At 64.9% G+C, this 47,660-nt stretch carries 43 protein-coding genes, 2 tRNA genes, 1 other RNA gene and 1 pseudogene; 22 read left to right on the plus strand and 25 right to left on the minus strand.

What is annotated here, in order from left to right; all coding sequences use genetic code 11:
* Positions 1-771: pseudogene (locus tag ABIE57_RS17545) on the minus strand (helix-turn-helix domain-containing protein); the annotation flags it as partial.
* 84 nt (positions 772-855) lie between these two features.
* On the opposite strand from ABIE57_RS17545, the gene ABIE57_RS17550 reads away from it, so the two are divergent.
* Entirely contained in the window at positions 856-1,275 is a 420-nt protein-coding gene (locus ABIE57_RS17550; RefSeq protein WP_354540331.1) for a tyrosine-type recombinase/integrase, read from the plus strand.
* Between the two features lie 8 nt (positions 1,276-1,283).
* Here ABIE57_RS17550 and ABIE57_RS17555 read toward each other — a convergent pair.
* Positions 1,284-1,360: transfer RNA gene (locus ABIE57_RS17555), tRNA-Ile, on the minus strand.
* A gap of 90 nt (positions 1,361-1,450) precedes the next feature.
* On the opposite strand from ABIE57_RS17555, the gene ABIE57_RS17560 reads away from it, so the two are divergent.
* From ABIE57_RS17560 to nthA, 3 genes are read left to right on the plus strand one after another with little or no spacing between them, the layout of a single operon-like run.
* The gene (locus ABIE57_RS17560) at positions 1,451-1,792 is read left to right on the plus strand and encodes a ScnB-like protein (RefSeq protein ID WP_354540332.1); all 342 of its coding nucleotides are present in this window, start codon (positions 1,451-1,453) and stop codon (positions 1,790-1,792) included.
* A complete protein-coding gene (locus ABIE57_RS17565) occupies positions 1,785-2,063 on the plus strand; it encodes an SH3-like domain-containing protein (RefSeq protein ID WP_354540333.1) in 279 nt (92 codons plus the stop codon). The genes ABIE57_RS17560 and ABIE57_RS17565 overlap by 8 nt, the downstream gene beginning before the upstream one ends.
* Positions 2,053-2,715 carry a nitrile hydratase subunit alpha gene (gene nthA, locus ABIE57_RS17570; RefSeq protein WP_354540334.1) on the plus strand — a complete coding sequence of 221 codons (663 nt, stop codon included), beginning with the start codon at positions 2,053-2,055 and terminating at the stop codon, positions 2,713-2,715. Before ABIE57_RS17565 ends, nthA begins: the two co-directional genes overlap by 11 nt.
* A 129-nt stretch (positions 2,716-2,844) precedes the next feature.
* Here nthA and ABIE57_RS17575 read toward each other — a convergent pair whose 3' ends face one another.
* The 7 genes from ABIE57_RS17575 to ABIE57_RS17605 form a co-directional block, all read right to left on the minus strand.
* Positions 2,845-3,564 carry an SDR family oxidoreductase gene (locus ABIE57_RS17575; protein WP_354540335.1) on the minus strand — a complete coding sequence of 240 codons (720 nt, stop codon included), beginning with the start codon at positions 3,562-3,564 and terminating at the stop codon, positions 2,845-2,847.
* The gene (locus ABIE57_RS17580; RefSeq protein ID WP_354540336.1) at positions 3,561-5,084 is read right to left on the minus strand and encodes an AAA family ATPase; all 1,524 of its coding nucleotides are present in this window, start codon (positions 5,082-5,084) and stop codon (positions 3,561-3,563) included. Before ABIE57_RS17580 ends, ABIE57_RS17575 begins: the two co-directional genes overlap by 4 nt.
* Positions 5,085-5,136: 52 nt before the next feature.
* On the minus strand, positions 5,137-6,729 hold the full coding sequence (locus tag ABIE57_RS17585; RefSeq protein ID WP_354540337.1) for an ABC transporter ATP-binding protein: 1,593 nt from the start codon (positions 6,727-6,729) through the stop codon (positions 5,137-5,139).
* Complete coding sequence (locus tag ABIE57_RS17590) at positions 6,726-7,832, minus strand: ABC transporter permease (RefSeq protein WP_354540372.1); 1,107 nt, start codon at positions 7,830-7,832, stop codon at positions 6,726-6,728. The genes ABIE57_RS17585 and ABIE57_RS17590 overlap by 4 nt, the downstream gene beginning before the upstream one ends.
* A gap of 94 nt (positions 7,833-7,926) precedes the next feature.
* The gene (locus ABIE57_RS17595) at positions 7,927-9,021 is read right to left on the minus strand and encodes a microcin C ABC transporter permease YejB (protein WP_354540338.1); all 1,095 of its coding nucleotides are present in this window, start codon (positions 9,019-9,021) and stop codon (positions 7,927-7,929) included.
* Between the two features lie 30 nt (positions 9,022-9,051).
* The gene (locus ABIE57_RS17600) at positions 9,052-10,986 is read right to left on the minus strand and encodes an extracellular solute-binding protein (protein ID WP_454283779.1); all 1,935 of its coding nucleotides are present in this window, start codon (positions 10,984-10,986) and stop codon (positions 9,052-9,054) included.
* Between the two features lie 148 nt (positions 10,987-11,134).
* Positions 11,135-12,259, minus strand: coding sequence for a c-type cytochrome (locus ABIE57_RS17605; protein WP_354540339.1), 1,125 nt, complete (start codon positions 12,257-12,259; stop codon positions 11,135-11,137).
* A gap of 120 nt (positions 12,260-12,379) precedes the next feature.
* Between ABIE57_RS17605 and ABIE57_RS17610 the strand changes: the two genes are divergently transcribed.
* The gene (locus ABIE57_RS17610) at positions 12,380-13,222 is read left to right on the plus strand and encodes a prephenate dehydratase (protein WP_354540340.1); all 843 of its coding nucleotides are present in this window, start codon (positions 12,380-12,382) and stop codon (positions 13,220-13,222) included.
* Between the two features lie 141 nt (positions 13,223-13,363).
* On the opposite strand, the gene ABIE57_RS17615 is transcribed toward ABIE57_RS17610, so the two are convergent.
* The 3 genes from ABIE57_RS17615 to nudC all read right to left on the minus strand — a co-directional run bounded on the left by ABIE57_RS17615 (position 13,364) and on the right by nudC (position 15,738).
* A complete protein-coding gene (locus ABIE57_RS17615) occupies positions 13,364-14,065 on the minus strand; it encodes a DUF4145 domain-containing protein (protein ID WP_354540341.1) in 702 nt (233 codons plus the stop codon).
* Positions 14,066-14,252: 187 nt separating this feature from the next.
* Positions 14,253-14,720 (minus strand): SRPBCC family protein, encoded by a 468-nt coding sequence (locus tag ABIE57_RS17620; RefSeq protein WP_354540342.1) that lies wholly within the window; start codon positions 14,718-14,720, stop codon positions 14,253-14,255.
* Between the two features lie 46 nt (positions 14,721-14,766).
* Positions 14,767-15,738, minus strand: coding sequence for an NAD(+) diphosphatase (nudC, locus tag ABIE57_RS17625; protein ID WP_354540343.1), 972 nt, complete (start codon positions 15,736-15,738; stop codon positions 14,767-14,769).
* A gap of 207 nt (positions 15,739-15,945) precedes the next feature.
* Here nudC and ABIE57_RS17630 point away from each other — a divergent pair, with 207 nt between their 5' ends.
* Both ABIE57_RS17630 and ffs read left to right on the plus strand, forming a co-directional pair.
* Positions 15,946-17,907, plus strand: coding sequence for a bifunctional 2',3'-cyclic-nucleotide 2'-phosphodiesterase/3'-nucleotidase (locus ABIE57_RS17630; protein WP_354540344.1), 1,962 nt, complete (start codon positions 15,946-15,948; stop codon positions 17,905-17,907).
* An RNA gene (gene ffs, locus ABIE57_RS17635) (signal recognition particle sRNA small type) lies at positions 17,905-18,002 on the plus strand. Before ABIE57_RS17630 ends, ffs begins: the two co-directional genes overlap by 3 nt.
* Here the strand turns inward: ffs and ABIE57_RS17640 are convergent.
* Together ABIE57_RS17640 and ypfJ are read right to left on the minus strand one after the other, a co-directional pair.
* Positions 17,989-18,483 (minus strand): protein-tyrosine phosphatase family protein, encoded by a 495-nt coding sequence (locus tag ABIE57_RS17640; protein WP_354540345.1) that lies wholly within the window; start codon positions 18,481-18,483, stop codon positions 17,989-17,991. The two genes, ffs and ABIE57_RS17640, sit on opposite strands and share 14 nt — an antisense overlap.
* A 6-nt stretch (positions 18,484-18,489) precedes the next feature.
* Positions 18,490-19,326: a KPN_02809 family neutral zinc metallopeptidase gene (gene ypfJ, locus ABIE57_RS17645; protein WP_354540346.1), complete on the minus strand. Its 837-nt coding sequence runs from the start codon at positions 19,324-19,326 to the stop codon at positions 18,490-18,492.
* A gap of 118 nt (positions 19,327-19,444) precedes the next feature.
* On the opposite strand from ypfJ, the gene ABIE57_RS17650 reads away from it, so the two are divergent.
* The 4 genes from ABIE57_RS17650 (at position 19,445) to ABIE57_RS17665 (ending at position 22,628) form a co-directional block, all read left to right on the plus strand.
* A complete protein-coding gene (locus ABIE57_RS17650; protein WP_354540347.1) occupies positions 19,445-21,184 on the plus strand; it encodes a DNA polymerase III subunit gamma/tau in 1,740 nt (579 codons plus the stop codon).
* A gap of 67 nt (positions 21,185-21,251) precedes the next feature.
* Positions 21,252-21,596, plus strand: a complete 345-nt coding sequence (locus ABIE57_RS17655; RefSeq protein WP_354540374.1) for a YbaB/EbfC family nucleoid-associated protein — start codon at positions 21,252-21,254, stop codon at positions 21,594-21,596.
* Positions 21,597-21,666: 70 nt separating this feature from the next.
* Complete coding sequence (gene recR / locus ABIE57_RS17660) at positions 21,667-22,260, plus strand: recombination mediator RecR (RefSeq protein ID WP_354540348.1); 594 nt, start codon at positions 21,667-21,669, stop codon at positions 22,258-22,260.
* A gap of 38 nt (positions 22,261-22,298) precedes the next feature.
* A complete protein-coding gene (locus tag ABIE57_RS17665) occupies positions 22,299-22,628 on the plus strand; it encodes a DUF1294 domain-containing protein (protein WP_354540349.1) in 330 nt (109 codons plus the stop codon).
* Positions 22,629-22,634: 6 nt separating this feature from the next.
* Here ABIE57_RS17665 and ABIE57_RS17670 read toward each other — a convergent pair whose 3' ends face one another.
* The 6 genes from ABIE57_RS17670 to ABIE57_RS17695 all read right to left on the minus strand — a co-directional run bounded on the left by ABIE57_RS17670 (position 22,635) and on the right by ABIE57_RS17695 (position 27,054).
* Positions 22,635-23,093: a hypothetical protein gene (locus ABIE57_RS17670; protein WP_354540350.1), complete on the minus strand. Its 459-nt coding sequence runs from the start codon at positions 23,091-23,093 to the stop codon at positions 22,635-22,637.
* Positions 23,094-23,207: 114 nt separating this feature from the next.
* Positions 23,208-24,329 (minus strand): beta-ketoacyl-ACP synthase III, encoded by a 1,122-nt coding sequence (locus tag ABIE57_RS17675; protein ID WP_354540351.1) that lies wholly within the window; start codon positions 24,327-24,329, stop codon positions 23,208-23,210.
* 90 nt (positions 24,330-24,419) lie between these two features.
* Positions 24,420-25,376, minus strand: coding sequence for a 2-hydroxyacid dehydrogenase (locus ABIE57_RS17680; protein ID WP_354540352.1), 957 nt, complete (start codon positions 25,374-25,376; stop codon positions 24,420-24,422).
* Positions 25,373-25,711: a tRNA-binding protein gene (locus ABIE57_RS17685; protein WP_354540353.1), complete on the minus strand. Its 339-nt coding sequence runs from the start codon at positions 25,709-25,711 to the stop codon at positions 25,373-25,375. The genes ABIE57_RS17680 and ABIE57_RS17685 overlap by 4 nt, the downstream gene beginning before the upstream one ends.
* Positions 25,704-26,519 carry a pyrroline-5-carboxylate reductase gene (gene proC, locus ABIE57_RS17690; RefSeq protein ID WP_354540355.1) on the minus strand — a complete coding sequence of 272 codons (816 nt, stop codon included), beginning with the start codon at positions 26,517-26,519 and terminating at the stop codon, positions 25,704-25,706. Before proC ends, ABIE57_RS17685 begins: the two co-directional genes overlap by 8 nt.
* A gap of 34 nt (positions 26,520-26,553) precedes the next feature.
* Positions 26,554-27,054 (minus strand): type III secretion system chaperone family protein, encoded by a 501-nt coding sequence (locus ABIE57_RS17695; protein WP_354540356.1) that lies wholly within the window; start codon positions 27,052-27,054, stop codon positions 26,554-26,556.
* 241 nt (positions 27,055-27,295) lie between these two features.
* Here ABIE57_RS17695 and ttcA point away from each other — a divergent pair, with 241 nt between their 5' ends.
* From ttcA to yihA, 4 genes are all read left to right on the plus strand, one after another.
* On the plus strand, positions 27,296-28,165 hold the full coding sequence (gene ttcA / locus ABIE57_RS17700) for a tRNA 2-thiocytidine(32) synthetase TtcA (protein WP_354540357.1): 870 nt from the start codon (positions 27,296-27,298) through the stop codon (positions 28,163-28,165).
* A 52-nt stretch (positions 28,166-28,217) separates the two neighbouring features.
* Positions 28,218-28,940, plus strand: coding sequence for a hypothetical protein (locus ABIE57_RS17705; RefSeq protein ID WP_354540359.1), 723 nt, complete (start codon positions 28,218-28,220; stop codon positions 28,938-28,940).
* Positions 28,941-29,055: 115 nt separating this feature from the next.
* Positions 29,056-30,888 (plus strand): membrane protein insertase YidC, encoded by a 1,833-nt coding sequence (gene yidC / locus ABIE57_RS17710; RefSeq protein ID WP_354540360.1) that lies wholly within the window; start codon positions 29,056-29,058, stop codon positions 30,886-30,888.
* Positions 30,889-30,923: 35 nt separating this feature from the next.
* Positions 30,924-31,574, plus strand: coding sequence for a ribosome biogenesis GTP-binding protein YihA/YsxC (gene yihA, locus ABIE57_RS17715; RefSeq protein WP_354540361.1), 651 nt, complete (start codon positions 30,924-30,926; stop codon positions 31,572-31,574).
* Positions 31,575-31,582: 8 nt separating this feature from the next.
* Here yihA and ABIE57_RS17720 read toward each other — a convergent pair whose 3' ends face one another.
* The gene (locus ABIE57_RS17720) at positions 31,583-32,239 is read right to left on the minus strand and encodes a GntR family transcriptional regulator (RefSeq protein WP_354540362.1); all 657 of its coding nucleotides are present in this window, start codon (positions 32,237-32,239) and stop codon (positions 31,583-31,585) included.
* Between the two features lie 141 nt (positions 32,240-32,380).
* Between ABIE57_RS17720 and dctP the strand changes: the two genes are divergently transcribed.
* The 5 genes from dctP to ABIE57_RS17745 all read left to right on the plus strand — a co-directional run bounded on the left by dctP (position 32,381) and on the right by ABIE57_RS17745 (position 38,069).
* Positions 32,381-33,364 (plus strand): TRAP transporter substrate-binding protein DctP, encoded by a 984-nt coding sequence (dctP, locus tag ABIE57_RS17725; protein WP_354540375.1) that lies wholly within the window; start codon positions 32,381-32,383, stop codon positions 33,362-33,364.
* Between the two features lie 72 nt (positions 33,365-33,436).
* Positions 33,437-33,985, plus strand: coding sequence for a TRAP transporter small permease (locus ABIE57_RS17730; RefSeq protein ID WP_354540363.1), 549 nt, complete (start codon positions 33,437-33,439; stop codon positions 33,983-33,985).
* On the plus strand, positions 33,985-35,301 hold the full coding sequence (locus tag ABIE57_RS17735; RefSeq protein WP_354540364.1) for a TRAP transporter large permease: 1,317 nt from the start codon (positions 33,985-33,987) through the stop codon (positions 35,299-35,301). Before ABIE57_RS17730 ends, ABIE57_RS17735 begins: the two co-directional genes overlap by 1 nt.
* Positions 35,298-36,539: a malonyl-CoA decarboxylase gene (locus ABIE57_RS17740; RefSeq protein WP_354540365.1), complete on the plus strand. Its 1,242-nt coding sequence runs from the start codon at positions 35,298-35,300 to the stop codon at positions 36,537-36,539. The genes ABIE57_RS17735 and ABIE57_RS17740 overlap by 4 nt, the downstream gene beginning before the upstream one ends.
* A 12-nt stretch (positions 36,540-36,551) precedes the next feature.
* Positions 36,552-38,069: a malonate--CoA ligase gene (locus ABIE57_RS17745; protein ID WP_354540366.1), complete on the plus strand. Its 1,518-nt coding sequence runs from the start codon at positions 36,552-36,554 to the stop codon at positions 38,067-38,069.
* 50 nt (positions 38,070-38,119) lie between these two features.
* On the opposite strand, the gene gltB is transcribed toward ABIE57_RS17745, so the two are convergent.
* Together gltB and ABIE57_RS17755 are read right to left on the minus strand one after the other, a co-directional pair.
* The gene (gltB, locus tag ABIE57_RS17750; protein ID WP_354540367.1) at positions 38,120-42,652 is read right to left on the minus strand and encodes a glutamate synthase large subunit; all 4,533 of its coding nucleotides are present in this window, start codon (positions 42,650-42,652) and stop codon (positions 38,120-38,122) included.
* Positions 42,653-42,737: 85 nt separating this feature from the next.
* Positions 42,738-44,171, minus strand: a complete 1,434-nt coding sequence (locus tag ABIE57_RS17755; RefSeq protein ID WP_354540368.1) for an NAD(P)-dependent oxidoreductase — start codon at positions 44,169-44,171, stop codon at positions 42,738-42,740.
* A gap of 217 nt (positions 44,172-44,388) precedes the next feature.
* Between ABIE57_RS17755 and ABIE57_RS17760 the strand changes: the two genes are divergently transcribed.
* Entirely contained in the window at positions 44,389-45,192 is an 804-nt protein-coding gene (locus ABIE57_RS17760) for an undecaprenyl-diphosphate phosphatase (protein WP_354540369.1), read from the plus strand.
* A gap of 3 nt (positions 45,193-45,195) precedes the next feature.
* On the opposite strand, the gene ABIE57_RS17765 is transcribed toward ABIE57_RS17760, so the two are convergent.
* Positions 45,196-46,176: a complex I NDUFA9 subunit family protein gene (locus ABIE57_RS17765; protein ID WP_354540370.1), complete on the minus strand. Its 981-nt coding sequence runs from the start codon at positions 46,174-46,176 to the stop codon at positions 45,196-45,198.
* Between the two features lie 144 nt (positions 46,177-46,320).
* On the opposite strand from ABIE57_RS17765, the gene ABIE57_RS17770 reads away from it, so the two are divergent.
* Positions 46,321-46,406: transfer RNA gene (locus tag ABIE57_RS17770), tRNA-Leu, on the plus strand.
* Positions 46,407-46,558: 152 nt separating this feature from the next.
* On the opposite strand, the gene ABIE57_RS17775 is transcribed toward ABIE57_RS17770, so the two are convergent.
* Positions 46,559-47,080 carry a hypothetical protein gene (locus tag ABIE57_RS17775; RefSeq protein ID WP_354540371.1) on the minus strand — a complete coding sequence of 174 codons (522 nt, stop codon included), beginning with the start codon at positions 47,078-47,080 and terminating at the stop codon, positions 46,559-46,561.
* Between the last annotated feature and the right edge of the window lie 580 nt (positions 47,081-47,660).

The raw sequence follows: 47,660 nt of genomic DNA on the forward strand, positions 1-47,660 counted from the left end.
TCGTCTTATCCCTGAACTCGTCTGCTGCTTTGACCACCACATAAGCCGGGCTGGTGATCAGGTCATATGACTTGAGCAGTCGATACACGGAAGCTTCTGACACAAAATACCTTTTTGTGTCGGTGAAGCGGACGGCCAGCTCCCGCGGGGACAAGTCCGGCTCGTTGAGCGCCAAATCTACAATCTGCTCACGCACAGGGTCCGGGATACGGTTCCAGACCCTGGACGGCCGTGATGGGCGGTCTTCCAGCCCCTCCGGGCCGTGCTCGACGTAGCGATCATACCAGCGGTAGAAGGTCGTCGGTGGAATCCCGATCCGGGTCAGCGTTCGACGGACCGGAAGGTGCGATTGCTCAACGATGCGAATGATCTCGAGCTTCTCGGATGCCGGGTATCTCATTCGCGGTCGCCCCCAACCCCGCTCATGTTTTTTTTGAGGACCCGGTTCTCAAGGGTCAGGTCAGCGACCACCTCCTTGAGGGCCAGAGACTCGGCACGTAGATCCTTGACCTCAGTGCTGGTAGCCTGACGCATCGTATCACCTGCCAGGCGTTTCTTTCCCGCTTCGAGAAATTCCTTCGACCAGCTGTAATACAGGCTCTGGGCGATCCCCTCCCGGCGGCACAGCTCTGCGATGCTGTCCTCACCGCGAAGGCCAGCCAGAACAATGCGGATCTTCTCTTCCGCGCTGTGAATCTTGCGGGTTGCGCGGCGGATATCTTTGACGACCTTCTCGGCCTCGGCTTTCGTTGTCACGGGTTTCTTGCTCATCTTCGCTCCATGAAGGCTACGATGAGCCGGAAACCCTCCGTTCCGCAATATGCCTAAACTGTCCCATGGGTGCTGACGTCAGACATGCCGGTGAGTATCATCATCCATCCCGATCTAGCCGAAGTGCTGGCCGATCTGCCCGACGACAGGCCATTTCTGGCTACGGTTTATGGCAAGCCCCGCTCGCCGAATGGCCTTGGCAATGCAATGCGCAACTGGTGCGACGCGGCAAATTTAAGCCTCTGCACCTCTCATGGCCTGCGAAAGGCATGTGCGCGGCGCTTGGCAGAAGCAAGCGCAACCCCTCATGAGATCGGCGCGGTTACCGGCCACAAGACGCTGGCAGAAGTCCAGAGATACACTCAGGACGCTTTCCGCGAAGGTCTGGCCGACTCTGCCATGGGAAAGCTGATGGCGCGTCCAAACGGGGAACAAACCGTGGTGAACCTTCCTAACAGGTTCACCACTAATTCCCCCAAGTCTCTGAAAAAAGGGGGTAAATAAATGGGATTTGGTAGGCCCGGAGGGACTCGAACCCCCAACCAAGGCGTTATGAGCGCCCTGCTCTGACCAATTGAGCTACAGGCCCGGCCTGATCCCCTGCTACCATGTCGCGGGCGGGCGTCAAGACTTTCGTGCGGGCTGGACAGGGGGCGCGGGCGGGCCTAGCATCAGCGCCATGAGCGATTGGGATGGCAGGCGCTGGCACGACATGGGCGGACAGGCGGCGGGCCTCGTGCCGATGGAGGGGCACGATTTCGCGCTCTGGGAAAAGCGTGTGGATGCGCTGATGGTGCTCTGCGGGCAAAAGGGCCTCTTTACCGTGGACGGGCTGCGCCGCGCGCTGGAAGACATGGGCGAGGAGGCGTTCGAGAAGATGAGCTATTACGAGCGTTGGATCGCCGCGGTGAACCAGAACCTGCTGGAGGCCGGGGCCTATAGCCTTGAAGAGCTGGCCGCCCGCATGGACGAGGTGGCACGGCGCGGCGAGAGCTATGGCGAGGCGCAGGCAGATGGCTGAGCGCGTGCGGGTGAAGGCGCTGACGCCGCCGGGCCATGTGCGTGCGCCGTGGTATCTGCGCGGCAAGCTGGGGGTGATCGAACGGCCCCTTGGCGCATTCGCCAATCCCGAACAGCTTGCCTATGGAGTGCCCGCCGAGGAAAAACCGCTTTACCGTGTGCGCTTTACCATGGCCGAAATCTGGGGCGACGCGGCAGAGGTCCCCGCCGACACGCTTGATGCCGAGATCTACGGCCACTGGCTCGAGAGGGTGGACAGCCATGCCCCATGATCATCACGACCACGATCACGATCATTTCCACCATGACGGGATGAGTCCCTCGGGCCATCCCTATCGCGGCGACAATGACGGCCCGCTCAGCTATTGGCAGCGGATGGAGATCGCGGTGCGCGAACTCATGGTGGAAAAGGGCCACCTCACCCCTGCCGAGATCGCCGCGCAAATCGAGGCGATGGATGCGCGCAGCCCCGCCAACGGCGCGGCGGTGGTGGCACGGGCCTGGGTCGATCCTGATTTCAAGGCACGGCTTCTGGCCGATGCGTCAGAGGCGAGCCGCGAGATGGGGTTCGATATCGGCCCGCTCAACCTGATCGCGGTGGAGAATACCGCCAATACCCATAACCTCATCGTTTGCACGCTTTGTTCATGCTATCCGCGCAACCTGCTGGGCCTGCCGCCCGACTGGTACAAGACCCGCGCCTATCGCAGCCGCGCGGTGCGCGAGCCGCGCAGCGTCTTGCGCGAGTTCGGCCTGGACTTGCCCGATGACGTGACCGTGCGCGTCCATGACAGCACCGCCGACATGCGCTATATCGTGCTGCCCGCGCGCCCCGAGGGGACCGAGGGCATGGACGAGGCGCAACTGGCCGCACTGGTCACGCGGGATTCGATGATCGGCACGGGGGTGCCGCACAAGCCATAATCGCCCATAATCGCAGAGCCGCGCGCGTGAGGCGAACCCCCGACCTGATCCGGCCCGATATCATATGTGCATGGCCTGCGCTCGGGCTGCCCCTTGGCCGGGTTTTGCGCCGCAGTTGGCACGCCCCCCTCACCCCCGCCCGATATAGGGCATCTTGGTGGCCATCAGCGTCATGAACTGCACATTGGCCTCAAGCGGCAATTCGGCCATGGAGAGCACCGCGCGCCCGACATGGTCGACGTCCATCGTGGGCGGCGGGGCGGCGGGATTGGCGGCGATGATTCCCTCCAGGAGCTCGGTGCGCGCATTGCCGATGTCGATCTGCCCGCAGGCGATGTCAAAGGCGCGCCCGTCGAGGCTGAGCGTCTTGGTCAGCCCGGTGATGGCGTGTTTCGTTGTTGTATAGGCAACCGAGCCTTCGCGCGGCGCATGGGCCGAGATCGAGCCGTTGTTGATGATCCGCCCGCCCTTGGGCACCTGCCGCCGCATCTGCGCAAACGCCGCCTGCGCGCAGAGAAACATGCCGTGCAGGTTCACATCGACCACCTGCCGCCATTCGTCATAGCCCAGCTCGTCGATGGGGGCCGCGCGCCCGAAGGCACCTGCGTTGTTGAAAAGCACGTCGAGACGGCCCGCCTGCGCGACAAAATCCTGAAAACACCGCGTCACGTCTTCGGGCGATGTCACGTCACCTTGCAGGATCACGGCTCCCGCATGGCCCTGTGTCACCGCCGCCAGCGCGTCCGCGCGCCGCGCCATCAGCCCCACGCGCCAGCCCGCCCCCAGAAATGCGCGCGCGCAGGCGGCCCCGATCCCGGCACTCGCCCCGGTGATGAGAATGCTTTTCATTCCTCTGCCTCCAGCTTCAACGGTGCGCTCGGCACCTCCAAATCCGCGACCGAAAGCGGCGCGGAGGGTTTCGAGAGCCGGTTGCGCACCACCCAGTAGAGCCGCTCCTCGGCCCGCGTGATCGCCACATAGGCCAGCCGCTTCCAGAGCGGCTGCCCCGCCTCCGAACGACCCATGCGCGCCGCCACCTGGATGTCAGGCCCGAACACCTGCACATCGGGCCATTGGCTGCCTTGCGCCTTGTGGATCGTCACCGCCGCACCGTGCAGAAAGACTGCCCCCATATTGGCGGCGAAGGGGATGAACGGCTCTTGCTCGTCGGGCTTCTCGATCTTGACGATGGAGGCCGCCGAAAGGCGCGGCTCCTCTGCCCCGATGATATGGAGCCGCGAGAACCCCGCGCGCTTGCCGGGGCCGAGATAGACCACCTGCGCCCCCTTGATCAGGCCGCGCGCCTCCAGATCCAGCCGCTTCTTGCGGTGTTTCAAGGGCAGTTCGATCCCGTCGCAAACCAGCGGCTCGCCGGGCAGCAATGCGGCCTCGGGGGCCTCGTGCACCGCCCGAAAGGCATTGATGAGGCGTATGCGCGTGGCGTTGCGCCAGACAAGGACGGGCGAGCGCGCCATCAGGTCCACCTCGACGCGCTCGGCCCATCTCACCCGCTCGTCGCGGCGCGCCGCCTCTTCGATCATCTGCTCGAAACTGTAGAAATCCAGCGCCGGATCGGCCAGCGCGTGCGCCAGATCGAGGATCGGATTGCCCGCCTCCTGCCGGTGGATGCGGCTGAGTTCCAGCCGCGCGGGCGCGGGCAGGCTCTCGAACACCATGCCGCCCGTGGACTTGACAGGCGGCAATTGTGCCGGGTCGCCAAAGAGGATCAGGGTCGGGAAAATCTCCTGCAGGTCCTCGAATTGCTGCGCATCGAGCATGCTCGCCTCATCGACAAGGCCGATATCGAGCGGCTCTTCGCGGCGTTTCCAGCCGGTGATGAAATCCGACCCGCGCAGGCCCGCCGCCGCCAGCGCGCCGGGGATGGATTTCTGCGCCTGATAAAACGCCAGCGCCCGGTCGAGCGCCAGATCGGTCAGCCCCTCGATCACCGGTTTCTCGCCCTGACCCGCCAGCCATTCGGCGATCTTTTCGTATTCGGGGTGATAGACGGGGGTGTAAAGGATACGGTGGATGGTGGTGGCGGGCACGCCGCGCATCCGCAGGACGCTTGCCGCCTTGTTGGTGGGTGCCAGAATGGCCAGCGTGCGCCGCTCCCGCCGTCGCCGCCCCTCCCAATCGCCGGAAATGGTCTCGACGCCCGCCTCCTCCAGCGCGCGGGTGAGCGCCGCCAGAAGCAGCGTCTTGCCCGACCCGGCCTTGCCCAGCACGGCCAGCACCGCGCGCCGCCCCTCGTCGGGGGGCATCAGCGTGCCACCCTCGATATCCACGCCCACACCGCGCAGCGCCTCTGCGATGCGGTCATGGGCCTCGGCCTGATCGGGGGAATATGTCAGCGCGGTCTCGGTCACGGGCGCGACCCTAGCGCCGCACCGACCCACGCGCCAGCGAAAGCCGCGCGCCTCACCCCTGTCGCCGATCCAGTGCCGCCGCCAGCAATGTGCGCGCATACTCCGTCTGCGGTGCGGTAAAGAGCGCGTCCGCCTCCCCCGCCTCGATCACGTCACCGCCCTTCATCACCAGAACCCGGTGACTCATGGCACGCACAACGTGCAAGTCATGGCTGATGAACAGATAGGCCAGACCGTATTTCTGCTGGAGCGCGCGCAGAAGGTCCACGATCTGCACCTGCACGGTCATGTCGAGCGCGCTTGTCGGCTCATCCAGCACCACCAGTCTGGGGCGCAGGATCATGGCGCGCGCGATGGCGATGCGCTGCCGCTGCCCGCCGGAAAACTCGTGCGGGTAGCGGTCCATCATCGCGGGGTCGAGGCCCACCTCATCCATTACCTCGCCCACCAGATCGCGCTCGGGTCGCCCGCCGGGATTGCCATGCACGCCCAACCCCTCGGCGATGATCTGCGCGGCGGTCATGCGGGGGGAAAGGCTGCCGAACGGATCCTGAAAGACGATCTGCATCTCGGCCCGCCGCCGCCGCAATTCCCGCGTGGACCAGCCATGCACATCCTCACCCGCGAAGCGGATCGCACCCTCCGAGGCAATGAGCCGCATGATCGCCAGCGCCAGCGTGGTCTTGCCCGACCCGCTCTCGCCCACGATGCCCAGCGTCTCGCCCGCCCGCACCGTCAGCGTGGCGGCATTGACGGCCTTCACATGCCCCACCGTGCGTTTCAGGAGACCTTTCTGGATCGGGAACCACACCCGCAGGTCGCGCGTCTCGGCCACCACCGGCGCGCCCTCGGGCACCGGTGCCGGCCCGCCCGTGGCGCGCGCGCCCAGCAATTTGCGGGTATAGGGGTGCTTTGGCGCGGCAAACACCTCCGCCACAGGCCCCGCCTCCACGATCTCGCCATCCTTCATGACGCAGACCCGGTCGGCAATGCGCTGCACGATGCCCAGATCATGGGTGATGAAGAGAAGGCCCATGCCCTCCGCGCGCTTCAACTCCGCCAGAAGCTCCAGGATCTGCGCCTGAATGGTGACATCGAGCGCGGTGGTCGGCTCATCGGCAATGAGAATATCGGGCTTGTTGGCCAGCGCCATGGCGATCATCACCCGCTGCCGCTGCCCGCCCGAGAGCTGATGCGGATAGGCCCCGAGACGGCTCTCCGCCTCGCGGATGCCCACCCGTTCGAGCAACTCGATGATCCGCCCGCGCGCCGCCTCGCCGGTCAGCCCCTGGTGCAACTCAAGGCTCTCGCGCAACTGCTTTTCCAGCGTGTGCAGCGGGTTGAGGCTGGTCATCGGCTCCTGAAAGATGAAGCTGATATCGTTGCCGCGCACCTGCCGCAGATGCCGCTCATTCGCACCGATCATCTCGCGCCCGGCATAGGTCACGCTGCCCGACACCTCGGCCGAGGAGCCCAGCAGCGACACCGTGGACAGCGCCGTGACCGACTTGCCCGAGCCAGATTCGCCGACCAGCGCCACCGTCTCGCCCCGGTCCACGCTGAAGCTGACCCCCTTCACTGCCGGGATCACCTGCCCGTCCTGCCGGAAACTCACGCGCAGATCGCGCACCTCGAGCACGCTCATTGAAAGGTCTTTCTGGGGTCAAACGCGTCGCGCACGCCCTCGAAGATGAAGACCAGGAGCGACAGCATGATGGCAAAGGCGAAGAAGGCGGTAAAGGCCAGCCACGGCGCTTGCAGGTTCTGCTTGGCCTGAAGCGTCAACTCGCCCAGGCTTGGCGCTGAAGAAGGCAACCCGAAGCCCAGGAAATCCAGACCGGCCAGCAGCGAAATCGTGCCGGTGATCACGAAAGGCAGCATCGTCAGCGTCGCCACCATCGCATTGGGCAGCATGTGGCGGAACATGATCGTGATGTTGCCCACCCCCAGCGCCTTGGCCGCGCGCACATATTCGAGATTGCGCGCGCGCAGGAACTCGGCCCGCACCACGCCCACCAGCGCCATCCAGCCAAAAAGCACGGTGATCACCACCAGAAGCCAGAAACTTCGCGGCAGGATCGCAAACAGGATGATGATGACATAAAGCTGCGGCGTAGAGGACCAGATCTCGATGATGCGCTGGAAAATCAGATCGGTGCGCCCCCCGAAATAGCCCTGCACCGCACCCGCGAAAATCCCGATCACCGATGACAGAAGCGTCACGATCAGCGTGAACATCACCGACAGGCGAAAGCCATAGATCACCCGTGCCAGCACATCGCGCTTGGTGTCATCCGTGCCCAGCCAGTTCTGCGCATTGGGCGGCAGCGGTGCCGCACCGGGCCGGTCCACCGTGGTGGTATAGCTGTAGGGAATGGGCGGCCAGATCGCCCAGCCGCGCATCACCTCTTGGCCCGCCACCACCCCGCTTTCGGCCTCAGCCATCACACCCTCGGGATCATCAAGGCAGGGCTCGAGCCCGCCCGTGGCGATCAGGCAGCGCACTTCCGGATCACGATAAATCGCCTCGGTCTCGAAATCGCCGCCAAACGCCGTCTCGGGGTAGAAACGGAAAATCGGCATGTAGAAGTCGCCGCGATACTGCACGAGGATCGGCTTGTCATTGGCCACGAACTCGGCAAAGAGCGTCACCGTGAAGATCATCGAAAAGAGGATCAACGACCAGAAGGCGCGCCGGTTGCGCCGGAAATTGCGCCAGCGGCGCTGGCCCAGCGGCGAGAGACGGATCACCGCGCCCCTCCTTCTTCTGGCCTGAAATATCCCGGGGGGGTCGCGCCAAAGGCGCGGCGGGGGCAGCGCCCCCATGATGCGCGACCCATCCTCAGCCCTCCCGCTTCTCGAAGTCGATGCGCGGATCGACCAGCACATACATCAGATCCGACAGGATGCCGACCACGAGGCCGATCAGCCCGAACAGGAACAGCGTGCCGAACATCACCGGATAATCCCGGCTTACCGCCGCCTCGAAGCCCAGCCGCCCCAGCCCGTCGAGGCTGAAAATCGTCTCGATCAGCACGGAGCCACCGAAGAACACCCCGATGAACACCGCCGGAAACCCCGCGATCACGATCAGCATGGCGTTGCGGAAGACATGCCCGTAAAGCACACGGCGCTCCGACAGACCCTTGGCGCGGGCGGTCATGACATAGTGTTTCTTGATCTCGTCGAGAAAGCTGTTCTTCGTGAGCAGCGTCAGCGTGGCAAAGGCCGAGATCGTGGAGGCGATGACCGGCAGGGTGATGTGCCAGGCGTAATCGCCGATCTTGCCCAGAAGGCTCAGGTCGCTGAAATTATCCGAGGTGAGGCCGCGCAGCGGGAAAATCTGGAAATAGCTGCCCCCCGCGAAGAGCACCAGGAGCATGATCGCGAAGAGAAACGCCGGGATCGCATAGGCCACGATGATCACGCCGGAGGTCCAGGTGTCGAACTTTGTCCCATCCCGCACCGCCTTGCCCACGCCCAAGGGAATCGACACGATATAGGCGATGAGCGTGGACCAAAGCCCCAGCGTGATACTGACCGGCATCTTTTCCAGCACCAGATCGAGCACGTTTATCTTGCGGAAATAGCTCTCGCCAAAATCGAGACGCATGTAGTTCCACATCATGTTGAAAAACCGCTCGAGCGGTGGCTTGTCGAGGCCGAATTGCTCTTCCAGCTCCTTGATGAGTTCGGGCGGCAGGCCGCGCGCGCCCAGATAGCGGTCATTGCCGCCCGCCGCGCCGATCAGGTCCTGCCCGGTATCCGAGCCCGACCCGGCAAAACTCTCGAAGACATTGCCCTGCCCCTGCATATTGGCGATCATCTGCTCGACGGGGCCGCCGGGGACGAACTGCACCAGCGCGAAATTGATCACCATGATGCCCAGAAGCGTCGGAATGATCAGCGCCAGACGCCGCAGGATATAGGCCCCCATCTCAGTGGCTCTCCCCGATCACAACCCGCCTCACAGCGCGCCCGCAGCCTTGAGCGCGGCAGCCTTCTCCGCGTTATACCACCAGAAATCGAGCACGCCGGAGGCATAGGGCGGCAAGGAGTCGGGGCGCTCATACATGTCCCAATAGGCCACCCAGGAGCGATCGAGATACCAGGTCGGGATCATGAAGAACTCGTGCCTCAAGGCCCGGTCAAGCGCCATAAGCGCCACGTTCTGCGCCTCAAGCGTCGTCGATTCGAGCGCGCGGTCAATGAGCGTATCCACCAGCGGGCTTGCCAGCCCCGCCGGATTGAAGAGGCTGAACGCCGCCTCCTGACTGCCGTAACGCTGATGCAGCCCGGTGCCCGCCTCAAGGAAGGCCACGTAGCTGTCAAAGATGATGTCGTAATCGCGGTCGCGCTCGCGGGCGGTGTATTGCGCGGCGTCGATCTTGTCGAATTTCGCATCGATCCCCATCAACGCGAGGTTCGACACGAAGCTTTCCACCACTGCGGACATGGTGGCCGATCCGGAGGCGGAAATCGGGATCTCGATGGTCAGCACCTCTCCGGCGGCATTGCGCCGCTTGCCGTCCCCGCCCACGGCCCAGCCCGCCTCATCGAGAAGCTGCATGGCCCGGCGCAGGTTGCGCCGGTCGTTGAGCCGGTCGGGATTGGAGCTATGCGCCATCACCGCCGGTTCGCTCAGCATCTCTTGCGGCACCAGATCGCCCAGCGATTTCAGCATTGCCAATTCGTCACCCTTGGGCAGTCCCTCGGCCTGCAAGGGCGTGTCCTGCACGAAGGAATGGCGCTGCCGGAACAGGCCGTATTGCAGCGACTGGTTGGTCCACTCGAAATTGAAGCCAAGCGCAATCGCCTGCCGCACCCGCTTGTCCTTGAGCACCTCGCGACCGAGGTTAAAGACGAATCCCGACGGCGTCGGCGGCAGCCCGTCGGGCAATTCGGCCCGCACGACATGCCCCTGCCGCACGGCGGGAAAGTCATAGCCGGTGGCCCAGGTTTTGGAATTGCCCTCGGGGCGGAAGGTGTAGATGCCCGCCTTGAACGCTTCAAAAGCGGCGTTGTCATCGGCGAAATACTCGATCCGGATCGTATCGAAATTATGCCGCCCCACATTGATCGGCAGGTGCCACCCCCAGTAATCGGGATTGCGCGCGTAAACGATATTGCGGTTCACGTCATAGCTCTTGACCTGATAGGGGCCCGAGCCCGGCGCCGCCTCCAGCCGTGGCTCATCGAGCCGCGCGCCCGTGGCCTCATACCACGCGCGCGGAAACACCGGCGTGCCGCCGACCTGATCTATGAGCGACCGGCGCGAGATCCCTTCCGCAAACTCGAACCTGACCTCGTGATCGTCGAGCGCCTCGGCCCCGATCACCCGCCGCCGGACCGCCTCGGCATAGGATCGCAGCCCCTGATCCAGAAACAGGTTGTGCGAGAACACGACGTCCTGCGCGGTCACGGGCGTGCCATCGGCAAACCGCGCCTCGGGGCGCATGTGAAAGATCACCCATGTCTTGCCGCGATTGTATTCAAGGCTCTCGGCGAGAAGGCCGTATCCCTCGTTGTAGCGGTCCCCCGGCAGCGGCTCCCCGGTGGCCTCGGATCCGCCCAGAAGGCTCTCATAGACCATCCACGACAGCCGCCCGGCGCGGCCCTTGCGCGAATAGGGGTTCATCGAATCGAACGTGCCGGGCGCATAGAGCGAGATTTCGCCGCCCTTGGGCGCGTCGGGATTCACATAGTCGAAATGCGCGTAATCGGCGGGATACTTGAGGTCGCCGAAAAAGGAATAGCCATGCGCGCGGATGATCTCCTCGTCGCTGGCCCGTGCCTGACCCGGCAGGATCACCGGCAGCGCGCTCCCGGCCAGAAGCGCCCCCATGCCCGAGAGGGCAGTGCGGCGGCTCATGGGAAATCCGGCGTGCGGCGGTTGGCTCATCTCGTCCTCCTGTCGGATAGCGCGCGTTGGCCGCGCCTTGCAGGGCAAGCTAGGCGGGGCAGGCCTGTTGTTCAAGCGCGGAAGGAGTCATGACACGCAAAGGCCGCCGTCCTCGCGGACAGCGGCCTCTTGACATCGGCATATCGGCTCAGTTGCCGACGCTTTGCAGATACCCGATCAGGTTGGCGCGGTCGCGCTCGTCCTTCAGCCCCGGAAAGCCCATCCGGTTGCCCGGCGCATAGGCGCGCGGATTCTCGATCCAGGCGCTGAGCTTGTCGAGGGTCCATTCCCCCTCCAGCCCCGCGAGCGCATCGGAATAGCTGAACCCGTCTGCCGAGGCGATATCACGGCCCACGATCCCGAAGAGCGACGGTCCGGCCTTGTTCTTGCCCGCCTCGACGGCATGGCAGGCAGCGCAGCGGCGAAAGAGCTTTTCACCCTCGGCCAGGTCGGCGGCGGCGACAAGCGCGGCAAAGTCATTGGCGGTCGAGGCTTCGGCGGCAGGTTCTTGCGTCGCCTCGGGTGCGGGTTCTGCGGCAGCTTCCTCGGTCGCCTCGGGTGCGGCCTCTGCGGCGGCTGCCTCCTCGGTCGCCGCAGGTGCGGCCGCTTCGGGTGCGGCCTCGGCGACGGCCTCTTCCGCGGGGGCCTCAACTGCGGCCTCTTCCTCGGCGGGCGCTTCTTCGGTCGCCGCGGGCTCGGCGGGGGCTTCTTCTGCCGGGGCCGTTGCGGCGGCGGGCATCTCGTAGGTGGTGCCGTCGGTCTGATCGAGGAAGGCGATCAGGTCGGCACGGTCCTGGGCCTTGCGCAGACCGGCATAGCCCATCGACGTGCCCGGCGCATAGCCCTTGGGGTTCTCCAGGAAGGCATTGAGCGCCTCGGGCGTCCAGACATCGACCACAGCCGTCAAGGCACCGGAATAGGCCCCAAAGCCTTCGGCCACGCCAACATCGCGCCCGACGACGCCATAAAGATACGGACCAGCCTTGTTCTCACCCTTTTCAAGCGCGTGACAGGCGGCGCAGTTGCGGAACACTTTTTCGCCATTGGCCATATCGGCGGCGGCGAAAAGCTCGGCAAAGCTCGGTCCGGCCTCGGCCACGACATCTGTCGCATCATCGGCACCGGTATCAATCACGAAGCCTTGGACGCGCTCATCGCCATGGCCGCCGCCCGTCGCATAAAGGGACTCTGCTACCCAGCCGCCCAGAAGAAAGACCAGCAAGGAACCGCATAGCGCACCCGTGGCCTTGGTCAGTGTCATCGTGTCGAACATTGGCTCGCTTCCGTTTGCTCTGTCGCTTGGGCGCGTATCTATCCGCTTCCCCTACCGCCGCGCAAGGTGTAGTTTCCGCGACCAAACGCCCGACCGGGCCAGAATTGCACGGAAATCACCATGACCAAGCGCATCGCCTTTCAGGGAGAGCCGGGGGCCTATTCCCATCAGGCCTGCCACGAGACCTTTCCCGGCATGGAGGTTCTTCCCTGCCGCACCTTCGAGGATGCCATCGCGGCGGTTCGCGACGGCGCCGCAGAGCTTGCCATGCTGCCCATCGAGAATTCCACGTTCGGCAGGGTGGCCGACATTCACCATCTGCTGCCCCATTCCGGGCTGCATATCGTCGGCGAGGCGTTCGTGCGGGTGCATATCAACCTCCTGGCCCTGCCCGGCGTGCGCCTCGACCAGATCGAGAGCGCGATGAGCCACACCATGCTTCTTGGTCAGTGCCGCGCCTTTCTCGGGCGCCACGGCATCCACCGCGTCACCGGTGCCGACACTGCCGGATCCGCGCGCCACGTGGCCGAAGAGGGCCGCCCCGAGATGGCCGCGCTGGCCAGTGAACTGGCCGGCGAGATTTACGGCCTCGACGTCATCGCCCGCCATATCGAGGACGAGGGCACCAATACCACCCGGTTCCTCGTCATGGCCCCAGAGCCGGATTTCACCCCGCGCGGCGAGGACGGGATGATGACCACCTTCGTCTTTCAGGTGCGCAACATCCCCGCCGCGCTCTACAAGGCGCTTGGCGGCTTTGCCACCAATGGCGTCAACATGACCAAGCTGGAAAGCTATATGGTGAACGGCTCGTTCACCGCGACGCAGTTCTACGCCGATATCGAGGGGCACCCCGACGACGCGGCCGTCGCGCGCGCGCTCGATGAGCTGGATTACTTCACCTCGGACGTGACCATTCTGGGCGTCTACCCGGCCGATCCGCGACGCCACGGCGAAGGCTGACGGACTGTTGCCGCGCGTGGCCGGAACATCCGGGGGCTGGCCGGGTGTGTATGGGTGGTGGATATTGGTTGGTATGCGGGGGGTTGGCGGCGGGTGCAGGGGGAGGCGGTAGCTCGCTCGATTTGCGAAGACGGTCCAGCACTATTGAATTTTCGTCTTTGACTTTTTCGGACTACGTTTGGGAACTCCTTGGTCAAGTTCAGCACCAATTTCCTCGAGTAAAAAAGCGCGATGAAGGAATGCCTCAAGGATCGTGATCATATTATCAAGCTGCTTGGGCTTCGGCTGCCATCCTCGATGTGCTGCGGCACTGCCTGCGTCAATAAGCGCAGTTAAAACCTTGACTTCCTTCTCAGTAATGTGACCCATAACCTTTAAGTCGTTAAGTTTTTGTTTGAATGTCTTTTCCGGGTCGATTCCGAGAAGCTCTGAGGCACGATCAAAAACCGTTCGCATTCCTATTGCAGACAGAACTGCCAAATTGTTACTTAGTGCTGTATATACGTCACCGAATAATGAAGCAAGAACTCGATCTTCAAAACCAATATCGCTGACCCATTCCGGCGGTCGCCGCTTTGCCGCAGGCGGCCAATAGTGAATAGTTTCGATGTATTCTTGCACATCTTTTCTACGTTCCTCATCGAAGTAATATCGGCAATCCTCAGAGTTCGAACTCACTGATTTGAAATAGTGTTGGCCACAACCACGACATTCCAAGACGCGAAAATAAGTCTCCGCATCAAAATCACATTCGTGATATTCTTCCTTATGTTCTGCGACTACATCTGCACGTTCAGATCCGCATTTTGGGCAATGGCCAGCTTCAAACTTCTTTTCAGACAAGGCTTGCTATCTCCGACCATTCGTTTCCATGTTTCCGAACATTTACTCTATAGCCAGATAAATTTCCATCTTCTTCTGTATCAATAGCGATCGTAATCGTGTAGTTGCTGACCGTCCACTTTGGACTCCAACCAGCCCCTCACCGCATACCCCCAGCCGCATCACACCCGGCTTGCGCCCACGGCGCTCAGGACGCGCGCTTGTAGCGCTCTTCCACGTCCATCGCGTATTCCGCCACCCTCAGGCGAAAGCGTTTGGACATGTTCCCGCGGGCCAGCTTGAGCGATTGCACGATAAGCCGTCCGGCGAACGTGCGAGGCTCTAGCGTCAGATCGACCGTGAGCCGTGTGCGCGCGCGCGACAAGGCGATGAGGCCCACCGTCATGCGTCCCTCCAGCGTCGTCGCCTCGGCCGCCACCTTGATCCCGTTCGGGGGGTCGTAATCCGCAAGCCGCACGGCCAGATCGCGCATCCGCCCGCGCAGCTTGAACGTCGCGCGCCAGCTCATGCCGACGCCCGGCGCTTTCAGGCTGTCCGTGCGCTGCACATCCGCGCCCCGGCGCAACGCCGCCCGCTCGAACCGCGTGAAATCCGTTATCTCGGCAAAGACATGCTCGATCGGTGCCTCGATGTCTTCCTTGCTGGTGAACTCCATTACTCGTCCCGTTTTGCCGCTGATCCTGCCCGGTGCCACTCTCGCCTCAATCGAGCCGGTCGGCAAGCCAGTTCCTGAGCAGGAAATGCGCCACGGCCCCCTTGCGCGCGGGCAGAACCTCGGGATGTTCCCCGGCAAAGGCGGCAAGGATTTCCTCACGGCTCATCCAGCGCGCGGCCTCTATCTCTTTCGGGTCGATGGTGATCGCATCACTCAGCGCCTCGCCACGGCAGCCGAGCATCAGGCTGGCGGGAAACGGCCAGGGCTGGCTTGCCAGATAGCGGACCTCTCCGACGCGCACACCCGCCTCTTCCCGGACCTCGCGGCGCACGGCGGCCTCTACGGTCTCGCCCGGCTCGACGAAACCCGCAAGCAGCGAATACATCCCCTCGGGCCAGCCCGGAGAGCGTCCCATCAGCACCGCATTGCCATGGGTGATCAGCATGATCACGACCGGATCGGTGCGCGGGAAATGCTGCGCGCCGCAGGCATCGCAGGCCCGTTGCCAGCCCGCCCGGATCATCCGGCTTTTCGCGCCGCAACGCGCGCAATGGCGGTGGCTCTCGTGCCAGCCGAACACCGCCTTGGCGGTCGCGGCCAGTTCCGCATCGCGCGGGCTAAGCGTGCTCATCACGCGCCGCAACTCGGCGAAGACCGCCCCCTCGGGCAGGTCGGGATGTGCCTGTTCCGAGGCGTCGAGGAAGGTATCGAGCTGATCGGGTTCAAGCCCCGGCGGCACCCAGGCCGAGATGTCATGCGCGAGGACAAGATCGCCGCCCGCCGCGCGCCCGAGCAGAACGGGCGGCACCTTGTAGCGCTTCAGAACGGGGTGATCCGGGGCGAGCGTGACCAGCGCATCGAGCGCCGGTCCGGCCAGAAGCGGCTTGCCGCGCCAGAGCACCACCGCGCGCGCCCGCCCTTCGGCCAGCGCCGTTGCAATCGCGCCGTCATCGCCGCGAATATCGTCCGCCCGGTCAAGCCCCGAGCCGCCGAATGTCACCTCTTCCGCCTGCCGCATGAGCCCTCCGTTCCGCTTGGGTCCAAAGACACCAGCCCGGCGCGCAAGGCAAGACAGCCTAACCAATGGTTCACACTGTCGCCACAAGGCTGAAACACAACTTAAAGAATATTGAATGTCAAAATAACATCTTATCCTATCTCAATGCAGGTCGCTTCCTGCCCCTGATGCCTTTGGCGAGCAAGGTCGCCTCCCCTCCAGCCCGATTTGCAGGTCAGACCCGTGTTCCAGCCCGTGCCCGCCACCGAAACGCAGTCCCCGACCGGCCCCACGTTCACTCTGCGTCTGCTGGCCACCTCGGACGTGCATGGCCATATCCTGCCACAGGATTATTTCACCGGTCGGCACGATACCCCCGTCGGCCTTGCGCGCCTTGCCACGCTCATCGCGCAGGCCCGCGCACAGGCGGGGCCGGAGAATTGCCTGCTGCTCGACAATGGCGATTTCCTGCAAGGCACGCCGCTCACCGACCTCACGGCGCGGCCCGGCAATGGCTGGCGCGGCCGCCATCCCGTGATCCGGGCGATGAACCTGATGGGCTATGATGCCGCCGCCCTTGGCAACCACGAGTTCAATTTCGGTCTGGACTGGCTTTGCGATACCCTGTCACAGGCCAGGTTCCCGGTGCTCTGCGCCAATGCCGTGCGCGCGACCGGCAGATCACCGCTCGAGGACACGCCGTTCCTGCCATCCGTCACGATCCTGACCCGCCACTTGCGCGCCACCGACGGCGGCAGTCACGAGATCCGCATCGGCCTGATCGGCCTTACCCCGCCGCAAGTGACGGTCTGGGACCACGCCCATCTCGCGGGCCGTATCACCACCCGCGACATGGTCGAGACCGCCCGCCACTGGGTGCCGGAGCTGCGCGCGCGCGGGGCCGATATCGTCATCGCCCTCGCCCACACGGGCATTGACGCAGGCCCCGACCGTCCCGGCATGGAGAACGCGGCGCGCGCTCTGGCGCGCGTGCCCGGGATCGACGCGCTCATCGCCGGGCACAGTCACCGGATCTTTCCGGGGCCTGACCACGCGGGCACCGATGGCGCGGATATGGCGCGCGGCACGCTTTGCGGCGTGCCCTGCGTCAAGCCGGGCTATGCCGCCTCTCATCTCGGGCAGATCGACCTGCACCTCGGGCGCGGCGCGCGGGGCTGGCAGGTCACGGGCCACGCGGTCACGCTGCACCCCGCAGCCGGGGCCCCGCCCTGCCCACGCCTCACCCGCGCGCTGGCCCGCGCCCATGCCCACACCCTGCGCCTGATCGACCGTGCGCTTGGCGAGACGCGGGCACCGCTGCACAGCTATCTGGCATTGGTGCGCGACGATCCGGGCCTTGCCCTCGTCAACACCGCGCAGGCGGCGGCGCTGGCCGAGGCCATCCGCGATACACCCTATGCCGCGCTGCCGCTTCTGTCAGCCTCGGCCCCCTTCAAGACCGGCGGGCGCGGCGGCCCGGATCATTTCACCGACATCCCCGCAGGCCCCGTGCGGCTGCGAAACATCGCCGATCTCTACGGCTTTCCCAACACGCTCTACGGCCTCCTGGTCACCGGGGCGAACCTGCGCGACTGGCTCGAACGCGCGGCGATCTGCTTCAACCGCATCACCCCCGGCGCACCCGGCCAGACGCTGCTTGATCCCGCCATTCCCGGCCATGTCTTCGACGTGATCGCGGGGCTGTCCTATGCCATCGACCTCACCTCTCCGGCCCGGTATGACCTTGACGGTGCGCTGGTCTCACCGCAGGCGCGGCGCATCCGCGGCCTGACGCATCGCGGCCATCCGGTTGCCGATAGCGACCGTTTCGTGATCGCCACCAATTCCTATCGCGCCTGGGGGGGCGGGCCGTTTCCGGCCCTGGCCGAGGGTCGCCTGATCCACCAGTCGACCCGCCCGGTCCGCGACCTGATCGCCGATCACGTCGCCAGGCTTGGCCCGATTGCGCCCATGCCCCCCGGCACATGGCGCTTTGCACCGCTGCCCGACACAAGCGTGACCATCGAGACGGGTCCCGGCTTGCGCGCATACCCGCAAGAGATCGAGGCCCTCGGCGCGCAGGATCATGGCCTTGACGCAAAAGGCTTCCTGCACCTCTCGCTGCCCCTGCCTCGGGCCGCGCACCCTTCTCTTGCGAATCCCGCCGCAGCCGCCTATATCCCGCGGTGAGAGGTTGGCGCGGGCAGGCACCTCGCCAACCCGGTCAGGTCCGGAAGGAAGCAGCCGTAACGAGCCCCGCTTGGGTCGTTGTCAGCCTCTCACCTTTCCCTGCATCGCCCATGCCATTTGCGCTTCTGTCTCGATCGCGCAGGGCCGCAAGCCGCGCAACCGCGCCAGCGCCGCCTCCGGCACCTCTCCCGCCTCGACCATCAACCGCAAGACCGCCATGCCCGAACGCCCGCAGCCGCCCCGGCAATGCACCAGCACCCGGCCACCGCCAGCCAGCGCCGCCCGCGCCGTGGCACTGGCCTGCCCCCAGTCCTGCGCCTGATCCGGGTCCGGCACGCCGTAATCCGCCACCGGCACACCGATCCAGCGCGTGCCCGCCGCCTGCACATCCGCCGCCAGATCGCCCGCCCCGGCAGCCAGCATCTCGGCCCCGGTCGTCATCGAGATGACCAGCGCGGGCTTCCAGTCCGCCAGATGCGCCATGTCGGCGCCATAACCGCCCGACGCCCCCGGCAGGGGGGCGAGCGCCAGCGTGCCCCCACCGACATGCAAGGCGTGAATGACGAACCCGGTCACGGCGCGTCAGAGCCGATCGGCCCCGAACGTGTCGCAACGCGCCACCTCGCCGCTCTCGTAGCCGCACGCGAACCAGCGCGCCCGCTGATCGGAAGTGCCATGGGTAAAGCTGTGCGGGCTGGGCACCCGCCCCGCGCGGCGTTGCAGATGATCGTCGCCGATCATCCGCGCGGCGTTGAGTGCCTCTTTCAGATCGCCCGGCTCCAGCAACCCGTCAACCGCCCGCGCCCAGACCCCCGACAGGCAATCGGCCTGCAATTCCAGCCGCACGGTGAGCGCGTTGGCCTCGGCCTCGCCCGACGCCTGCCGCATCCGGCTCACCTCGGGCAGGATGCCAAGCTCGTTCTGCACATGATGCGCCACCTCATGCGCGATGACGTAGGCGGCGGCGAAATCGCCCTTGGCCCCCAGTTGCCGCGCCAGCGTGTCAAAGAATTCCGTGTCGAGATAGGCCTTGCGATCCGCCGGGCAGTAGAACGGCCCGCTCGCCCCCGAGGCCCCGCCACAGGGGCTTTGCGTCACGCCCGAATAGAGCACGAGGATGGGCGGGCGATAGTCCCGCCCGACCTGCGCGGGAAGCACCCGCTCCCAGACCTGCTCGGTCGTGGCCAGAACCCGCGCGGAAAAATCGGCCGCGCGTTCCTCTCCGGGGGTGGGGGCACGCGCCTCGCGCGGCGCGCCGCCCTGCCCCTCCAGCAGCGGCGTCACGTCGATCCCGGCAAAATAGCCGATGGCCAGCACCACCAGGAGACCCAGCCCGCCAATCTTCGCCCCCCCGCCGCCACCGCCGCGTCCGCGCCGGTCCTCCACATTGCGACTGCGTCCGATGCCCTTCAACCTCATCACCGATCCCCCCTCGTGACCTGCCCTGATGTTTGCCGCGCCCGGCTCAAAAAGCAAGGTGGACGGCCTGCGCCCCCGGCCTTAGGGTCTGGGAAGACGAGTCAGAAAGGTCCCCCGCATGTCCCAAGCCCCCGATACCGGCTATCAGGTCCTCGCGCGGAAATACCGCCCCGAGACCTTTGCCGATCTCGTCGGCCAGGACGCGATGGTGCGCACGCTGAAAAACGCGTTTCAGGCCGACCGCATCGCGCAGGCCTTCATCATGACCGGCATCCGCGGCACCGGCAAGACCACCACCGCGCGGATCATCGCCAAGGGCATGAACTGCATCGGCCCCGATGGCGCGGGCGGTCCCACGACCGAGCCTTGCGGGCAATGCGAGCATTGCGTGGCAATCATGGAGGGCCGCCATGTCGATGTGATGGAGATGGACGCCGCAAGCCGCACCGGCGTGGGCGATATCCGCGAGATCATCGAGAGCGTGCATTACCGGGCGGCGTCGGCGCGCTACAAGATCTACATCATCGACGAGGTGCACATGCTCAGCACCTCGGCCTTCAACGCGCTTTTGAAAACGCTGGAAGAGCCGCCCGCCCATGTGAAATTCATCTTCGCCACAACCGAGATCCGCAAGGTCCCGGTCACGGTCCTCTCGCGCTGTCAGCGGTTCGATCTGCGCCGGATCGAGCCGGAGGTGATGATCGGCCTCTTGCAACGCATCGCCGGGGCCGAGGGGGCCGCGATCACCGACGAGGCGCTCGCGCTCATCACCCGCGCTGCTGAGGGTTCGGCGCGCGACGCCACCTCGCTTCTCGATCAGGCGATTTCGCATGGCGCGGGTGAGACGACGGCCGAGCAGGTCCGCGCCATGCTGGGCCTTGCCGACCGGGGCCGCGTGCTCGATCTTTTCGATCTGATCATGAAGGGCGACGCGGCAGGCGCGCTGATCGAACTGGGCGCGCAATATGCCGAGGGTGCCGATCCGCTGGCCGTGCTGCGCGATCTGGCCGAGATCACCCATTGGGTCAGCGTGGTCAAGATCACGCCGGGCGCGGCCGAGGATCCCACCATCGGCCCTGACGAGCGCGCGCGCGGCCTTGCCATGGCCGGGGCGCTGCCGATGCGCGTGCTCACCCGCATGTGGCAGATGCTGCTGAAGGCGCTCGACGAGGTGGCCGCCGCCCCCAACGCCATGATGGCCGCCGAAATGGCCGTGATCCGCCTGACGCATGTCGCCGATCTGCCCGCGCCCGAAGACCTTGTGCGCCAGTTGCAGGCCCAGCCGCCGACCGGGGGCGGCGGGGGTGGATCCGGCCCGCGCGCCGCGCCGCAAGGCACGGCCAGCGCCCCCCGCGCGAGCATGAGCACGCATCACGGCGCGGGTCCCGTCACCGCCGCCGCCCCCGCGCAGGATACGGCCCTCGCCGCCTATGCGACCTTCGATTCGGTGCTCGACCTCATCCGCGACCAGCGCGACGCGCGCCTTTTGATCGAGGTCGAGGGCTGCCTGCGCCTCGCCGCCTATCGCCCGGGCCGGATCGAATTCACCCCCACGCCCGACGCCCCCGCCGACCTTGCCCAGCGCCTCGGCACCGCGCTGCAACGCTGGACCGGGCAACGCTGGGCCGTCAGCCTCGTCAATTCCGCCACCGCCCCCACCCTGCGCGAAGCCCGCGAGGCGGCCCGAAGCGCGCTTGAATCGCAGGCGCGCGAACACCCCTTGGTGCGCGCCGTGCTCGACGCCTTTCCCAAGGCCGCGATCCGCGACATCCGCACCGCGCAGGACATCGCCTCGCAGGCCGATGCCGAGGCGCTGCCCGAGGTGAGCGAGGAATGGGATCCGTTCGAGGAGGATTGAGCGCCTCGCCAAACCGCGCGCGATATGCTTAAAGCCGCAGCGAACCATTCAGCAGGAGATGACCGACATGTTCAAGGGTCTGGGACAGATGGGCGACATGGCCAAGATGATGAAGGCCGCCCAGGAAATGCAGCAGAAGATGGCCGCCCTCCAGGAGGACATGCATCAGATCACCGTCACCGGCGAATCAGGTGCCGGGCTGGTCAAGGCCACCTGCACCGCAAAGGGCGAGCTGAAGGCGCTCGACATCGACCCCTCGATCTTCAACGCCGACGACAAGGAAGTGGTCGAGGATCTGATCCTTGCCGCGATCAAGGACGCGCAATCACGCGCGCAGGACAAGGTCAAGGAAGAGATGGGCAAGCTTACCGAATCGATGGGCCTGCCCAAGGACATGAAACTACCGTTCTGAGCCGTGTTTCACTGTTCCTGAAAATACTCTCGCCGAAGGCGAAACCGCCCGCCTCCCCGGAGCCACACGCGTGAGCAGCACCCGCGACATCGACGCCCTGATCGACATGATGGCCCGGCTGCCGGGGCTTGGCCCGCGCTCGGCGCGGCGCGCGGTGCTGCACATGATCCGCAAGCGTGCGTTGCTGCTGTCGCCGCTGGCGGACCTCCTTCAAAGCGTCGCCGCAACCGCGCGCGAATGCCGCATCTGCGGCAATATCGGCACGGCAGAGGTCTGCGACATCTGCGCCGCGCCCAAACGCGCCAATGGACAGATCTGCGTGGTCGAGGATGTCGCCGATCTCTGGGCGATGGAACGCGGGCACGCCTTCAAGGGCCGCTATCACGTGCTTGGCGGCACGCTCTCGGCCCTCGATCAGGTCGGTCCCGAAATGCTCCGCATCCCCGAACTGGTCGTCCGCATAGAAGCCGAAGGCATCACCGAGGTGATCCTCGCGCTCAATGCCACCGTCGACGGCCAGACCACCGCGCATTACATCGCCGATCAAATTGAAGGCAAAGTGTCGCTCACATCGCTCGCACAGGGTGTTCCCATCGGCGGCGAGTTGGACTATCTCGACGATGGCACGATCAGCGCGGCGCTCGCGGCGCGCAAATCGTTCTGAGCCTGCGCCGCTGACCATCCACCACCCGGAAAGACGCCATGCATCCCCTGGCCTTCGCCTTTTTTTACCTTGGGGTTCTCAATATCCTGACCTTCGGCCTGTTCTGGTGGGACAAGCAATGCGCCATCCAGCGCCGCTGGCGCGTGCCCGAAAGCACGCTTCTGACGCTCTGTCTTGTCGGGGGTGCCTTCGGTGCCAAGACCGGTCAGGGTGTGTTCCGGCACAAGACCCGCAAGGAGCCGTTCCGCAGTTCGCTGAACGCGATCATGGTGCTGCACCTGGCCTTTGCCTCGGCGCTCCTCGTTCCGGGCTTTCGCGCGCAGGTCATGGCGCTCCTGCTCGACACCACAACCGCGCTCTTCGGCTGACCGCGCTCAGTGCACTTCGTCCTCGAGGTTCAGCTTCATCTCCAGCAGAACCTGTTGCAGATGGGTTGTCTCGCGCAAAAGCCGCTTGGCTTCGTTGACAGAGATCACGCCATCCTCGATGCTTTGCTGATACTCCCCCATCAGGATCGCAAACCGCTGCGCCAGCGCAATGACATCGCTGTTGACCGATGCCCGCTCCCGCGTGTTGCGCAGGCTCTCGGTGAGGCTCAGGTTGATGCCCTTCAGGTCCGCCAGCGCCGAGGTCACATGCGGATAACTCGCCGCCTGTTCAAGGGCTGCCACCGCATCCACCGGCATGAACCTATCGGCATGTTCCTCGTGATCGGAATAATAGCGCCCCAGCGTCGCCTTGGATTTGCCGGTCAGCTTGCAGGCGGCCTCGATGCCCACGTCCTTGACCAGCGCCTCGGTGTGCTTCTTGAGATAGCTTCCGATCACCGACATACCTCGACCCCTTGTCACAGCCCGTCTTTCGCAGGGCAGGTTTTGCCTTAAACCGTCTGTTCCGGAATGTCATTTTCAAATCATGCGTTGAACAGCAATGGGTGAACGCCCGCCTCAGCCCCGCTCCACCAGCACGGACCCCACCGAATACCCCGCCCCGAAAGAACAGATCAGACCCTTGTCGCCGGTTTGCAGGTCGCCCGAATGCTGCGCGAAGGCGATGATCGACCCCGCAGAGGAGGTATTGGCATAGTCCTGAAGGATATTGGGCTGTTCCTGCGGCTCCGGCACACGCCCCATGACCTTGCGGCCGATGAAATCGTTCATCGTCTTGTTGGCCTGATGCAGCCAGAGACGCCGCAGATCCGCCGCCGTCACGCCCTCCTCCGCCATGTGCCCGAGGATATGCGCCGAGACCATCGGCAACACCTCCTTGAACACTTTCCGCCCTTCCTGCACGAAGAGCATGTCGCGCCGGTCGGCCATGCCATCGGGCCGCGAGCGGCGCAGAAAACCGTTGTTGTTGCGGATGTTGTTGGAAAACTGCGTGGCGCAGCGAGTCGAGAGGATGCGGAAATGCGCGCCCTCCGCCTCCTCCGCCGCCTCGATCACCAGCGCGGTGCAGACATCGCCGAAGATGAAATGGCAATCCCGGTCGCGCCATTCCAGATGCCCCGAGCAGATCTCGGGGCTGACCACCAGCGCGCGGCGCGCGCTGCCCGCCCGGATCATGTCGGCGGCGGCCTGAATCCCGAACGTGGCCGAGGAACAGGCCACGTTCATGTCAAAGGCAAACCCGCCCGCGCCGAGCAACGCCTGTGTCTCGATCGCCACCGCCGGATAGGGCCGCTCGTGATTGGACGCAGCGCAGATCACGAGGTCGATCTCGCCCGCCTCCCGTCCCGCCTGCGCCAGCGCCTCGCCACAGGCCTCAAGCGCCATTTCCGCCATGATCCCCGGCTCGTCATCGCTGCGCGCGCGCAACAGCGGGTGCATCACCTCCGGGTCCAGAACCCCCGCCTTGTCCATCACGTGGCGCCGCTCGATCCCCGAGGCGCTGAGGATGAAGTCCGGCGACGAGAGCCCCTTGGCCTCGATCCCGCCCGACGCGATCTCAGCCGCATGACGCGCGTTGAACGCCTCGGCATAGGCGTTGTAGGCCACCACCAATTCCTCGTTGGTGATCACCTCCGGCGGCGTGAACACACCCGATCCCGTAATCGCGGGCTGCACCATGGTCTTGCTCCTCAGGTTTCAGGCCAGATCACCGGAAACGCGCCGCCCCGTCAAGCAGGACATCGCCCCGCTTCACTGTTCCGAAAATACTCATCCCACCGGGTTCGGCAGCGCCTCACCCGCGAAGAAGGCGCGCAGGTTCTCCACCGCCATCAGCCCCATCGCCTCGCGCACCTCCAGCGCGGCGGTGCCCAGATGCGGCAGCAGCGTGACAGTCTCCAGCGCCCGCAGCGCCTCGGGGACCTCCGGTTCGCGCTCGTAGACGTCAAGCCCCGCCCCGGCGATCCTGCCCTGCCCAAGCGCCTCGATCAACGCGGCCTCGTCCACCACGTCGCCCCGCGCGATGTTGACCAGATGCGCCGTGGGGCGCATGGCGGCCAACACCTCGGACCCGATGATGTTGCGCGTCTCGGTGCCGCCAGGCACGGCGACCACGAGGAAATCAACCGCCCCCGCCAGTGCCGTCAGGCTCTCGACCTGCCGCGCCGGAAGATCGACCGCCTTGGGGGAGCGGTTGTAATAAAGCACCTCCATCCCGAACCCATGATGGCAGCGCCGCGCAATTGCCTGCCCGATCCGCCCCATGCCGACGATGCCCACCGTCTTGCCGGTCATGTGCAGCCCCAGCATCTGCGTCGGATTCCAGCCGGTCCAGCGCCCTGCGCGCACCAGCCGCTCGCCCTCGCCCGCGCGCCGCGCGCTCATCAGCATCAGCATCAGCGCGATATCGGCCGTCGCGTCGGTCACGGCCCCCGGCGTGTTGGTCACGGCAATGCCCACCGCGCGTGCCGCCGCCACGTTGATATGGTTATAGCCCACCCCGAAATTGGCGAGGATGCGGCAACGGCTGCCCTCTGCCTCGGCAAAGATGTCGGCCGTGAACATATCGCCCAGCGTCGGCATGATCCCGTCATAAAGCGCCAGCGCGCCCTTCATCTGGCCCGGCTTCAGCGGCGTGTTCTCCTCGCGCATCTCGACCTCGAAGAACGCGCGCGCGGTCTCGGTGACGCGCTGCGGCATCGGCCTCGTGATAAGGATCCTTTTCAATGGAGCCTCCCGCCCAGGGGCACATCGAGGTCAGGTCCGATCAGGACGATCCCGCCCGCCGCGTCGCTCACCCCCAGAACCAGCACCTCGGAAAGAAACTTGCCGATCTGCCGGGGCGGGAAATTCACCACCGCCAGCACCTGTCGGCCAATCAGCCCCTCGGGCGTGTAATGCGCGGTGATCTGTGCGCTTGATTTCTTCTCGCCGATCCCGGGGCCGAAATCGATCCAGAGCTTGATCGCGGGCTTGCGGGCCTCGGGATAAGGCTCTGCCCGGATCACCCGGCCCGCGCGGATATCCACCTTGAGGAAATCGTCGAAGGTGATCTCAGCCATCGCGCAACTCCCGTGAGCGGGCCGTCGCCGCCGCCACCGTGCGCGCCATCAGCGGCGGCAGGCCCGTGGCCTCATCCATCAGCACGCCAAGCCCCGCCTGCGTGGTGCCATTCGGGCTTGTGACATTCTCGCGCAGTTGTGCGGGCATCTCGTCTGCGGCTTCGGCCAGCGCGCCGGCCCCCGCCACCGTGGCGCGGGCCAGTTGCATGGCCAGCGCAGGAGCCAGACCTTCGGCCTCCCCCGCCCGCGCCATGCATTCGATCATGTGAAACACATAGGCGGGGCCGGACCCCGACAGGCCGGTGACCGCGTCCATATGATCCTCGCTCTCCAGCCGGACCACCTGCCCCACGGCCCGCAAGAGCGCCTCCGCCTGATCGAGATGCGCGGGTGTGGCATGGGCATTGCCGACAATCGCGGAGATGCCGCGCCCCACGGCGGCGGGCGTGTTGGGCATGGCGCGCACCACCGGCGTGGCCGCCCCCAGCATTGCCTCGTAGGTGGCAATGGACGTGCCCGCCGCGACCGAAACAAAGAGCGTCGCGCCGTTGCCGTAGCCTTTGAGCGTGGGCAGGGCCGCACCCATCATCTGCGGTTTGACCGCGACGATCACGATGGCCGGGCTTTCGGGCAACTCGGCATTGATTGCCACGCCTGTGCCGCGCAGCCAGTCCGACGGGTGCGGGTCGATCACATGCACCGCCTCCGGGGCCAGCCCGCCCTCGAGCCAGCCACGCAGCATCGCGCCGCCCATCTTGCCGCAGCCCAGAAGGACCAGACCGCGCGCGGCCACCTCTGTCATCGCCATGTTCGCCCCCCGCTTTTCGCTTGCGGGGGCAGGTTTACGCGCGCCCGTAGGCCTCTGCAATGGCGACCTGCATCGCATCGCGCGGAGATTTGCCACCCCAGATCGCAAGCTGGAACGCCGGGTAATACCGCTCCGATGCCGTCAACGCCGCACCGAGGGCGGTGTCGATCTGCTCGGGACTCGGCCCCTGTGTTCCCGACATCACAAGCCCATAGCGCCATACCATCAACTTCTGCTCTGCCCACCAGGTGAAGGCCCCGCTCCAGCACTGATCGTTGACCGCGTTGAGCATCTCGTAGAGAACGGCCAGGCGGTCCTCGGGCGGCTCCATCTCATAGGTGCAGACCAGCCGCAGGGTCTCGTCATGGCCCGACCAGGCGAGCGTGATCGCATAGGTGCGCCACTGGCCCTCGATCGCCATGGCGATCTGATCGTCGCCGATACGGTCGAACTCCCAGTCATGGTGCTCGGCGATGTGTTCGACGATGTCGATGGGGTGCAGATCGTCGCTGAGATAATGCTCGGAAAGTGCCATGGCGCCGCCTCATTTGCTATAGCGCGTGGGGGCCTTCGCACCCCAACCGCTAGGTGCCTGCTCTACGGGCGACCGTCGTCATGACCGCCCATACAATATATGGTGATGGGTGGCGTGCGAGGTGTAAAGCAATTTGTTGGGGGTGCCACCAGATTGTTGTGGGTAAGTGACCCATGACCCCAAGATAAGCCCCATTGCCCCCCCTCTTGCCCGAGGGCGCGAAAGTCCCTAAAGCGCGCGCATGTCAGAGGTCGAGGTCGAGATTCATCCGCTTTTTCACGGAGCTCCCACGGGCACCGAGTTCCGCAAGCTGCGCAAGCGGATCGTGCGCAACGTGCGCGAGGCGGTCGAGCAATACGGCATGATCGAACCGGGCGCGCGCTGGCTGGTCTGCCTCTCCGGCGGCAAGGACAGCTACACCCTCCTTGCCGTGCTCTACGAGCTGAAATGGCGCGGACTTCTGCCCGTGGATCTGCTCGCCTGCAATCTCGATCAGGGTCAGCCCGGTTTTCCGGCCACGGTGCTGCCCGCGTTTCTCGACCGCATGGGCGTGCCGCACCGGATCGAGTATCAGGACACCTATTCCGTGGTCATGGACAAGGTCCCGCAGGGGCGCACCTATTGCGCCCTGTGTTCGCGGCTACGGCGCGGCCATCTCTACCGGATCGCCCGCGAGGAAGGTTGCTCGGCGGTGGTGCTCGGCCATCACCGCGACGATATCCTCGAGACCTTCTTCATGAACCTCTTTCACGGCGGGCGGCTGGCGACGATGCCCCCCAAGCTCGTGAACGAAGAGGGGGATCTCTTTGTCTACAGGCCGCTCGCGCATGTGGCCGAGGCCGATTGCGCGCGGTTTGCGCGGGCGATGGCCTATCCGATCATTCCCTGCGATCTCTGCGGCTCGCAGGATGGGTTGCAGCGTCAGCAGGTGAAACAGATCCTTGATGGCTGGGAGGCGCGCAGCCCCGGCCGGCGGCAGGTGATGTTCCGCGCGCTGATGAACGCGCGCCCGTCGCATCTGCTTGACCCGAAACTCTTCGATTTCGCGGGGCTGACCCGCGAAAAGGTCAAATCCGAGACAGTTTCCGAAGCGCAGCCAACGCTTCGTTAACCCTCGGGGCCCAGAATGGTCTCCGTCAGAATCGGAGAACGGAATGCGTCCTGTGACAAGCCCCCTGAAGGACCGGCTCAACGCCGTGTCAGAGGCGCTGCGCGGGCCGCAACTCCTTGTTTTCGCTCTGGCTTTCGTGCTCGCGGTGATCTGGTTCGGCGCGCAGGTGATGTGGCTTGCACTGCCGTTCGCACTGATCGCAACCCTGCCGCGACAGGGGACCGGCGCGACAACGGGACATGAACCGGCACCGGGACAACTGGCCGATATGGCCCTCGCCATCGAACGGCACCTTGCGCGCGCGCGCGACGATGCGCAGACAGCCCCGTGCCTGTTTCTCGGCATCGACGGGTTTGCCGCCATCCACGTGCGGCACGGCCCGCAGATGCAGACGCGGCTCGTGACAACCTGCCTCGATCATCTCGCCCGTGCCCTGCGCCCGGAGGATCGGCTTTTTGACCTCGGCCAGGGGCGTTTCGGCGTGCTGCTTGCAGCGGACAGGTCGCTCACCGGTGCCGCCATCCGACAGATCGCGCATCGGCTCGAACTCGCGGCACGCGCCGCGACCTCGGCCATGCTTGCCTCCGATGCGCTCGGCATATCCTCGGCAGTCGAGATGATCCAGCCCCGTGCCCGCCCCGTCACGCCCGTGACACTCAGCAACACGCTGGCAACCCTCGGACGGGACGCGCGCCTGCCGCCATCGCAAACCTTGCGTCCAGCCCCCCCCCTGCTGGCAGCGCGCGCGCGTCCGCGAGACGGGCCGAAAGCGTGATGCGGCGCGACGAATCCCCGCCGCCCCCCCCTGTCAATCCCGGAAACCGCTTGACCTTTGGAGCCGCACTCTGTTGAACGCCCGGTGACACTGCAATGACGGACGGTTCCGGACCATGGATCAACAGAACAAGAACCTCATTCTCGCGACGGCACTCAGCTTTCTCGTGATCCTGCTGTGGTTCGTCTTGTTCCCACCGCCCGAACCGGCACCCACCGATCCCAATGCGCCCCTGGCGCAGGACAGTCTCACGCCCCCCGCCCCCACCGCGGCGCCGGGCGCAACCGACGTGGCGGGCGCAAGCGATGTCGCAGCCGAGACAACCGCCGAAACGCCCCGCCTCGAGATCGACACGGCCCGCCTGTCCGGCTCGGTCTCGCTTCTGGGGGGCCGGGTCGACGATCTCGTGCTCAAGGACTATCGGGAAACGATCGACCCCGACTCCGATACCGTTCACCTGCTCAATCCCATAGGTGCGATCACGCCCTATTACGCGCTTCACGGCTGGGCTCCCGGCGCGGGTCTCTCGCCCGATGAGGTCCCCGGTGCCAACACGCTCTGGGCGGTCGAGAGCGGCACCGCGCTGACCACCCAAAGCCCGGTCACGCTGGTTTGGGACAATGGCGCGGGTCTGATTTTCCGCCGCGAAATCAGCATAGACGCCGATTACATGTTCTCCGTGCGCCAGTCGGTCGAGAACCGGGGCACGGCCACGGTCAGCCTCGCGCCCTATGGCATCATCGCCCGCCACGGCCGCCCTGCGGATCTCAAGAATTTCTTCATCCTCCACGAGGGGGTGGTCGGCATGTTCGATGGCACGCTCAAGGAGCTGAGCTACAAGGACATCGAGAAACTCGATTTCAACGCGCGCGAGGGCGCGCCCGCCGAGGTCGAACAGGTCACCGATCGCGGCTGGCTCGGCTTTACCGATCACTACTGGATGACGACGCTCATCCCCGATCCCGGCACGCCCTTCAAGGCCGTGACCAAGTTCGACCCGCAGCGCGGCATCTTCCAGACAGAGACCGTGCAGGCCACCCTCAGCCTTGCGCCCGGCACCACCGTCACCGCCTCGAGCCGCCTCTTCGCCGGGGCCAAGGAATGGGCCACCATCCGCCGCTACCAGAACGAGGAAAACGTCGACCGGTTCCTCGATTCGATCGACTGGGGCTGGTTCTTCTTCCTGACCAAACCGATCTTCGCGGCGCTGCACTGGTTCAACCAGATCATCGGCAACATGGGCTGGGCGATCATCGCGCTCACCCTCGCCATCAAGGCGCTGGTGCTGCCGCTGGCCTACAAATCCTACGTCTCCATGGCCAAGATGAAGGAACTCCAGCCGCAGATGGAGAAGATCAAGGAGATCGCCGGCGACGACCGCCAGAAGCTGCAACAGGAAATGATGGCGCTCTACAAGAAGGAAAAGGTCAATCCGGCCGCGGGCTGTCTTCCGATCCTGTTGCAAATCCCGATCTTCTTTTCCCTCTACAAGGTGATCTTCGTCACGCTGGAATTGCGCCATGCACCCTGGATCGGCTGGATCAGGGACCTTTCCGCGCCCGATCCGTCGTCGCTCTTCAACCTCTGGGGCGTATTCCCCTGGGCCGCGCCCGAACCGGGATCCGTTCTCGCGCTGATCTTCATCGGCATCCTGCCGCTCGGCCTCGGTATTTCGATGTGGCTGCAACAAAAGCTCAACCCGTCGCCGACAGATCCCACGCAAAAGATGATCTTTGCCTGGATGCCCTGGGTGTTCATGTTCATGCTCGGCAGCTTCGCCAGCGGCCTCGTGATCTACTGGATCGCCAACAACATGATCACCTTCTCGCAGCAATATGCGATCATGCGCAGCCATGGGCACAAGCCAGACGTGTTCGGCAACATCCGGTCGAGCTTCAAACGCGGCGACAAGCCCGCGCCCGCGACAAAACCCGAGAAAAGGAAGTGACGCGGCCCGCCCGCGTCCTTGCCAGGTAAGCCGCCATGAAACTCGCCTTTCCCGTGGCCGAGACGCCCGACGATGCCACCGCGGAGGCGGGTCGCAAGCTCTTTGCCGGCCCGGTCGATTTCCTGAAGGGCGTGGTGGCCATGTCCGGGATGCCACCCGCCGACCGCGCCGAGGTCTGCTTTGCGGGCCGCTCCAATGTGGGCAAATCCAGCCTGATCAACGCGCTCACCGGGCGCAAGGCGCTTGCGCGCGCCTCCAACACGCCTGGCCGCACGCAGGAGATCAACTTCTTCACCCTGGGCGAGAGCCATTACCTCGTCGATCTGCCCGGCTATGGCTTTGCCAATGCGCCGGTGGCGGTCGTGGCGAAATGGCAGGCCCTGCTCAAGGCCTATCTCTCGGGCCGCCCAAGCCTGCGCCGCGCTTTCGTGCTGGTGGATTCGCGGCACGGTATCAAGCCGGTGGATGAGGAAATCATGGCACTTCTGGATCGCGCCGCCGTGCCCTTTCAATGCGTCATGACCAAGACCGACAAGATCAACGCCGCCACGCTCGACACGGTGCTGACGCAGGTGCGCGCACGCCTCGCCCCCCATCCTGCGGCCTATCCCGAAATCATCCTGACCTCCTCGGAAAAGAACGAGGGGCTGGCCACGCTGCGCGCCACCATCGCGGCGCTCGGTTGAGCGCAGCGCTATTCCGCCGCGCGGCGCAGGCCTGACATCAGGCGGTGGAACTTCTCGCCCTGAATGGCCACATGCCCGCGCAAAACCTCGGCGGCACGGTCGGACGCGCCCGCGCGCAGGGCAGCCACAACAGCCTCGTGTTCGGCCATGGATTGCGCCATGCGCCCGCGCACCCGCAATTGCATCCGCCGGAACGGCTTGAGCCGCCGATGCAGGCGCAACGCCTCCTGCTCCAGAAAGGTATTGCCCGCCTCGCGGTAGATGGCGTGATGAAACCGCTCGTTCTCACGGTAATAGGCGTCCGTATCGCCCGCCTCGATCGCCGCCGTGCAAAGCGCGTTCGCGTTTTCCAGTTCGGCCAGCGCGTTCTCGGATATGCGCAGCGCGGCAAGACGGCCGCAGACCCCTTCGATCTCGGCCATGGTCTCGAACATTTCCAGAAGTTCGACCGGCCCGGGCTGACGGATGAACACGCCCCGGCGCGGGATCTGCTCGGCCAGCCCCGAGGCCACAAGCCGCCCGAGCGCCTCGCGGATCGGGGTGCGCGAAACGTTGAATTGTTGGGCCAGCCGGGTCTCGTCCAGCCGATCGCCGTCGCTGAAGCCTCCGGTAAAGATCATCTCTTCCAGACTATCGGCAATGCTGTCGGCGCGACGTTGAGACATGAAACAACGCTATGCGCGAATTTCTTGGTGCGCAAGATTGAAATTATTGTATACAAAATTCTTGACTCTGAATGCATCCTGCCAAAGACTGCCCCAATCTCCCCGGCCATGAGAGAGCCGGGGCAGACATGGGAGGACAACATGAAATTCACCGGACTCGCGGCAGCCGCCGCCAGCGCCCTTTTGCTGGGCACCACCGCCAACGCCACGGACCTGCGCCTGTCGCATCAATGGTCCAATCAGGACATCCGGCACCGGGTCGCGCAGATCGTCGCCGATGAGGTTGCCGCCGCCGGGGTCGATCTCGACATCAAGATTTTCGGCTCACAATCGCTCTTCAAGGCGCGCGAGCAATACACGCCCCTCAGCCGGGGACAGCTCGACATGACGGTGCTGCCGCTCAGCTACGCGGGCGGCCAGCAACCGGCCTACAACCTCACCCTCATGCCCGGCCTCGTGAAGAACCACGACCACGCCGCGCGCCTGTCGGACAGCCCGTTCATGGAGGCGCTCGAGGCCAAGATGGCCGAGGATGACGTGATGGTGCTGGTGCACGGCTACCTTGCCGGTGGCTTTGCCGCCAAGGACAAGTGCATCCGTCGGCCCGAGGATGTGCAGGGGATGCAGACCCGCGCGGCAGGCAAGGCGTTCGAGCAGATGCTGGCCGGTGCCGGTGCCTCCATCGCCTCGATGGCAAGCTCGGAGGTCTACAACGCCATGCAGACCGGCGTTCTCGACGCGGTCAACACCTCGTCCTCGTCCTTCGTGTCGTTCCGCATCTACGAGCAGGTGAAATGCTACACGCCTGCGGGCGACGTGGCGTTGTGGTTCATGTATCAGCCGCTCCTGATGAACAAATCCACCTTCGACGGGCTGAGCGAGGCTCAGCAATCCGCGCTTCTGGCGGCGGCGGAAAAGGCCGAGGCCTTCTATCTTGAAGAGGCCAAGAAGGAAGACGCGGCCTCGGTCGAGGTGTTCCGCGAGGCCGGTGTCGAGATCGCCGAGATGAGCCAGGACGATTTCGCCGCCTGGCTGGCGCTGGCCAAGGAAACCTCGTTCAAGGAATTCGTGGCAAGCGTGCCCGACGGGCAGGCGCTGCTTGACATGGCGCTCGCTGTCGAGTGATCCGCCACGGGCCGCCGCCCCATCGGACGGCGGCCCCCTTTCCCAGCCCTGACAACGTGATGAGGTCCGACCATGGCCGGCCAAAGCCCGGGTGCCGTCGCGCGCACCGGTAGACATCCCTTCCTGCGCGCGATCGCCGCGCTCTCCACCCTCGCGGGCTGGATATCCGCGGCGATGATCGTGGCGGCGGTGCTGATCACCTGCCAGATGATCTGGATCCGCTTCGTGCTCAACGGCGCGACCATCTGGCAGACCGAGGCCGTGGTCTACCTGATGATCGCGGCGACGCTTCTGGGTCTGCCTTATGTGCAGCGCCTGCGCGGCCATGTGAACGTGGATCTCATCCCGATGGCACTCCCGCGCGGGGCGCGCAAGGTGCTGGCGGTGGTCACGCTGTCGCTCTCGATCCTCGTGATCGCGGTGATGCTCTGGTATGGCGCGGAATTCTGGCACCTTGCCTGGTCGCGCGGCTGGAGGTCGGACACGGTCTGGGCCATCAAGCTCTGGATCCCCTATCTTTCGCTGCCCCTCGGCCTCGCGCTCTTTCTGCTGCAACTCGTGGCGGACCTGATCGCCGTTCTGCTCGATATCGACAAGCCCTTTGGACTGGAGGACGCCTGATGGACCCGCTTCTGCTTGGCCTCATCGTGGCTGTTGCCACCATCGTGGTGCTCTTTTCCGGCGTGTCGGTCGCGGTCGGGCTGCTGATCGTCTCGGGCGGGTTCCTGATCGTGTTCGACGGGATGCGCTCGCTTGAGCTCATGCCCGAGATCATGTTCGGCAAGCTGGACAATTTCGCGCTGCTGTCGATCCCGATGTTCATCATCATGGGGGCCTCCATCGCCTCCACCCGGGCGGGTGCCGATCTTTACGAGGCGCTGGAGCGGTGGCTGACGCGCGTGCCGGGCGGCCTCGTTATCTCGAACCTCGGAGCCTGCGCGCTTTTTTCGGCCATGTCCGGCTCTTCACCTGCCACCTGTGCCGCCATCGGCAAGATGGGCATCCCCGAGATGCGCAAGCGCGGCTATCCTGATTCCGTTGCCGCAGGCTCCATCGCGGCGGGCGGCACGCTCGGCATTCTCATCCCGCCCTCGGTCACGATGATCGTCTACGGCATCGCCACAGAGACCTCGATCGGGCGGCTGTTCCTGGCCGGCGTCCTTCCGGGGCTGCTGCTGGTCGCGCTCTTCATGGCCTGGTCGCTCTATCAGACCTGGCGTTCGGGCGATGTGAACCTCTTGCGCGCGACACCCTATACCTGGGCGCAGAAATTCGAGATCCTGCCCCGCGTCCTGCCCTTTCTCGCCATCATCCTCGGCGTGCTCTATGCCATGTATGGCGGTATCGCCACACCGTCCGAGACGGCGGCCGTCGGTGCCCTGCTGTGCATGCTGATCGCCATGATCATCTACCGGCTGTGGTCGCCCGCAGCCCTTTGGGTGGTGCTGCGCGATTCGACCCGCGAAAGCGTGATGATCCTCTTCATCATCGCGGCGGCGGGGGTGTTTTCCTACATGCTCTCGTCGCTCTTCATCACCCAGTCCATCGCCGAGTGGATCGGCACGCTGGACGTGAACCGCTGGGTGCTGATGGCGGCGATCAACGTCTTTCTGCTGATCGCGGGCTTCTTTTTGCCGCCCGTCGCGGTGATCCTGATGGCAGCACCGATCCTGTTGCCGATCATCACCACCGCCGGGTTCGATCCGATCTGGTTCGCCGTGGTGCTGACCATCAACATGGAAATCGGCCTCATTTCGCCGCCCGTGGGCCTCAACCTCTACGTGATCAACGGCATTGCGCCCGACATCAAGCTCAAGACGATCCTCTACGGCTCCTTGCCCTATGTCGGTTGCATGGTGCTGGCGATCATCCTCTTGTGCCTATTTCCGGGGATTGCCACATTGCTGCCCGATGCGGTCATGGGGGCGGCGCAATGAGCGTGCTGGCCGATCTCCTGTCGACGGTGTTCGAGCGGCGCTATTTCAGCTCCGGCGCGCCCGACCCGCGCAACCGCTCGCTCGAGACGCTGGCGCGCGATCTGCTGGGCAGTTCAGGAGAGGTCTCGGGCATGGTGCTTGCGCGGCATATGCTGGAGCGGTTCGCGGGCCTTGACGACAGCGCGAAGGCGCAGTTCTTCGGCTTTCTCGCCCGCGATCTGAGCTTTGATGCCGAGGCCGTGCGCGAGACGCTGGCGGCGTTCGAGGCTGATCCGTCGCGCGCGCGCTATGCCGCCTTCATCGCCGCCGCCGAGCCGCCCCGGCAGGAGCTTGCCCGCCGTCTCAACCAGGTGCCGGGGGCCACGGGGCAGCTTGTGGCGATGCGCGCGGACCTGCTGCGGCTGATGCGCGACGATCCCGGCCTTGGCGTGGTCGATCTTGACCTCAAGCACCTGTTCTATTCGTGGTTCAATCGCGGCTTTCTGGTGCTGCGCCCGATCAACTGGTCCTCTCCCGCCGCTGTGCTGGAAAAGATCATCGCCTACGAGGCCGTCCATGCCATCGACAGCTGGGACGATCTGCGCCGCCGCCTTGCCCCGCAGGACCGGCGCTGTTTCGCCTTCTTTCACCCGGCCATGCCCGACGAGCCGCTGATCTTTGTCGAGGTGGCGTTGACGCGCGGTATTCCCGGCGCAATCCATGACGTTCTGTCCGAAGAGCGCGAGGCCATCCCCGCGACAGGGGCCGATACCGCCGTTTTCTACTCGATTTCCAACTGTCAGGCGGGGCTGGCGGGGATTTCCTTCGGTAATTCACTGATCAAGCAGGTGGTGGCCGATCTGGCGCAGGACCTGCCCGATCTGAAAACCTTCGTGACGCTCTCGCCCATCCCTGGCCTCACCCGCTGGCTCTCGGACACCGGGCGCGCGCTTCCCGACGAGCCGCAGGCAAGGCGGGCCGTCGCGGCGCACTATCTGCTTGCGGCCAAGCGCGCGGATGGCACGCCCGTCGATCCGGTGGCGCGGTTCCATCTCGGCAACGGAGCCTCGGTCCATGCCGTCCATGCCGGTGCCGACCTTTCGCCCAACGGGGAACGGCAATCGGGCGGCGTGATGGTGAATTACCTTTACGATCTCGCGCAGATTTCGCAGAACCACGAACGCTTTGCCGGGACGGGGCGCATTGCCGCCTCCTCGGGGGTCCGATCCCTCGCCGCGAGCGCCGACAAGACCGAGTGAAGGATCATCGCCATGGCCAACCCCCTTTATGACCGCCTGTTCGGGCACCACGCGGGCAACACCGCGCCGTTCCTGCACCTGCAAGACGGGGGCACGCTCAGCTATGACGCCTTTCTGCGATTGGCCGCGCGCTATGCACACGCCTTTCGCGCGGCGGGGCTGACCCCCGGCGACCGGATCGCGGTGCAGGTCGAGAAATCGCCGCAGGCGCTCGCGGTCTATGCCGCCGCCGTGCAGGCAGGCGTCGTGTTCCTGCCGCTCAACACCGCGTATACCGCCGATGAGTTGGGCTATTTCGTTTCCGACAGCGGCGCGAAGCTGCTTCTGTGCGATCCTGCCCGCACCGACGCCTTGCGCGCGGTGGCCGATGCGTCCGGCGCGGCGCTGCTGACGCTCGGGGCCGATGGCGCGGGCACACTCCCCGATGCCGCGCAAACGCAGCCCGAAACAGTCGAGACCACGCCGCGCGGGGCCGATGACCTTGCCGCGTTCCTCTACACCTCGGGCACGACGGGCCGCTCCAAGGGGGCGATGCTCACGCAGACGAACCTTTTGTCCAATGCCGAGGTGTTGGTGGATTACTGGCGTTTCACCGGCGATGACGTGCTGCTGCACGCCTTGCCGATCTTTCACACGCACGGCCTTTTTGTAGCGACGAACGTGATTCTGCTGGCGGGGGCCTCGATGATCTTCCTGCCGAAATTCGACACCGATCAGATGATCGCCAATCTGCCGCGCGCCACCACCATGATGGGCGTGCCCACCTTCTATACCCGCCTGCTCGACGACGCGCGCTTTGACCGCGATCTGGTCGCGCATATGCGGCTCTTCATCTCCGGCTCCGCGCCGCTTCTGGCGGAAACGCATGTGGCGTTCGAGGCGCGCACCGGCCACCGCATTCTCGAACGCTACGGCATGACCGAAACCAACATGAACACCTCCAACCCTTACGCCGGCGAACGGCGCGCGGGCACCGTGGGCTTTCCCCTGCCCGGGGTGGAATTGCGCATCACCGATCCCGACACCGGCGCGGACCAACCCCAAGGCGCGGTCGGCATGATCGAGGTGCGCGGCCCGAACGTGTTCAAGGGCTATTGGAACATGCCCGAAAAGACCGCAGAGGAATTGCGCGAGAACGGCTTTTTCATCACCGGCGATCTGGGGGTGATCGACGCGCGCGGCTATGTCTCGATCGTGGGCCGCGCCAAGGATCTCATCATCTCGGGCGGCTATAACATATACCCGAAGGAAATCGAGTTGCTGCTCGACGATCAGCCTGGCGTGCTCGAAAGCGCGGTGGTGGGCGTGCCGCATCCCGATTTCGGTGAAACGGTGGTGGCGTTCATTGTCCCCGAAAAGGGGGCCGTGCCCGATCTCGACGCCATCGCCGCCGCTGCCGCCGCTTCGCTCGCTCGCTTCAAGCACCCGCGCAGGCTTATCCTGCTCGAGGCGCTGCCGCGCAACACCATGGGCAAGGTGCAGAAAAACGTGCTCCGGGCCGAGTATGCCAACCTCTTCACCACACCGTAAAGGGGGCGGCCCATTGGCCCGCCCCCATCCCTGTCACCCGTGAAGCGGCCTCACTCCGCCGGGATCGCCTTCGGCGTCACCCCGAGCGGATGCGCAAGCTTGTCCAGCATTTCACGCGGGCAAAGCTGCACGAAATGGGGCAATTCGCGGTCCCAATAGCGCAGGATGTCCTGAGCGCGGCGGCTGCCTGTCTCGGACAGGTGCCGCTCGATCAGCCCCTTGAGTTCGGCCTCCCAATGCGCCTCGGCGACCTTGCAGGCAACCAGCGTCTCGCCGTTCACGAGCATCGGCGCGCGGCCCTCGGGATCGTGGACATAGGCCATGCCCCCGGTCATGCCCGCGCCGAAATTGGCCCCGATCTCGCCCAGGATCACCGCCACGCCGCCGGTCATGTATTCGCAGCCGTTGCTGCCGCAGCCCTCGACCACCACGCGCGCGCCGGAATTGCGCACGGCGAACCGCTCGCCCGCGCGCCCGGCGGCAAAGAGATAGCCGTCGGTCGCACCATACAGAACCGTGTTGCCGATGATGGTGTTTTCATGCGCGACAAGCGGGCTTGCCATCGGCGGGCGCACCACGATGGTGGCGCCCGAGAGGCCCTTGCCGACATAGTCGTTGGCATCGCCCGATACCTCGATCTTCAGCCCCGGTGCCGCGAAGGCCCCCAGCGACTGACCGGCGCTGCCGGTCAATTTCACCGTCAGGTGATCGGGTTGCAGGCTGTTGCGCATCCCGAAGCGCCGCACGATATGCGACGACACCCGCGTGCCCACCGAGCGATGCGTGTTCTGCACAGTATAGTGAAGCTGCATCTTCTCGCCATCGTTGAGGAACCGCGCCGCATCGCGCACGATTTCCGCATCAAGCGTGTCGGGCACCTCGTTGCGCGGGCGGGTGCGGTCGAGCCGCTGCCGCCCGACCGCGCCGACGGTGATCAGCATCGGATTGAGGTCGAGATCGTCCAGATGCGCCGAGCCACGGCTGACCTGCGTCAGCAGGTCCGCCCGCCCGATCACCTCGTCGAGCGACCGCGCGCCGATGGAGGCCAGAACCTCCCGCACCTCCTGCGCATAGAAGGTGATGAGGTTGACCACCTTCTCGGCCGTGCCGGTGAATTTCCCGCGCAGCGCTTCGTCCTGCGTGCAGACGCCGACCGGGCAGGTATTCGACTGACACTGCCGCACCATGATGCAGCCCATGGCAATCAGCGCCGCCGTGCCGATGCCGTATTCCTCGGCCCCCATCATCGCCGCCATGACGATGTCGCGGCCCGTGCGAAGGCCCCCATCGGTGCGCAGCGTCACCCGCTCGCGCAGGTTGTTCATGCTCAGCACCTGATGCGCCTCGGTGAGGCCCATCTCCCACGGCAGGCCTGCATATTTGATCGACGTGGCGGGCGAGGCCCCGGTGCCGCCGTTGTGCCCGGAAATCAGGATCACATCGGCCTTGGCCTTGGCCACACCGGCGGCAATCGTGCCCACGCCCGATTGCGCCACCAGCTTCACGCAGACCTTCACCTCTGGATTGATCTGCTTGAGGTCATAGATGAGCTGCGCCAGATCCTCGATGGAATAGATGTCGTGATGCGGCGGCGGGCTGATCAGCGTGACCCCTTCGGTCGAATGCCGCAGCCGCGCGATCAGCTTCGTGACCTTCATCCCCGGCAATTGCCCGCCCTCGCCGGGCTTGGCACCTTGCGCGATCTTGATCTCCAACTCCTCGCAATGGTTGAGGTATTCCGCCGTCACGCCAAACCGACCACTCGCCACCTGCTTGATCTTGGCTGATGGGTTGTCGCCATTCGGCTCGGGCGTGAAATGCGCCGGGTCCTCGCCGCCCTCGCCGCTGTCGCTGCGCGCGCCGATCCGGTTCATCGCCACGTTGAGGGTCTTGTGCGCCTCGGGGCTGAGCGCGCCAAGGCTCATCCCCGGCGTCACGAACCGCTTGCGGATCGCGGTCACGCTCTCGACCTCCTCGATGGGCACCGCCTCGCCCATGGGCTTGATCGCCATCAGGTCGCGCAGATGGATGGGCGGATTGGCTTGCATCGCGGCTGAATACCGCTTCCACAGCGCATAGCTTGCCGTGTTGCAGGCGGTCTGCATCATGTGCATGGTCTGCGCGCCCCAGGCATGGGTCTCGCCCGATTTACGCGCCTTGTAGAAGCCGCCGATCGGCAGGATATCCTGACCGCCGCCAAAGGCGCGGCCATGAACCTCCTCGAGCTTGGCCTGAATCCCCGACACGCCGATGCCCGAAATCCGGCTCGTCAGCCCCGGAAAATACTCGGCACAAAGCGCGCGGCTCAGGCCCACGGCCTCGAAATTGAGGCCGCCGCGATAGGAGGACACCACCGAAATGCCCATCTTGGACATGATCTTGAGAAGGCCCAGATCAATCGCCGCGCGATAGCGCGCCATCGCCTCGGTCAGGCTGCCGTCGATCAGGCCGCGCGCGATGCGGTCGGCCACCGTGTCCTCGGCCAGATAGGCATTGACCGTGGTCGCGCCCGCGCCGATCAGCACGGCGAAATAATGCGGGTCGATACACTCGGCCGCGCGCACATTGAGGCTACAGAAGGTCCGCAACCCCTTGCGCGTCAGGTGGCTGTGCACAGCACTCGTCGCCAGGATCATCGGCATGCCGACGCGGGTCTCCGTCAACCCGTGATCGCTCAGCACGATATTGCCCACGCCCGAGCGCACCGCGTCCTCGGCCTCGGCGCGGATGCGCTCCAGCCCGTCCTGGAGCGCGGTGCCGCCGGGGGCAAAGGTGCAGTCGATCTCGGCCACATCGCCACCGAATTGCCGCAGCAACTCATCCCATTGCGCGTTGGCGACAAACGGGCTTTCCAACGCGATGATCTCGGTCTGTGCGCTGCTCTCGTCCAGCACGTTCTTGAGGTTGCCGAACCGCGTCTTGAGGCTCATCACCCGGAATTCGCGCAAGGAATCAATCGCCGGGTTGGTCACCTGGCTGAAATTCTGCCGGAAATAATGGCTGAGCGGGCGGTATTGCCGCGAGAGAACAGCCGCAGGCGTATCATCGCCCATGCTGGCCACCGCCTCCTTGCCGTCCTCGGCCATTGGGGCAAGGATCTGCTCGATCTCCTCGATCGTGTAGCCCGCCGCGATCTGCCGCCGCCGTAACTCCGCCCCGGTGAAGAGCGGCTTTTCCGTCACGCCCGCCAGCACATCGTCCAATTCGTTGATCTTGCCCACCCAATCCGCATAGGGCTGGGCATGGGCCAGCTTGTCCTTGATTTCCGCGTCGTGATAAAGCTTGCCCTCTTTCGTATCCACCGCCAGCATCTGACCGGGGCCAAGCGCGCCCTTTTCCTTCACCGATGCCTCGTCCACCGGCACCATCCCGGCCTCGGACCCGGCGATCACCAGCCCGTCACCGGTGACGACATAGCGCATCGGGCGCAGCCCGTTGCGATCGAGCCCGGCGCAGACCCAGCGGCCATCGGTCATGGCAAGGGCTGCGGGCCCGTCCCACGGCTCCATCACCGAGTTGCAATAGGAATACATGTCGCGCCATGACTTGGGCAGTTCCTCGGCCTGCTTCGACCACGACTCGGGCACCAGCATGGTCTTGGCCATCGGCGCGTTGCGCCCGGCGCGCACCAGCAACTCGAACACCGCATCGAGCGCGCCGCTGTCCGAGGACCCCTGCGGGATGATCGGCTTGATATCCTCTGCCAGATCGCCGAACGCCCCGCTCGCCATGCGGATCTCGTGGCTTTTCATCCAGTTGACATTGCCCTTGAGGGTGTTGATCTCGCCGTTATGCGCCAGCATCCGGAAGGGTTGCGCCAGCCACCATTGCGGGAAGGTATTGGTGGAATAGCGCTGATGATAGATGGCGAAGTTGCTGACGAACCGCGCGTCCAGAAGATCGGGATAGAACACCGCCACCTGCTCGGCCAGCATCATGCCCTTGTAGATGATGCTGCGGCACGAGAGGCTCGCCATGTAAAGCCCGTTGATCCCGGCCTGCGTCACCGCCTTCTCGATCCGGCGGCGGATCACGTAAAGTTCGCGCTCGAACTCTTCTTCATCCAGCCCCTTGGCATCGGAAATCAGGATCTGCTCGATCTCGGGCCGGGTTGCATTGGCCTTCTCGCCCAGACAGGTGATATCGACCGGCACATGCCGCCAGCCATAGATCGTGTGCCCCATGCGCAGCACTTCGGTTTCCACGATGGTCCGGCAACGTTCCTGCGCGCCGAAATCCGTGCGCGGCAAGAAGACCTGCCCCACCGCGATAAGGCGGCTTTCGTCCGGCTCGTGCCCGGTGCGGCGGATCTGGTCGTAAAAGAACGGAACCGGGATCTGGACATGGATCCCCGCCCCGTCGCCGGTCTTGCCATCGGCATCAACCGCACCCCGGTGCCAGATCGCCTTGAGCGCGTCGATCCCCGCCTGCACCACGCGGCGCGAGGGCGTGCCGTCGATCGACACCACCAGCCCGACCCCGCAGGAGGAATGTTCCTCCTCATGGGCATACATGCCGTTCGCGGCGAGCCAGTCGCGCTTGGCCTCTTCCCTGGCCGCCCAGTCGGAATTGAATGTCGTCATCGGTCTTTCCCTTCCTCAACCCGGTGGGTCAGAATGTCTGTCTTGTTGTCTTGCTGCAGTCTGCCGGAACGACGGCGATTGACCGCTATTCCGCCGCAACCGCCCTGGCGCCATCGAGATCGTCGAGTATGGCCGCCGCCGCGTCGCGCCCGTCGCGGATCGCCCAGACCACGAGGGAGGCGCCGCGCACGATGTCGCCGACCGCATAGACCCCCGGCAGCGCGGTGCGCCCGGTGGTGAACTCGGCCTTGACCGTGCCCCAGCGGGTGACTTCCAATTCCTTTTTGTTCCAGAGGGTCGGCAGGTTTTCGGGCTCAAATCCGAGCGCCTTGATCACCAGATCGGCGGGCGCGTCCTCGATGGCACCCTCGATCGGCTCGGGGCTTTGGCGGCCCGTCGCATCGGGCGCGCCAAGGCGCATTTTCTGCACCTTCACCGCCGTCACCGGATTACCCGCAAAGCCCACAGGCGCGCTCAGCCATTCGAAAACAACGCCTTCTTCCTCGGCATTGGCCACCTCGCGCTGGCTGCCGGGCATGTTCTCGCGGTCCCGACGATAAAGGCAAGTGACCGATTTTGCGCCTTGCCGGATCGCCGTGCGCACGCAATCCATCGCGGTATCGCCGCCGCCGACCACAACCACGCGCTTGCCCGCCGCGTTCAACTCGCCGCTCTCATATTCCGGCACACGGTCGCCAAAGCCCACGCGATTGCTTGCCGTCAGGTAGTCAATCGCCCGCACGATGCCTTGCGACCCCGCCCCCGGCCCGTCCAGTTCGCGGCTCTTGTAGACCCCGGTGGCGATCATGACCGCGTCGTGTTTGTTGCGAATCTCGTCAAAGCCCAGATCCGTGCCCACGTCGCAATTCAGCACGAAGTCCACGCCGCCCTGTTCAAGCTGCTCGATACGGCGCATCACCACGTCCTTTTCCAGCTTGAAGCCGGGGATGCCATAGGTCATGAGCCCGCCCGCGCGGTCATAGCGGTCATAGACCGTGACCTGCACACCGGCCCGCCGCAGCACGTCAGCGGCGGCAAGGCCGCCGGGCCCCGCACCGATGATCCCGACGCTCTCACCCCGCTCTGTTTTGGGGGCGATGGCCTCGACCCAGCCCTCTTCCCAGGCGGTGTCGGTAATGTATTTCTCGACCGCGCCGATGGTGACGGTGCCATGGCCCGACTGCTCGATCACGCAATTCCCCTCGCAGAGGCGGTCCTGCGGGCAGATGCGCCCGCAAATTTCGGGAAACGTATTGGTCAACTGGCTGATTTCATACGCCTCTTTCAGCCGCCCCTCGGCAGTGAGGCGCAGCCAGTCGGGGATGTTGTTATGCAGCGGGCAATGGGTCTGGCAATAGGGCACGCCGCATTGGCTGCACCGGCTGGCCTGTTCCTTGGCCTTGGCGTCGGCAAATTCGGCATAGATCTCGCCGAAATCCTGTCGCCGGTGCTCGGCCTCGCGCTTGGCGGGCATGTCACGCCCGACCGTCACGAATGTCAACATCGCCTGCTTTGCCATGCGGCATCCTCCCGAGTCTGGACAAGTCATTTGTATAGAAGGCTTCGCCACGAATGAAAAGTCATACATACTGACCTGTTTTCATATTTTTTTGCCGTAGTGTGAATTTTTCCTGTCCATCCCCTGATATATAGTTCCGATACGGACATATCTCGGGATTTGCGCTTGCCGACAGATCAGATATACATGCGCGCAAATCCTTGCAGGACGTAAAAAAATGCCAATTTTTCAGATATTTATGGTTGCGGTCCTTCAGGGCATCACCGAATTCCTGCCGATCTCCTCCTCGGGTCATCTGATTCTCCTGCCTGCGCTAACCGGCATGGCGGATCAGGGGCAGGCCATCGACGTGGCTGTGCATGTGGGCACCCTGCTTGCCGTCATGCTGTTCTTTCGTGCCGATGTCGGGCCTGCGCTCGCCGCTTTGCCGCGCCTTTTGACCGGGCGCGTCGACACCCCCGGCGCGCGCCTCGCGCTGCTGTTGATCGTCGCCACGTTGCCGGTGATCCTATTTGGATTGCTGCTCAAGCTCACCGGTCTCAACGACGCGCTGCGCTCGATCACCGTGATCGCCTGGGCGACGATCATCTTCGGCCTCTTGCTGTGGTGGGCGGATCAGCGCGGCCGCAGCGAGAAGACCGCCGAAAACTGGACGATGCGAGAGGCGGTCACGCTTGGCCTCTGGCAGGCCGTGGCGCTCATTCCCGGCACGTCGCGCTCGGGCATCACCATCACCGGCGCGCGGTTTCTGGGCTATGCGCGCCATGACGCCGCGCGCATCTCCATGCTCATGTCGATCCCGACGATCATGGCGAGCGGCGCGCTTCTGGGTCTGGAGGTGGCGATGGACGCCGATACGGCGCTTTTGCGCGACGGGGCGATTGCCGCGCTCTTTGCCTTTGTCGCCGCGCTGCTGGCGCTCAGCCTGATGATGCGGCTGTTGCGCAGCGTCAGCTTCACGCCTTACGTGATCTACCGCATCGGACTTGGGGCCGTTCTGCTCTGGATCGCCTACACGTAAGGCTCAGGCGCGCAGGTTGCGCGCCGATTCGCGGATCGCCTCGAACTGACCCGTCGGGCGGAACCGCCAGAGGTAATCGGGCAACACCGCCTCGGGCGCGACCGGGACGATCCCCAGATCGGCAAAGCCCTTGGCCCCGGCCTGCACCACATTATCCACCCGCAGGCTGCGCACCTGGTCGCGCGTGATCTGCGGCGGCACAAGGCCAAGCGTGACCGTCTGCACCAACTCCATCGCCCCGGCCATGAGCGCGGCAACGCCGAACGGAATGTTCACGATGAGCCGCCGCCGCCGGATCACCCGAAGCATCATCTGCATGAGATCCCGGAACGTCGCCACCTCCGGCCCGCCAAGCTCGTAAATCCCCGGCGCAGCCGCGTCGGTGACACCCATGACCGCCGCCTGTGCCACATCGTCCACATGCACCGGTTGAAACCGCGTGCCCCCGCCCACCACCGGCAGGATCGGACCAAGCCGTGTCATCGCGGCGAAACGGTTGAAGAACTGATCCTCGGCCCCGAAGATCACCGAAGGGCGCAGGATCACCGCCTGCGGCATATGGTCGAGGATACCGGCCTCACCGGCGGCCTTGCTCTGCGCATAGAGACTCTTCGCGCCCGCATCCGCGCCGATGGCCGACAGGTGCACCATTCGCGCCACGCCCTCCTCGGCGGCGATGCGCGCGATGCGCGTCGCGCCCTCGGCCTGCACGGCCTGGAAATTGTTGCGGCCCTTGCGATCAAAGGTGCCGACGCAATTGACCACCGCATCGGCCCCCTGCATCACCGCGCGCACGCTCGCATCGTCGCGGATATTGCAGAACACCGGCTCCACCTGGCCCGGCACGCCGTAGGGTTTGACGTGCATCGCCTCGTTGGGCCGCCGCACCGCGACCCGCACCCGCCAGCCCTTTGCCGCCAGCCGCCGCGCGATGTAGCGACCGACAAAACCCGATCCGCCAAAGATTGTGACAAGCTGGGACATGAGGGCCTCCGATCCGCGATTACATCCTCTTTCCTAGCGCCGACGCTCCGGCGCGACAAGGCGTTAAGCACCCTGCGACAGATCGCGCGAATTCGCCGTTGACACCTGCGCGGGCTGCGTCTAAACGCCAGCGTCACGACACCTGCCCAGGTGGCGGAATGGTAGACGCGCTGGCTTCAGGTGCCAGTGGCCGCAAGGCCGTGGAGGTTCGAGTCCTCTCCTGGGCACCACTCGTCAAGCCTAAAATCCAGAATTTGTTGATTTTCTGAGGTTTTGGCCGGATGATTGGCGAAATTTGCCCCACAAATTGCTCCACACGCGTCCCGCCGACATGAAAGCCGACGAGGGGGGGTCTTCTGTGATGGCGATGGGGGTGGGCTGGTCACACCCGAAATGCGAACTTGATGTCCCGCCCCAGATCGGTGAGCCGCGCAGCGTGCCAGCTCAGCGCCCTGTCGAATTCCGGGCCGTAGTAGGCTCCCTCGATTTCCGCGAGGGGCTCACCAATCACGCAGAGAAGCTCGTCCATGATGGTCTGCAGACGCAGCGTGAGGGTCCGGCCATCTTTGGTCGCTTGGACCTGTTCGGCGATTTCTCGAAGGGCTGCTTGCTCGCCGACATCGGGATCCGCCCGGACCTGACGAAACACGTTGTCGAGGCTTTCGCCGTGGTCATCGAGATAATCGAAAAGGCGATCCAGTACCGTGGATCGGAGAGCAGGGAATGTAGGAACGATGGTAAGCTGGTTCATTTTGGAACCTCTCGCGACCAGCTCGTGGCGAATGCCACGATTGCTTGAACTGGCGCGGTCAGACACCGCCGTGTGAAGGGGCCACGACGGTGCGGGATCGCTGTGCGGGATTGCACGACGCCCCTGTTCGAAGAACCCTCGCGGCAGCAGCATCCACGTATTCAGAGTTCTCGAAAGCTCCGGAAAGGATCGAGATCCTCGCCGGACAAGACGCCATCCTCATCTGGTGACGCGTCTCACCGAGAAGGCGCGTCACCAGATGAGGATGGCGATATTCACTCGTGCGTCTGACCGCTCTACGGAACGCACGTAGCTCGAACTTCCAGCGAGGCCGCTCATCGCCGTCTTGGAACACCTTTGGGGGTTGAGGGAGGGCCTCCTTCGTCGTTTTTGCAGGTAGCCGGCGGCCATGTGATCCTCTCCGGCCCATATGAAAAAGAAAGGGTCCGTTTCACGAGTGAAACGGACCCTGGGGTCAATCAGACTGAGGCGAGATAGAGAGGCGCCGCGAGGAATTTGGCTATGGTTTCGTGAATGCGAAGTTCTGCCTGAGCCAGTCCATGTCCGCATCCTCAAGGATCCGTTCACAGCCCTCGAAGAGCGCAAAATTTAGAACGATCATCGCTGCGCGAAAGTTATGTCAACGGCGGAGACAAAACCGGCCACGTGGCGGTGCAAAAGTAGGCCAGTGGCGGGGCACTAAGCGCCATGGCGCGTGCGCTGCCCAAATAGC

Source organism: Roseovarius sp. MBR-6 (genome assembly GCF_040547525.1).
Taxonomy (GTDB): Bacteria; Pseudomonadota; Alphaproteobacteria; order Rhodobacterales; family Rhodobacteraceae; genus Roseovarius.

Excerpts from the sequence above, each read along its gene's own strand:
- ABIE57_RS17550 (WP_354540331.1), top strand. The coding sequence starts at position 856 with ATGCCGGTGAGTATCATCATCCATCCCGATCTAGCCGAAGTGCTGGCC.
- ABIE57_RS17610 (WP_354540340.1), top strand. The coding sequence starts at position 12,380 with ATGACCAAGCGCATCGCCTTTCAGGGAGAGCCGGGGGCCTATTCCCAT.
- ABIE57_RS17605 (WP_354540339.1), bottom strand. The coding sequence starts at position 12,259 with ATGTTCGACACGATGACACTGACCAAGGCCACGGGTGCGCTATGCGGT.
- ABIE57_RS17655 (WP_354540374.1), top strand. The coding sequence starts at position 21,252 with ATGTTCAAGGGTCTGGGACAGATGGGCGACATGGCCAAGATGATGAAG.
- nthA (WP_354540334.1), top strand. The coding sequence starts at position 2,053 with ATGCCCCATGATCATCACGACCACGATCACGATCATTTCCACCATGAC.
- ABIE57_RS17730 (WP_354540363.1), top strand. The coding sequence starts at position 33,437 with ATGGCCGGCCAAAGCCCGGGTGCCGTCGCGCGCACCGGTAGACATCCC.
- ABIE57_RS17675 (WP_354540351.1), bottom strand. The coding sequence starts at position 24,329 with ATGGTGCAGCCCGCGATTACGGGATCGGGTGTGTTCACGCCGCCGGAG.
- ttcA (WP_354540357.1), top strand. The coding sequence starts at position 27,296 with ATGTCAGAGGTCGAGGTCGAGATTCATCCGCTTTTTCACGGAGCTCCC.
- ABIE57_RS17760 (WP_354540369.1), top strand. The coding sequence starts at position 44,389 with ATGCCAATTTTTCAGATATTTATGGTTGCGGTCCTTCAGGGCATCACC.
- ABIE57_RS17565 (WP_354540333.1), top strand. The coding sequence starts at position 1,785 with ATGGCTGAGCGCGTGCGGGTGAAGGCGCTGACGCCGCCGGGCCATGTG.
- ABIE57_RS17575 (WP_354540335.1), bottom strand. The coding sequence starts at position 3,564 with ATGAAAAGCATTCTCATCACCGGGGCGAGTGCCGGGATCGGGGCCGCC.
- ABIE57_RS17670 (WP_354540350.1), bottom strand. The coding sequence starts at position 23,093 with ATGTCGGTGATCGGAAGCTATCTCAAGAAGCACACCGAGGCGCTGGTC.
- ABIE57_RS17775 (WP_354540371.1), bottom strand. The coding sequence starts at position 47,080 with ATGCTGCTGCCGCGAGGGTTCTTCGAACAGGGGCGTCGTGCAATCCCG.
- ypfJ (WP_354540346.1), bottom strand. The coding sequence starts at position 19,326 with ATGAGGTTGAAGGGCATCGGACGCAGTCGCAATGTGGAGGACCGGCGC.
- gltB (WP_354540367.1), bottom strand. The coding sequence starts at position 42,652 with ATGACGACATTCAATTCCGACTGGGCGGCCAGGGAAGAGGCCAAGCGC.
- ABIE57_RS17585 (WP_354540337.1), bottom strand. The coding sequence starts at position 6,729 with ATGAGCGTGCTCGAGGTGCGCGATCTGCGCGTGAGTTTCCGGCAGGAC.
- ABIE57_RS17665 (WP_354540349.1), top strand. The coding sequence starts at position 22,299 with ATGCATCCCCTGGCCTTCGCCTTTTTTTACCTTGGGGTTCTCAATATC.
- yihA (WP_354540361.1), top strand. The coding sequence starts at position 30,924 with ATGAAACTCGCCTTTCCCGTGGCCGAGACGCCCGACGATGCCACCGCG.
- ABIE57_RS17720 (WP_354540362.1), bottom strand. The coding sequence starts at position 32,239 with ATGTCTCAACGTCGCGCCGACAGCATTGCCGATAGTCTGGAAGAGATG.
- ABIE57_RS17755 (WP_354540368.1), bottom strand. The coding sequence starts at position 44,171 with ATGGCAAAGCAGGCGATGTTGACATTCGTGACGGTCGGGCGTGACATG.
- ABIE57_RS17695 (WP_354540356.1), bottom strand. The coding sequence starts at position 27,054 with ATGGCACTTTCCGAGCATTATCTCAGCGACGATCTGCACCCCATCGAC.
- proC (WP_354540355.1), bottom strand. The coding sequence starts at position 26,519 with ATGGCGATGACAGAGGTGGCCGCGCGCGGTCTGGTCCTTCTGGGCTGC.
- ABIE57_RS17685 (WP_354540353.1), bottom strand. The coding sequence starts at position 25,711 with ATGGCTGAGATCACCTTCGACGATTTCCTCAAGGTGGATATCCGCGCG.
- ABIE57_RS17595 (WP_354540338.1), bottom strand. The coding sequence starts at position 9,021 with ATGGGGGCCTATATCCTGCGGCGTCTGGCGCTGATCATTCCGACGCTT.
- yidC (WP_354540360.1), top strand. The coding sequence starts at position 29,056 with ATGGATCAACAGAACAAGAACCTCATTCTCGCGACGGCACTCAGCTTT.
- ABIE57_RS17740 (WP_354540365.1), top strand. The coding sequence starts at position 35,298 with ATGAGCGTGCTGGCCGATCTCCTGTCGACGGTGTTCGAGCGGCGCTAT.
- ABIE57_RS17650 (WP_354540347.1), top strand. The coding sequence starts at position 19,445 with ATGTCCCAAGCCCCCGATACCGGCTATCAGGTCCTCGCGCGGAAATAC.
- ABIE57_RS17745 (WP_354540366.1), top strand. The coding sequence starts at position 36,552 with ATGGCCAACCCCCTTTATGACCGCCTGTTCGGGCACCACGCGGGCAAC.
- dctP (WP_354540375.1), top strand. The coding sequence starts at position 32,381 with ATGAAATTCACCGGACTCGCGGCAGCCGCCGCCAGCGCCCTTTTGCTG.
- ABIE57_RS17735 (WP_354540364.1), top strand. The coding sequence starts at position 33,985 with ATGGACCCGCTTCTGCTTGGCCTCATCGTGGCTGTTGCCACCATCGTG.
- ABIE57_RS17620 (WP_354540342.1), bottom strand. The coding sequence starts at position 14,720 with ATGGAGTTCACCAGCAAGGAAGACATCGAGGCACCGATCGAGCATGTC.
- ABIE57_RS17560 (WP_354540332.1), top strand. The coding sequence starts at position 1,451 with ATGAGCGATTGGGATGGCAGGCGCTGGCACGACATGGGCGGACAGGCG.
- nudC (WP_354540343.1), bottom strand. The coding sequence starts at position 15,738 with ATGCGGCAGGCGGAAGAGGTGACATTCGGCGGCTCGGGGCTTGACCGG.
- ABIE57_RS17765 (WP_354540370.1), bottom strand. The coding sequence starts at position 46,176 with ATGTCCCAGCTTGTCACAATCTTTGGCGGATCGGGTTTTGTCGGTCGC.
- ABIE57_RS17600 (WP_454283779.1), bottom strand. The coding sequence starts at position 10,986 with ATGAGCCAACCGCCGCACGCCGGATTTCCCATGAGCCGCCGCACTGCC.